This is a genomic window from Streptomyces sp. NPDC005761 (assembly GCF_040630635.1).
Lineage (GTDB): Bacteria > Actinomycetota > Actinomycetes > Streptomycetales > Streptomycetaceae > Streptomyces.
Window position 1 is genome coordinate 113,835 of record NZ_JBEXXX010000015.1, and the last position, 51,687, is coordinate 165,521.

The 51,687-nt window shown below is 70.8% G+C and carries 45 protein-coding genes and 1 riboswitch (1 of these 46 cut by a window edge); of the genes, 22 read left to right on the forward strand and 23 right to left on the reverse strand.

Translation table 11 applies throughout. The features are described 5' to 3' along the window. Window positions 1-587, forward strand: partial view of a regulator gene (locus ABZ434_RS16805; protein WP_359136476.1) — the final stretch only. It extends 1,096 nt beyond the left edge of the window; 587 of the gene's 1,683 nt are visible here — the last part of the coding sequence; its start codon lies beyond the left edge, outside the window; its stop codon occupies window positions 585-587. Between the two features lie 9 nt (window positions 588-596). Here the strand turns inward: ABZ434_RS16805 and ABZ434_RS16810 are convergent, their stop codons facing one another. Together ABZ434_RS16810 and ABZ434_RS16815 are read right to left on the reverse strand one after the other, a co-directional pair. After that, window positions 597-1,970 (reverse strand): NAD(P)/FAD-dependent oxidoreductase, encoded by a 1,374-nt coding sequence (locus ABZ434_RS16810; protein ID WP_359136592.1) that lies wholly within the window; start codon window positions 1,968-1,970, stop codon window positions 597-599. A 167-nt stretch (window positions 1,971-2,137) separates the two neighbouring features. Further along, a complete protein-coding gene (locus tag ABZ434_RS16815) occupies window positions 2,138-3,037 on the reverse strand; it encodes a TIGR01777 family oxidoreductase (RefSeq protein WP_359136479.1) in 900 nt (299 codons plus the stop codon). A gap of 52 nt (window positions 3,038-3,089) precedes the next feature. Here ABZ434_RS16815 and ABZ434_RS16820 point away from each other — a divergent pair, with 52 nt between their 5' ends. Continuing rightward, window positions 3,090-3,617, forward strand: coding sequence for a GNAT family N-acetyltransferase (locus ABZ434_RS16820; protein ID WP_359136481.1), 528 nt, complete (start codon window positions 3,090-3,092; stop codon window positions 3,615-3,617). 10 nt (window positions 3,618-3,627) lie between these two features. Here ABZ434_RS16820 and ABZ434_RS16825 read toward each other — a convergent pair whose 3' ends face one another. The 7 genes from ABZ434_RS16825 to ABZ434_RS16855 all read right to left on the reverse strand — a co-directional run bounded on the left by ABZ434_RS16825 (window position 3,628) and on the right by ABZ434_RS16855 (window position 14,144). Continuing rightward, on the reverse strand, window positions 3,628-4,149 hold the full coding sequence (locus tag ABZ434_RS16825; protein WP_359136484.1) for a DUF4240 domain-containing protein: 522 nt from the start codon (window positions 4,147-4,149) through the stop codon (window positions 3,628-3,630). A gap of 60 nt (window positions 4,150-4,209) precedes the next feature. Continuing rightward, window positions 4,210-5,187, reverse strand: a complete 978-nt coding sequence (locus ABZ434_RS16830) for a WYL domain-containing protein (protein ID WP_359136487.1) — start codon at window positions 5,185-5,187, stop codon at window positions 4,210-4,212. 143 nt (window positions 5,188-5,330) lie between these two features. Then, the gene (aceE, locus tag ABZ434_RS16835) at window positions 5,331-8,000 is read right to left on the reverse strand and encodes a pyruvate dehydrogenase (acetyl-transferring), homodimeric type (protein ID WP_359136490.1); all 2,670 of its coding nucleotides are present in this window, start codon (window positions 7,998-8,000) and stop codon (window positions 5,331-5,333) included. 268 nt (window positions 8,001-8,268) lie between these two features. Further along, window positions 8,269-8,892 (reverse strand): GntR family transcriptional regulator, encoded by a 624-nt coding sequence (locus tag ABZ434_RS16840; RefSeq protein WP_136330089.1) that lies wholly within the window; start codon window positions 8,890-8,892, stop codon window positions 8,269-8,271. 147 nt (window positions 8,893-9,039) lie between these two features. Next, entirely contained in the window at window positions 9,040-10,815 is a 1,776-nt protein-coding gene (gene sucB / locus ABZ434_RS16845; RefSeq protein ID WP_359136494.1) for a 2-oxoglutarate dehydrogenase, E2 component, dihydrolipoamide succinyltransferase, read from the reverse strand. A gap of 59 nt (window positions 10,816-10,874) precedes the next feature. Further along, window positions 10,875-12,263 (reverse strand): dihydrolipoyl dehydrogenase, encoded by a 1,389-nt coding sequence (gene lpdA, locus ABZ434_RS16850; RefSeq protein ID WP_359136497.1) that lies wholly within the window; start codon window positions 12,261-12,263, stop codon window positions 10,875-10,877. A gap of 327 nt (window positions 12,264-12,590) precedes the next feature. Next, complete coding sequence (locus tag ABZ434_RS16855) at window positions 12,591-14,144, reverse strand: leucyl aminopeptidase (protein WP_359136500.1); 1,554 nt, start codon at window positions 14,142-14,144, stop codon at window positions 12,591-12,593. Window positions 14,145-14,405: 261 nt separating this feature from the next. Here ABZ434_RS16855 and ABZ434_RS16860 point away from each other — a divergent pair, with 261 nt between their 5' ends. Next, a complete protein-coding gene (locus ABZ434_RS16860) occupies window positions 14,406-15,263 on the forward strand; it encodes an endo alpha-1,4 polygalactosaminidase (RefSeq protein WP_359136502.1) in 858 nt (285 codons plus the stop codon). A 17-nt stretch (window positions 15,264-15,280) separates the two neighbouring features. Here the strand turns inward: ABZ434_RS16860 and ABZ434_RS16865 are convergent, their stop codons facing one another. Further along, the gene (locus ABZ434_RS16865) at window positions 15,281-16,060 is read right to left on the reverse strand and encodes an adenosylcobinamide-GDP ribazoletransferase (protein WP_359136505.1); all 780 of its coding nucleotides are present in this window, start codon (window positions 16,058-16,060) and stop codon (window positions 15,281-15,283) included. 88 nt (window positions 16,061-16,148) lie between these two features. Between ABZ434_RS16865 and ABZ434_RS16870 the strand changes: the two genes are divergently transcribed. Next, entirely contained in the window at window positions 16,149-16,910 is a 762-nt protein-coding gene (locus tag ABZ434_RS16870) for a hypothetical protein (RefSeq protein WP_359136508.1), read from the forward strand. On the opposite strand, the gene ABZ434_RS16875 is transcribed toward ABZ434_RS16870, so the two are convergent. The 5 genes from ABZ434_RS16875 to ABZ434_RS16895 all read right to left on the reverse strand — a co-directional run bounded on the left by ABZ434_RS16875 (window position 16,811) and on the right by ABZ434_RS16895 (window position 22,818). Continuing rightward, on the reverse strand, window positions 16,811-17,569 hold the full coding sequence (locus tag ABZ434_RS16875; RefSeq protein ID WP_359136511.1) for a hypothetical protein: 759 nt from the start codon (window positions 17,567-17,569) through the stop codon (window positions 16,811-16,813). The genes ABZ434_RS16870 and ABZ434_RS16875 overlap by 100 nt on opposite strands. Beyond that, window positions 17,566-19,371: a phosphatidylglycerol lysyltransferase domain-containing protein gene (locus ABZ434_RS16880; RefSeq protein WP_359136514.1), complete on the reverse strand. Its 1,806-nt coding sequence runs from the start codon at window positions 19,369-19,371 to the stop codon at window positions 17,566-17,568. The genes ABZ434_RS16875 and ABZ434_RS16880 overlap by 4 nt, the downstream gene beginning before the upstream one ends. A 95-nt stretch (window positions 19,372-19,466) precedes the next feature. Then, window positions 19,467-20,591, reverse strand: a complete 1,125-nt coding sequence (gene cobT, locus ABZ434_RS16885) for a nicotinate-nucleotide--dimethylbenzimidazole phosphoribosyltransferase (RefSeq protein WP_359136516.1) — start codon at window positions 20,589-20,591, stop codon at window positions 19,467-19,469. 88 nt (window positions 20,592-20,679) lie between these two features. Further along, a complete protein-coding gene (locus ABZ434_RS16890; protein ID WP_359136519.1) occupies window positions 20,680-21,519 on the reverse strand; it encodes a class I SAM-dependent methyltransferase in 840 nt (279 codons plus the stop codon). A 96-nt stretch (window positions 21,520-21,615) separates the two neighbouring features. Next, entirely contained in the window at window positions 21,616-22,818 is a 1,203-nt protein-coding gene (locus ABZ434_RS16895) for a bifunctional adenosylcobinamide kinase/adenosylcobinamide-phosphate guanylyltransferase (protein ID WP_359136521.1), read from the reverse strand. A 127-nt stretch (window positions 22,819-22,945) separates the two neighbouring features. Between ABZ434_RS16895 and ABZ434_RS16900 the strand changes: the two genes are divergently transcribed. Continuing rightward, the gene (locus ABZ434_RS16900; RefSeq protein ID WP_356323161.1) at window positions 22,946-23,155 is read left to right on the forward strand and encodes a hypothetical protein; all 210 of its coding nucleotides are present in this window, start codon (window positions 22,946-22,948) and stop codon (window positions 23,153-23,155) included. A 119-nt stretch (window positions 23,156-23,274) separates the two neighbouring features. On the opposite strand, the gene ABZ434_RS16905 is transcribed toward ABZ434_RS16900, so the two are convergent. From ABZ434_RS16905 to ABZ434_RS16915, 3 genes are all read right to left on the reverse strand, one after another. Further along, window positions 23,275-24,366 carry a trypsin-like peptidase domain-containing protein gene (locus tag ABZ434_RS16905; RefSeq protein WP_359136526.1) on the reverse strand — a complete coding sequence of 364 codons (1,092 nt, stop codon included), beginning with the start codon at window positions 24,364-24,366 and terminating at the stop codon, window positions 23,275-23,277. A 118-nt stretch (window positions 24,367-24,484) separates the two neighbouring features. Next, on the reverse strand, window positions 24,485-25,237 hold the full coding sequence (locus tag ABZ434_RS16910; protein WP_359136595.1) for a methyltransferase domain-containing protein: 753 nt from the start codon (window positions 25,235-25,237) through the stop codon (window positions 24,485-24,487). 89 nt (window positions 25,238-25,326) lie between these two features. Next, window positions 25,327-25,926: a DUF3043 domain-containing protein gene (locus ABZ434_RS16915; RefSeq protein WP_359136529.1), complete on the reverse strand. Its 600-nt coding sequence runs from the start codon at window positions 25,924-25,926 to the stop codon at window positions 25,327-25,329. Between the two features lie 296 nt (window positions 25,927-26,222). On the opposite strand from ABZ434_RS16915, the gene ABZ434_RS16920 reads away from it, so the two are divergent. From ABZ434_RS16920 to ABZ434_RS16940, 5 genes are all read left to right on the forward strand, one after another. Then, window positions 26,223-27,002, forward strand: coding sequence for a PspA/IM30 family protein (locus ABZ434_RS16920; RefSeq protein WP_359136532.1), 780 nt, complete (start codon window positions 26,223-26,225; stop codon window positions 27,000-27,002). Between the two features lie 9 nt (window positions 27,003-27,011). Beyond that, window positions 27,012-27,290 (forward strand): hypothetical protein, encoded by a 279-nt coding sequence (locus ABZ434_RS16925; RefSeq protein WP_359136535.1) that lies wholly within the window; start codon window positions 27,012-27,014, stop codon window positions 27,288-27,290. 236 nt (window positions 27,291-27,526) lie between these two features. After that, window positions 27,527-28,798 carry a histidine kinase gene (locus tag ABZ434_RS16930; RefSeq protein WP_359136538.1) on the forward strand — a complete coding sequence of 424 codons (1,272 nt, stop codon included), beginning with the start codon at window positions 27,527-27,529 and terminating at the stop codon, window positions 28,796-28,798. Then, complete coding sequence (locus tag ABZ434_RS16935) at window positions 28,795-29,490, forward strand: response regulator transcription factor (RefSeq protein ID WP_359136541.1); 696 nt, start codon at window positions 28,795-28,797, stop codon at window positions 29,488-29,490. The genes ABZ434_RS16930 and ABZ434_RS16935 overlap by 4 nt, the downstream gene beginning before the upstream one ends. Before the next feature lie 163 nt (window positions 29,491-29,653). Next, complete coding sequence (locus ABZ434_RS16940) at window positions 29,654-32,812, forward strand: efflux RND transporter permease subunit (RefSeq protein ID WP_359136544.1); 3,159 nt, start codon at window positions 29,654-29,656, stop codon at window positions 32,810-32,812. A 66-nt stretch (window positions 32,813-32,878) separates the two neighbouring features. Here ABZ434_RS16940 and nadA read toward each other — a convergent pair whose 3' ends face one another. Further along, window positions 32,879-34,075 carry a quinolinate synthase NadA gene (nadA, locus tag ABZ434_RS16945; RefSeq protein WP_359136547.1) on the reverse strand — a complete coding sequence of 399 codons (1,197 nt, stop codon included), beginning with the start codon at window positions 34,073-34,075 and terminating at the stop codon, window positions 32,879-32,881. A gap of 225 nt (window positions 34,076-34,300) precedes the next feature. Here nadA and ABZ434_RS16950 point away from each other — a divergent pair, with 225 nt between their 5' ends. Next, window positions 34,301-34,657, forward strand: a complete 357-nt coding sequence (locus ABZ434_RS16950; RefSeq protein ID WP_030970782.1) for an iron-sulfur cluster assembly accessory protein — start codon at window positions 34,301-34,303, stop codon at window positions 34,655-34,657. A 78-nt stretch (window positions 34,658-34,735) separates the two neighbouring features. On the opposite strand, the gene ABZ434_RS16955 is transcribed toward ABZ434_RS16950, so the two are convergent. Both ABZ434_RS16955 and ABZ434_RS16960 read right to left on the reverse strand, forming a co-directional pair. Further along, window positions 34,736-36,208: a hypothetical protein gene (locus ABZ434_RS16955; RefSeq protein WP_359136550.1), complete on the reverse strand. Its 1,473-nt coding sequence runs from the start codon at window positions 36,206-36,208 to the stop codon at window positions 34,736-34,738. A gap of 131 nt (window positions 36,209-36,339) precedes the next feature. Continuing rightward, entirely contained in the window at window positions 36,340-36,537 is a 198-nt protein-coding gene (locus ABZ434_RS16960) for a hypothetical protein (RefSeq protein ID WP_359136553.1), read from the reverse strand. A gap of 168 nt (window positions 36,538-36,705) precedes the next feature. Here ABZ434_RS16960 and ABZ434_RS16965 point away from each other — a divergent pair, with 168 nt between their 5' ends. Next, the gene (locus ABZ434_RS16965) at window positions 36,706-37,680 is read left to right on the forward strand and encodes a carbohydrate kinase family protein (protein ID WP_359136556.1); all 975 of its coding nucleotides are present in this window, start codon (window positions 36,706-36,708) and stop codon (window positions 37,678-37,680) included. Between the two features lie 10 nt (window positions 37,681-37,690). Here ABZ434_RS16965 and ABZ434_RS16970 read toward each other — a convergent pair whose 3' ends face one another. Continuing rightward, entirely contained in the window at window positions 37,691-39,073 is a 1,383-nt protein-coding gene (locus ABZ434_RS16970; protein ID WP_359136559.1) for an aminotransferase class V-fold PLP-dependent enzyme, read from the reverse strand. Between the two features lie 270 nt (window positions 39,074-39,343). Here ABZ434_RS16970 and coxB point away from each other — a divergent pair, with 270 nt between their 5' ends. The 4 genes from coxB to ABZ434_RS16990 all read left to right on the forward strand — a co-directional run bounded on the left by coxB (window position 39,344) and on the right by ABZ434_RS16990 (window position 43,819). Continuing rightward, complete coding sequence (coxB, locus tag ABZ434_RS16975) at window positions 39,344-40,312, forward strand: cytochrome c oxidase subunit II (protein ID WP_359136562.1); 969 nt, start codon at window positions 39,344-39,346, stop codon at window positions 40,310-40,312. Continuing rightward, entirely contained in the window at window positions 40,309-42,045 is a 1,737-nt protein-coding gene (gene ctaD, locus ABZ434_RS16980) for a cytochrome c oxidase subunit I (RefSeq protein ID WP_148017681.1), read from the forward strand. The genes coxB and ctaD overlap by 4 nt, the downstream gene beginning before the upstream one ends. Further along, a complete protein-coding gene (locus ABZ434_RS16985) occupies window positions 42,042-42,440 on the forward strand; it encodes a cytochrome c oxidase subunit 4 (protein WP_148017682.1) in 399 nt (132 codons plus the stop codon). Before ctaD ends, ABZ434_RS16985 begins: the two co-directional genes overlap by 4 nt. A gap of 122 nt (window positions 42,441-42,562) precedes the next feature. Further along, window positions 42,563-43,819 carry an Ig-like domain-containing protein gene (locus tag ABZ434_RS16990; RefSeq protein WP_359136567.1) on the forward strand — a complete coding sequence of 419 codons (1,257 nt, stop codon included), beginning with the start codon at window positions 42,563-42,565 and terminating at the stop codon, window positions 43,817-43,819. A gap of 47 nt (window positions 43,820-43,866) precedes the next feature. Here ABZ434_RS16990 and ABZ434_RS16995 read toward each other — a convergent pair whose 3' ends face one another. Further along, on the reverse strand, window positions 43,867-44,268 hold the full coding sequence (locus ABZ434_RS16995) for a hypothetical protein (protein WP_356323798.1): 402 nt from the start codon (window positions 44,266-44,268) through the stop codon (window positions 43,867-43,869). Between the two features lie 202 nt (window positions 44,269-44,470). On the opposite strand from ABZ434_RS16995, the gene ABZ434_RS17000 reads away from it, so the two are divergent. The 6 genes from ABZ434_RS17000 to ABZ434_RS17025 all read left to right on the forward strand — a co-directional run bounded on the left by ABZ434_RS17000 (window position 44,471) and on the right by ABZ434_RS17025 (window position 51,579). After that, window positions 44,471-45,091 carry a heme-copper oxidase subunit III gene (locus tag ABZ434_RS17000; RefSeq protein WP_136328381.1) on the forward strand — a complete coding sequence of 207 codons (621 nt, stop codon included), beginning with the start codon at window positions 44,471-44,473 and terminating at the stop codon, window positions 45,089-45,091. Between the two features lie 56 nt (window positions 45,092-45,147). Next, the gene (locus ABZ434_RS17005) at window positions 45,148-45,957 is read left to right on the forward strand and encodes a c-type cytochrome (RefSeq protein WP_359136571.1); all 810 of its coding nucleotides are present in this window, start codon (window positions 45,148-45,150) and stop codon (window positions 45,955-45,957) included. Then, window positions 45,954-47,006: a Rieske 2Fe-2S domain-containing protein gene (locus ABZ434_RS17010; protein ID WP_359136574.1), complete on the forward strand. Its 1,053-nt coding sequence runs from the start codon at window positions 45,954-45,956 to the stop codon at window positions 47,004-47,006. The genes ABZ434_RS17005 and ABZ434_RS17010 overlap by 4 nt, the downstream gene beginning before the upstream one ends. Continuing rightward, entirely contained in the window at window positions 47,003-48,628 is a 1,626-nt protein-coding gene (locus tag ABZ434_RS17015; protein WP_359136577.1) for a ubiquinol-cytochrome c reductase cytochrome b subunit, read from the forward strand. Before ABZ434_RS17010 ends, ABZ434_RS17015 begins: the two co-directional genes overlap by 4 nt. 123 nt (window positions 48,629-48,751) lie before the next feature. Next, window positions 48,752-49,816 (forward strand): anthranilate phosphoribosyltransferase, encoded by a 1,065-nt coding sequence (trpD, locus tag ABZ434_RS17020; protein ID WP_359136580.1) that lies wholly within the window; start codon window positions 48,752-48,754, stop codon window positions 49,814-49,816. Window positions 49,817-49,908: 92 nt separating this feature from the next. Beyond that, window positions 49,909-50,026: riboswitch (SAM riboswitch) on the forward strand. Window positions 50,027-50,199: 173 nt separating this feature from the next. Then, on the forward strand, window positions 50,200-51,579 hold the full coding sequence (locus tag ABZ434_RS17025; protein WP_359136583.1) for an aminotransferase class V-fold PLP-dependent enzyme: 1,380 nt from the start codon (window positions 50,200-50,202) through the stop codon (window positions 51,577-51,579). The last annotated feature ends 108 nt before the right edge of the window (window positions 51,580-51,687 follow it).

Below are 51,687 nucleotides of genomic sequence, written 5' to 3' on the forward strand. Positions count from 1 at the left end.
TGATCACCATGAGCCGGCAGGCCGTCTACCTCGGGCACGGCCGGGAGGCGGTCCAGCTGGCGCGGGTCGCGCAGCAGGGCGTCGGTTCGTCCGCGCCCCACGCCGTACTGGCCCTGCTGCACGCGGTCGAGGCACGCGGGCACGGGGTCCTCGGCGAAGCCAAGGCGTGCGCCGCCTCGCTGGCGCGGGCGGACCGGGCGCTGGAGGCCTCCCGCCCGGGCGACGAGGCACCGCACTGGGCGCGCTACTTCGACGAGGCCCAGCTCGCCGACGAGTTCGGGCACTGCCACCGCGACCTCCAGCAGTACCGGGCCGCCGCGCAGCACGCGGAGCGCTCGCTCCAGCTGCGCGCCCCCGCGTACGCCCGCAGCCGGCTGTTCTGCCGAGTGGTACTGGCCTCCGCCCGGCTCGGGCTCGGCGAGCTCGACCAGGCCTGCCGACTGGGTGCGGAGGCCGCGCAACAGGCCGCCGAGATGCGGTCCGTGCGCGCCCAGGAGTACGTACGGGACTTCGAGCGGCGCCTCGAACCCTTCCGCGACGCCGCCGCCGTCCGCGGCTACCGCGAGCGGGTGGCCGCGCTGGGGTGACGGGGGATCTCAGGCCGCCTCCGGGAGCCCTGTGGTGTGCCCGGAGGCCGGTCGTACGCCCAGGTCGGTGAGGATCGCCCCGGCCGCGCGGCGGCCGGAGGCCAGGGCACCCCGCACCGAGCCGGTGTCGCGGTGGTCGCCGCACACGTACAGCCCCGCGAGCAGCCGGACCGGGCGCCGGGGGTCGTGCGGGGCCGGCATCGCGGGCACCGCCTCCGGATCGTGGTAGGCCGCCAGCAGCTCCCAGTCGTCCGTGGGAGTGCCGTAGAGCGCCGCGAGGTGTGCGCGGACCGTGCGGTCCGGTGCGGGCGGCGGAGTGCCGAGCACCGTGGAACTGATCAGGACCCGGCCGCGCGGTGCGCGCGACGGGTCGACCTCGCTCATCACCGCCGTGTGCGCGACCGGACCCGAGCGGTCGGCGTCCAGAAGCAGTGACGCACCGGTCGGCGGGGGAGCGGGAGCGGTGTGGTGGAGCACCGTCACCGGGTGGAAGGGCGGCACGCGCAGACCGGGCAGCAGCTCGGCCGCGGCGCCCGCCCCGGTCGCCAGCAGCAGGGAGCGGCAGCCCAGTTCGCCGTGTTCCTTGGTCCGCACCGCGGTGATGTCCGCCGAGGTGACGTGCACGCCGGTGCGTACGGTGCCGGGCGGCAGCGCGGCCGCCAGCAGGTCGGGCAGCGTGGCCGAACCCCCCGACGGTACGCAGAGCCTGCCGCTCGCGTAGCTTCGCAGCGCGAGATCGGCGCACCGGCTCGATGTCGTGAGCGCGGGATCGCTGAGCAACGCCGTGAGCAGGGGGCGCACGAAACCGTTGAGCGTCCGGGTGGACAGTCCGCGGCCGGACAGGGCGTCGAGCGCGGCCCGTTCGGGCCGGGCCAGGATGCGGGCCGGAGGAGTCGCCGCGAGCCGGGACAGCGCGGCTGTCAGCCGGGCCTGGTCGATCGCCCCGCCCATGGCCCCGGTGAGGCTCCCGCCCAGGGGCACCCGGGGGGCGCTTGCGAGGGCGCGCGCCGCCTTGAGTGCGCCCCGCGCGCTGCGTGAGCCCCGGGGGCTTCGTATCTCCCCGGTCCGGTACCGGCGGCCCTCGCTGTGGACGAGCACGCCGGGATCGAAGTTCCGCAGGACGAGACCGCCGAGTCCGAGCGTCCCGTGCAGCTCCGGATACGAGGTGTTGAGAAGCGGTCCGATGCGGTCGAGGCGGAACCCGTCCACCTCTTCGGTCATCATCCGGCCGCCGACGCGGGGGCCGGCCTCCAGGATGCTGACGCTCACTCCCGCACTGGTCAGCAAGTGGGCCGCTGACAGGCCGGCGATCCCGGCTCCGATGATGACGACGTCCGCGTGGTGTGCCGTGCTGAGCACGTGCCCCTCCCCGAGTCGGCGCAACTGGTGGGAGGCTCTTGCCCTCAACAGGCCACCGGAATGCGTGAGTTCGCCATGAGGCTAGGAGGGTGGCGGGATTGTGCGCAGTCGCGCGCGGGCCGGGGCACCGGAGCACGGGGTCGCACGCGTGTCTGAACGCGGCGACCGGGGACGGCTTCTGGGGCGCGGGGTCAGCGCAGGGCGGCCCGGATGGCCGCATCGATCCCGGGGAAGGCGAAGGCGAACCCGGAGTCCAGCAACCGTCCGGGCAGCACCCGCTGACTTCCCAGCACGTCCTCGGCGAAGCCGCCCAGGGCGATCCGGAGCGCCGGCGCGGGAGCGGTGAACAGGGTGGGCCGGCGCAGCACCCGGCCCATCGCCGCCGTCACCTCGCCGTTGGTGACCGGGCCCGGCCCGGTCAGATTCACCGGCCCGGACAGCTCCGGGGTGTCCAGGACGTGGCGCAGCGCCGCGATGTGGTCGTGCAGCGCGATGAAGCTCCAGTACTGCCGCCCGTTGCCGAGCCGGCCGCCGAGCCCCGCGCGGAACAGCGGGAAGAGGCGGCCCCAGGCACCGCCCTCCCGGGCGACGACCAGCCCGGTGCGCGCGTGCACGGTCCGCACGCCGGCCTCCTCCGCGGCGGCCGTGGCTTCCTCCCACTCCAGACACACCGACGGCAGGAACCCGTCTCCGGGCGGTGCGCCCTCGTCGACCGCGCGGTCTCCCGTGTCGCCGTAGAAGCCGACCGCGGACCCGGACAGCAGCACCTTCGGCGGTACGTCCAGCGAGGCGACGGCGTCGGCGATCGCGGCCGTGCCCAGCACCCGGCTGTCCCGGATCTCCCGCTTGTACGCCTCGGTCCAGCGGTGGTCGCCGACCCCGGCCCCGGCGAGATGGACGACGGCGTCGCAGCCCACCAGCCCGGCCACGTCCACGTAACCGCGCCCGGGGTCCCACTCCACCTCGTCCCCCGCCCGCGCCGGCCGCCGGACCAGCCGGACCACCTCGTGCCCGTCCGCCCGCAGCGAGCGCACCAGCGCCGCTCCGATGAGTCCGGTCGATCCGGTGACAGCGATACGGGAGTGCGGCATGGGACCCATCCTGCCCCATGTGCCACCGCTGACGCGTGGCACAGTGACGCCCATGGCCGAGTCCTTCACCCCTCCCGCTCCGTCCGTCCGCCCCGCCGTCCTCGACGACGGTCCTGTTCTCGCGGAGCTCGACCGGAGCACCTGGTCGACCCTGCACGCCGTCACGGCACGGCCGCAGCCGCCGTACGGGCCGTTCTTCGACGACCGGCACAGGCCGGAGGACGTCCTGGTGGTCGAGGCGGTCAACCCGGCGGGCGAGACGGCCGTCGCCGGTTACGTCCGCGTCGTGCCGCCCACACCGCTGGCCTGCAACGCGCATGTCCGGCAGATACAGGGCCTCGCGGTGGCCGGCTGGGCGCGGGGCCGCGGCATCGGCCGCGCGCTGATACGCGCCGCGTGCGCGGGGGCCCGGAGCGAGGGGGCGAGCCGCATCACCCTGCGGGTGCTGGGGCACAACGCGCCCGCCCGCGCGCTGTACGAGGCGGAGGGGTTCACCGTCGAGGGCGTCCTGCCCGGCGAGTTCTTCCTCGGCGGGCGTTATGTGGACGATGTGATGATGGGCCGGCCGCTCGGCCCCTGACGGTCGTGCCTCACCCGGCGCCGAACCGCTGCCACAGTTCGGGCAGCCGCGTCGCGAGGGCCGCGTCGTCCTCCAGGCCGAGCGGCGTGCCCTCCGGCTCGGCAGCCTGCGGCGGCAGCCCCAGATCCGGCGCGACCACCCCGGTGAGCTGCTCGTACGCCTCATCGGCGGCGTAACCCAGCTCCTCGGCGTCCCCGTCCAGCTCCTCGTCGAAGTCGTCGAGGAGTTCGGCCAGGCTGTCCGGATCGTGCACCGCGCCCTCGAAGACCTCCCGGCCCTGGCCGATCAGCCAGCAGCGGAAGTAGTCGAAGGCGTCGTCGCTCGCCCCGCCGAGCAGCACGGCGGCGGCACCCCACAGGTCCCAGCGGTAGGCCCGGTTGTAGCGGGCCTCGAAATGCCGGGCGAAGTCCAGCACGGATTCGGGATCGAGCTGCACCAGCCGTTCGACGAGCAGGTCGGCATGGTCCTCGGGGTCGCCGTCGGCGGCCTCGCGGGTGCTGTCGACGATCTCCCAGAATTCCGTCTCGTCCATCACGGGTCCAGCATCTGCCCCGGAGACGGCCGATGCACGCCCAGACGCCGAAATGAAGCCTTACGGCCTCACATAGAGCGCGTGCAGTGCTTCCGCGGCCGCCGCGAACCTGGCGCGCAGGGCGGCCGGCTCCAGGACCTCCAACTCCGGCCCCAGGGCCAGCAGCTGACCGTACGCGATGTCCAGGGACTCGACCGGCAGCGTGACCGTGGTCCACCCGTCGGGGCCGGGCGGCCCGGCCGCGGCCAGTGCGTCCCGGGCGGCGACGCGGTCCACGGCGTGCGGAAGCACGCGCACGGCCGCCGCCGAGAGCCGCAGCGTCACCTCGGCCCGCAGGATCGACCGGGCGAACTGGGCGGCGCGCTCGTCCCAGAAGGCGGGCAGGTCGAAGCCCTCGTCCCGGACGAACCGGGTGCCCGGCGAGGTCACCGCCGTGAAGCGGTCGATCCGGTACACCCGGAAGTCGTCCTCCGCGCGGGCGCAGAGGTACCAGACCCCGGCCTTCAGCACGAGTCCGTAGGGTGCCAGCTCACGCTCCGCCTCGGCGTCCTGGCCCGCCCGGCGGTAGCGGGCGCGCACCATGCGGTCGTCCCACACCGCCTCGGCCACGGCGGGCAGCAGCGCGGGGGTGACCGGCTCCTGATACCAGCCGGGTGCGTCCAGGTGGAAGCGCTGGGAGGCGCTGGCGGAAGCGTCCCGGACGGAGGGGAGGAGGGCCGCGGACACCTTCAGCCGGGCGGCGGAGGCGGCGTCCTCCAGACCCATCTCGCGCAGGGCCGAGGGCAGTCCGGAGAGGAAGAGCGCCTCGGCCTCGTCACGGGCGAGACCCGTGAGCCGCGTCCGGTACCCGCCGACCAGCCGGTACCCGCCCGCCCGTCCCCGGTCCGCGTAGACCGGTACCCCCGCCTCGGACAGCGCCTGGGCGTCCCTGGTGACGGTCCGCTCCGACACCTCCAGCTCCTGGGCGAGCTCGGCGGCGGTCATGGCGGGGCGGGACTGCAGGAGCAGCACCATTCTGATGAGCCGGGCAGCACGCATACGGCCATTGTGGCCGCGCTGCGCGGTGGGCGTCGCCCCCGGCCACCGGCCTCATGCGCAGCCAGGCCGGCGCCGGACGTGATGTCCGGCGCCGGCCTGGCTCAAAGCATGTCCTCGATCACCCGACGGGCCTGCTGCGGCCGTCAGAGCCCGTAGCGCTCGCGGGCCTCCTTGACCGCGGACGCGGGCACCTCGCCGCGGCGGGCCAGCTGGGCCAGGGCCGCGACCGTGACCGACCGGGCGTCGACGCCGAAGTGGCGGCGGGCCGCGTCACGGGTGTCGGAGAGGCCGAAGCCGTCCGTGCCCAGCGAGGACCAGTCCTGCTCCACCCACTGGCTGATCTGGTCGGGCACCTGGCGCATCCAGTCGCTCACCGCGAGGACCGGACCCGGTGCGCCCTCCAGCGCCTGGGTCACGTACGGCACCCGCAGCTCACCGCGGAGGAGCGCCTCGTCGCACTCCAGCGCGTCCCGGCGCAGCTCGCCCCACGAGGTGGCGGACCAGACGTCGGCCGTGACACCCCAGTCCGCGGCCAGCAGTTCCTGGGCCTCCAGGATCCAGTGGATCGCCGTACCGGAGGCCATCAGCTGCAGACGGGGGGCGTCCGCCTTCGCGGGCGTGCCCTCCTTGAACCGGTAGAGGCCCTTGAGGATGCCCTCCTCGACGCCTTCCGGCATCGCGGGCTGCGGCTTCGGCTCGTTGTAGACCGTCAGGTAGTAGAAGACGTTCTCGGCCTCGGGGCCGTACATCCGCCGCAGACCGTCCTTGACGATGACCGCGATCTCGTAGGCGAACGCCGGGTCGTAGTTGAGCGACGCGGGGTTCGTGGCCGCGATCAGGTGCGAGTGGCCGTCCGCGTGCTGGAGCCCCTCACCGGTCAGGGTGGTCCGGCCCGCGGTGGCACCGACGATGAAGCCCTTGCCGAGCTGGTCGGCGAGCTGCCACATCTGGTCGCCGGTCCGCTGCCAGCCGAACATCGAGTAGAAGATGTAGAACGGGATCATCGTCTCGCCGTGCGTCGCGTACGACGTGGAGGCGGCGATGAAGTCGGCCATGGCCCCGGCCTCGGTGATCCCCTCGTTGAGGATCTGGCCGTCCTTGGCCTCCTTGTAGTACATGAGCTGGTCGCGGTCGACCGGCTCGTACGTCTGGCCCAGCGGCGAGTAGATGCCGGCCGACGGGAACAGCGACTCCATGCCGAAGGTGCGGGCCTCGTCCGGGACGATCGGAACCCAGCGCTTGCCGGTCTCCTTGTCCCGCATCAGGTCCTTGACCAGGCGCACGAAGGCCATGGTCGTGGCCATCTCCTGCTTGCCGGAGCCCTTCTTGAGCGCGGCGAACGCGCGCTCCTCGGGCGCGGGCAGTGCCACCGCGTGCACCCGGCGGGCCGGGGCGGGGCCGCCGAGGGCCGCGCGGCGCTCCTGGAGGTAGCGGACCTCGGGGGAGTCCGCGCCCGGGTGGCCGTAGGGCACCAGGCCGTCGGCGAAGGCGCTGTCCGGGATCGGGAGTCCGAGCAGCTCGCGCATGCTCTTGAACTCGTCGGTCGACAGCTTCTTCATCTGGTGGTTGGCGTTCTTGGACTCGAAGCCCTTGCCGAGCGTGTAGCCCTTCACCGTCTGGGCGAGGATCACGGTCGGCGCGCCCTTGTGCTCGACGGCCGCCCGGTACGCCGCGTACACCTTGCGGGCCTCGTGGCCGCCGCGGGAGGTGTAGAAGCACTCCGCGATCTTCGCGTCGGTGAGCAGCTTCGCCAGCTCGGCGAGCGCGGGCTCGGTGCCGAAGAAGTGCTGGCGGATGTAGGCGACGTCGCGGGTGGCGTACGTCTGGAACTGGGCGTCCGGAACCTCGCGGAGCCGGCGCACCAGCGCACCGGTGGTGTCGAGCTGGAAGAGCTCGTCCCAGGCGTTGCCCCAGAGCGTCTTGATGACGTTCCAGCCGGCGCCGCGGAAGGCGCCCTCCAGCTCCTGGACCACGCGGAAGTTGGCGCGGACCGGACCGTCGAGGCGCTGCAGGTTGCAGTTGATGACGAAGGTCAGGTTGTCGAGCTGCTCACGCGCCGCGAGGGCGAGGGCGGCGGTCGACTCGGGCTCGTCCATCTCGCCGTCGCCCAGGAAGGCCCAGACGTGCGAGTTCGAGGTGTCCTTGATGTTGCGGTTGGCCAGGTAGCGGTTGAAGCGCGCCTGGTAGATCGCCGAGAGCGGGCCGAGGCCCATCGACACGGTGGGGAACTCCCACAGCCAGGGCAGCCGCCGCGGGTGCGGGTAGGACGGCAGACCGTCGCCGCCCGCCTCCTGGCGGAAGTTGTCGAGCTGCTGCTCGCTGAGCCGGCCGTCGAGGAAGGCGCGGGCGTAGATGCCGGGGGAGGCGTGGCCCTGGATGTAGAGCTGGTCGCCGGAGCCGTCCCCCTCCTTGCCGCGGAAGAAGTGGTTGAAGCCGGTCTCGTACAGCCAGGCGGCCGAGGCGAAGGTGGCTATGTGGCCGCCGACGCCGAAGCGCGAGCCACGGGTGACCATCGCGGCCGCGTTCCAGCGGTTCCACGCGGTGATCCTGGACTCCATCTCCAGGTCGCCGTCGAAGGCGGGCTCCGCGGCGGTGGGGATGGAGTTGACGTAATCGGTCTCCAGCAGCTTGGGCAGCGCGAGACCGGCGCCCTCGGCGTGCTGGAGCGAGCGCCGCATCAGATACGCGGCGCGGTGCGGGCCCGCGGCCTTGGTGACGGCATCCAGGGAGGCCGCCCATTCAGCGGTCTCCTCCGGGTCGCGGTCCGGGAGCTGGTCGAGCTCGCTCGGAAGCTTTCCTACGGGGTCGGTCATGATCGCCGCCTTCCGGTGAGGAGGGGGGTGGAGAAGTCCCTGACTGGCAGGACAGGGCGATGGGGCCGGTGGGCCCGCGGAGTGAACTGTAAGGCTCCGATCGATGATCGATCAAAGGATGAAAGGCAAAACTTCTCGATATGAAGAAAGTGGCATGGGGTGCCGCGAAACAGGGCACGGAGTGACGGGATTTACCGGACGAAAGGGGCGCTCACCTGCACAGGCGAGCGCCCCTCACGACACATGCGCACCGCAGCGCGCGCCGGCCTCAGGCGCGCGGCGCGCAACCGAGCACATGGGCCTTGACCAGCACCCCGATGTCCGGGTCCTTCCGCAGGAACGCCTCGATGAGCGCTTCGTGCTCCTCGGCGTACGACTTCTGCACCGTGCCCAGCCAGCGGATCGAGAGCGCCGTGAACACCTCGATGCCCAGTCCCTCCCAGGTGTGCAGCAGGACCGCGTTGCCGGCCGCCCGGACCATCTCCCGGTGGAACCCGACGGTGTGGCGCACCTGAGCCTCGCCGTCGGCCAGCCGGTCCGCCTCGTACAGGGCCGCCACGTGCGGGGCGAGCAGCGAGCAGTCCTCGCCGAGCCCCGGGGCCGCCAGCTCGGCGGCGATCTGCTCCAGACCGGCCCGGACCGGGTAGCTCTCCTCCAGGTCGGCCGCGGTGAGGTTGCGGACCCGGACGCCCTTGTTGGGCGCGGACTCGATCAGCCGGAGCGTCTCCAGCTCGCGCAGCGCCTCGCGCACGGGCGTCTGGCTGACCTCCAGCTCGGTGGCGATGCGCCGCTCCACGATCCTCTCGCCCGGCTTCCAGCGCCCGCTGACGATCCCGTCCACGATGTGCTCGCGGATCTGTTCGCGCAGCGAGTGGACGACGGGCGGGGTCATGAGGGGCTCCTTCGGGGCAAACCGGTGCTGCCTGCACCGACACGGCGGCCGGAGCGACCGGTGGTGTCTAGACAATACGGCGGCGCCCCCGCCCGGGAGTGTTCCGGACGGGGGCGCCGCTGGTGAGGCTGGTTACAACTCCGGTGCTCAGAGGCCGAGCTCGACCTCGAACTCACCGGCCTCCAGGATCGCCTTGACGGCGGTCAGGTAGCGGGCGGCGTCCGCGCCGTCCACCAGACGGTGGTCGTAGGAGAGCGAGAGGTAGGTCATGTCGCGGACGCCGATGACGGTGCCCTCGGCGGTCTCGATGACCGCCGGACGCTTGACCGTGGCACCGATGCCCAGGATGGCTGCCTGGTTCGGAGGCACGATGACGGTGTCGAACAGCGCACCGCGCGAGCCGGTGTTGCTGATGGTGAAGGTGGCACCGGACATGTCGTCCGGCGTCAGGCCGCCACCGCGGGCCTTGCCGGCCAGCTCGGCGGTCTTCTTCGAGATACCGGCGATGTTGAGGTCGCCCGCGCCCTTGATGACCGGGGTCATCAGGCCCTTCTCGGCGTCGACGGCGATGCCGATGTTCTCCGAGTCGAAGTACGTGATCGTGCCTTCGTCCTCGTTGATCCGGGCGTTGACGACCGGGTGGGCCTTCAGCGCCTGGGCGGCGGCCTTGACGTAGAACGGCATCGGGGAGAGCTTGACGCCCTCCCGGGCCGCGAACGCGTCCTTCGCCTTGTTGCGCAGCTTCATCAGCTTGGTGACGTCGACCTCGACGACCGAGGTCAGCTGGGCCTGCGAGTGCAGCGCCTTCATCATGTTGTCGCCGATGACCTTGCGCATGCGGGTCATCTTGACCGTCTGACCGCGCAGCGGGGACGCCTCGAGCTTCGGCGCGGCCTTCGCCGCAGGGGCGGCGGCGGCCGGAGCCGGAGCGGCGGCGGCGGCCTTGGCGGCCTCCGCGGCGGCGACGACGTCCTGCTTGCGGATGCGGCCACCGACGCCGGTGCCCTTGACCGTGCCCAGGTCGACGCCGTTCTCGGCGGCGAGCTTGCGGACCAGCGGCGTGACGTACGCGCCGTCGTCACCGGAGGTCGCGGCCGGGGCGGCCGGGGTGACCGGAGCCGGAGCGGCAGCCACGGGAGCCGGAGCGGCCGGCGCCGGAGCGGCGGCGGGCGCGGCGGGAGCCGCCGGAGCCGGAGCCGGGGCAGCCGGTGCGGGGGCGGCCGGAGCCGGGGCAGCAGCGGCCGGAGCCGGGGCAGCCGGAGCCGGAGCGGCGGCGGCCGGAGCCGGAGCGGCGGCCGGGGCGGCACCGGGAGCACCGATGACGGCCAGCTTGGCGCCGACCTCGGCGGTCTCGTCCTCGGCGACGACGATCTCCAGCAGCACGCCGGAGACAGGGGCCGGGATCTCGGTGTCGACCTTGTCCGTGGAGACCTCGAGGAGGGGCTCGTCCTCCGAGACCTCCTCGCCGACCTCCTTCAGCCAGCGGGTGACGGTGCCCTCGGTGACGCTCTCGCCGAGCGCGGGCAGGGTGACGTCGGTGCCGGAGGCGCCACCGGCCGGGGCAGCTGCCGGCTCCTCGGCCGCGGGGGCCGGGGCGGCGGCGGGAGCCTCGGCCGGGGCGGCCTCGGGGGCCGGGGCGGCCTCGGGCTCGGCGGCCGGCGCTGCGGCAGCCTCGGGGGCGCCGGTGCCGTCGTCGATCAGGGCCAGCTCGGCGCCGACCTCGACGGTCTCGTCCTCGGCGACCTTGATGGAGGCCAGGATGCCGGAGGCGGGGGCCGGGATCTCGGTGTCGACCTTGTCGGTCGACACCTCGAGCAGCGGCTCGTCGGCCTCGACGCGCTCGCCCTCGGCCTTCAGCCAGCGGGTGACAGTGCCCTCGGTGACGCTCTCGCCGAGCGCCGGAAGGGTTACGGAAACCGACATGGTTTCAGTTGCTCCTAACGAAAATGCGGAAGTGGTCGGTCGTCGCGCCCGTCGACTGATCAGTCGTGGGAGTGCAGGGGCTTGCCGGCGAGGGCCAGGTGCGCCTCGCCCATTGCCTCGTTCTGCGTCGGGTGGGCGTGGATGAGCTGCGCGACCTCGGCCGGCAGCGCCTCCCAGTTGTAGATCAGCTGGGCTTCGCCGACCTGCTCGCCCATACGGTCACCCACCATGTGGACGCCGACCACGGCACCGTCCTTGACCTGGACGAGCTTGATCTCGCCCGCGGTCTTGAGGATCTTGCTCTTGCCGTTGCCCGCGAGGTTGTACTTCAGCGCGACGACCTTGTCCGCGCCGTAGAGCTCCTTGGCCTTGGCCTCGGTGATGCCGACGGAGGCGACCTCGGGGTGGCAGTACGTCACCTTCGGGACACCGTCGTAGTCGATCGGGACGGTCTTCATGCCGGCCAGACGCTCCGCCACGAGGATGCCCTCGGCGAAGCCGACGTGCGCCAGCTGAAGGGTCGGGACCAGGTCGCCCACGGCCGAGATCGTCTCCACGTTCGTCTGCATGTACTCGTCGACGAGGACGTAGCCGCGGTCCATCGCGACGCCGGCCTCCTCGTAGCCGAGGCCCTGCGAGACCGGGCCGCGGCCGATCGCGACGAGCAGCAGCTCCGCCTCGAAGGTCTTGCCGTCGGCGAGGGTCACCCGGACGCCGTCCTGCGTGTACTCGGCGCTCTGGAAGAACGTACCGAGGTTGAACTTGATGCCGCGCTTGCGGAACGCGCGCTCAAGAAGCTTCGAGCTGTTCTCGTCCTCGACCGGGACCAGGTGCTTCAGGCCCTCGACGATGGTGATCTCGGTGCCGAAGGACTTCCACGCCGAGGCGAACTCGACGCCGATGACGCCGCCGCCCAGCACGATCGCGGACTTCGGAACGCGGTCCAGCTTCAGAGCGTGGTCCGAGGAGATGATGCGGTTGCCGTCGATCTCCAGGCCCGGGAGCGACTTCGGCACGGAGCCGGTCGCCAGGAGCACGTGGCGGCCCTGGATGCGCTGGCCGTTCACGTCCACCGAGGTGGGGGAGGAGAGCCGTCCCTCACCCTCGATGTAGTGCACCTTGCGGGAGGCGATGAGGCCCTGCAGGCCCTTGTACAGGCCCGAGATCACGTCGTCCTTGTACTTGTGGACGGCCGCCATGTCGATGCCCTCGAAGGTGGCCTTGACACCGAACTGGTCGGCCTCGCGCGCCTGGTCGGCGATCTCACCGGCGTGCAGCAGGGCCTTCGTGGGAATGCAGCCGTTGTGCAGGCAGGTGCCGCCGACCTTGCCCTTCTCGATCAGGGCGACGTCCAGGCCCAGCTGCGCTCCGCGCAGGGCCGCGGCATAACCGCCGCTACCACCGCCGAGGATCACTAGGTCGAAAACGGTGCTGGCGTCGTTCGCCACGTCACGTCCTCCATGCATGTGCGCCGGATGCCGGGCCCCGTCATCGGGGTGTGACCGGCCGGTCGGCTGGTGTTCGGCCGCTTTTGTCTTTCGGCCCTGTGGTGGGGGCCCTGTCCTGCCGAGAACCCATCTTCGCACTTGTTGACGGTGGGCGGGACGCGGGGCCCGTGTCTGAGACGGATGATCGTCCGTCCCAAGGGGTTACCGCTGCGTAGGGACGGATGGATTTCGTCGAGAGCGAAACCTGCCCGGCCCCCTGCCGCGGTGCCGTGGATGCAACACGTACGGCCCCGGACGTATGCCCGGGGCCGTACGTCGACGGCTGCCTCAGCCGAGGTCTCCGGCCGCGGTGCGCTCCGCCAGCTTCACCAGGGTGCGGACCGCGGATCCGGTCCCGCCCTTCGGGGTGTAGCCGTACGGGGCACCCTCGTGGAAGGCCGGGCCCGCGATGTCCAGGTGTGCCCAGGCGATGCCTTCGCCGACGAACTCCTTCAGGAACAGACCGGCCACCAGGCCGCCGCCCATCCGCTCGCCCATGTTGGCGATGTCGGCGGTCGGGGAGTCCATGCCCTTGCGCAGGTCGGCGGGGAGCGGCATCGGCCAGGAGGCCTCACCGACCTCCTCGGCGATCTCGTGGATCGAGGTACGGAAAGCCTCGTCGTTCGCCATGATGCCGAAGGTGCGGTTGCCCAGGGCCAGCACCATCGCGCCGGTCAGGGTCGCCACGTCGACGATGGCGTCCGGGTTCTCCTCGGAGGCGCGGGTCAGCGCGTCGGCGAGGACGAGCCGTCCCTCGGCGTCCGTGTTGAGGACCTCGACGGTCTTGCCGCTGTACATGCGCAGCACGTCACCGGGGCGGGTGGCGTTGCCCGACGGCATGTTCTCGGCGAGCGCCAGCCAGCCGGTGACGTTGACCCGCAGGCCGAGACGGGCGGCCGCGACGACGGTCGCGAACACGGCGGCGGCGCCGGCCATGTCGCACTTCATCGTTTCGTTGTGGCCGGCCGGCTTCAGCGAGATGCCGCCCGAGTCGTAGGTGATGCCCTTGCCCACGAGGGCCAGGGTCTTCTCCGCCTTGGGGTGCGTGTAGGCGAGCTTCACCAGGCGCGGGCCGCGGGCCGCGCCCTGGCCGACGCCGAGCAGACCGCCGAAGCCGCCCTTGACGAGCGCCTTCTCGTCGAGGACCTGCACCTTGATGCCGTGCTCCTTGCCGGCGGCGGTGGCCACGGCGGCGAAGGACTCGGGGTACAGGTCGTTCGGCGGGGTGTTGACCAGGTCGCGCGCGCGGTTGATCTCCTCGGCCAGCGCGACGGCGCGCTCGGCGGCGGCCTTGAAGGCCTTGTCGCGCGGCTTGGCGCCGAGGACGGCGATCTCGCCGAGCGGCAGCTTCACGCCGTTCGCCTTGGCACCCTTGGGGGCGAGCTTGTTCTCGCCGCCCTGGTAGGCGGTGAAGGCGTACGCGCCCAGCAGCGCGCCCTCCGCGACGGCCTCGGCGTCCTCGACGGAGGCGACGGGCAGCGCGAAGCCTGCCTTCTTCGAGCCGGCGAGCGAGCGGGCGGCGGAGCCTGCGGCCCGGCGCAGCGCCTCGGCGTCGTACGCGCCGTCCTTCTCCGGGACCGGGCCGAGTCCGGCCGCGATGACGACCGGGACCTTCAGGCCGTCGGGCGCGGGGAGCTTGGTCAGCTCGCCCTCGGCACCGGAGGCGCCCAGGGTCGCCAGGACGGTGGCGAGCTTCCCGCCGAACGCCTTGTCCACGGCCTCGGCGCCCGGTGCCAGGACCAGGTCCCCGGACTTGGAGCCGGCGCCCTTGGCGACGCCGACGACGAGCGCGTCGGCGCGCAGCGTCGCCGCACCGGCAGTGCTGAGAGTGAGAGCAGTCACGGTGGTGAAATCTCGCTTCCGTTGAGTTCTTTGTCGGACTGTGCTGGCCGAGGGGGTGGCCGACCGTGCCCGGCGCATCGTAGACGCCGCGATGTGCCGGGAATGAGCCTACGCGCGCCTTTGCTGCCCGATTACGGCGGCGGGCCGTCAGTGCGCCGCGGCGGGCCTACGGTTGTCACGCCGGGGTGATCTTCCCGGCGGAACGGACCGCGACCGACGAGGCGTTGGCGGACGTCCCGTGAACGAATCCCAGGGGGAACGATGAACGACCGGATGGCTGCCCGGGCGGGCGGCCGGCCGGCGGCGCTGCCCGTCACCGTACTGATTCTGTTGGTGATGCTGGCCGGCTGCACCTCGGCACCCGGTTCCGCCCCGTCCCCCGCCCCCTCCGGGCGGTCCGCGGAGGCGCGCTGGCAGCCGGAACCGGGCACCGACTGGCAGTGGCAGCTCTCCGGCCGGCTGGACACGACCGTGGACGCGCCGGTGTACGACATCGACGGCTTCGACCACGACGCGGACCGGGTGGCAGAGCTGCACCGCAAGGGGCGCAAGGTCATCTGCTACCTGTCCACGGGCGCCTGGGAGGACTTCCGCCCCGACGCGGCGAGGTTCCCCACGGCGGTCCTCGGCAAGGGCAACGGCTGGAAGGGGGAGCGCTGGCTCGACATCCGGCGCACCGAGGTCCTGGAGCCGCTGATGGAGAGCCGGATCTCCATGTGTGCGAAGAAGGGCTTCGACGCGGTCGAGCCCGACAACATGGACGGCTACCGCAATGCGAGCGGCTTCCCGCTGACCGCCGCCGACCAGCTGCGCTACAACCGGCTCATCGCCCGCGTCGCTCACCGTCACCACCTCGCCGTCGGCCTGAAGAACGATCTTCCGCAGATCCCCCAGCTGGTGGGGGACTTCGACTTCGCGGTCAACGAGCAGTGCGCCCAGTACGAGGAGTGCGAGGAGCTCACCCCGTTCGTCGAGGCGGGCAAGGCGGTCTTCCACGTGGAGTACGAACTGCCCGTGGCGCGGTTCTGCGCACAGTCCCGGCGGCTGGGGCTGAGCTCGCTGCTCAAGAAGTACGAGCTCGGCGTCTGGCGGGAGCAGTGCCCGGCGGCGGCAGCCTGACGGGGCGTCCGAGAGGCTCAGCCGAGGGTCAGCCCCACCAGCGTCACCGTCGCCGCCGTCTCCGCCAGCGCGCCGAACACATCGCCGGTCACCCCGCCGAAGCGCCGCACGCAGTGCCGCAGCAGCAGCTGCGCCACCGCGAGCGCGACCAGGGCGGAGAGGGCGCAGCGCAGCGCGCCGTACCCGCCGAGCAGCGCCCCGGCGCCCGCGCAGGCAGCCACCGTCAGGGCCGCTGCGGCCGCCGCACCCGCGGCCGGGACCGTGCCCGCGACCGCGGCGCCCAGTCCCTCCGGGCGGGCCGCCGGGACGCCGCGGCGGGAGGCCAGGGTGAGCGCCAGCCGGGCGACGACCGCGGACACGGCGGCCGCCACCGCGCCCTGCGCCCAGCTCTGCGCGTACGCCTGCTGAAGGACCGCCACCTGGGCGAGCAGGACGAACAGCAGGGTAATCACACCGAACGGCCCAATGTCCGACTGCTTCATGATGCGCAGCGCGTCGGCGGCGGGCTTGCCGCTGCCCAGGCCGTCGGCGGTGTCCGCGAGACCGTCCAGGTGCAGCCCCCGGGTGAGGGCCGCCGGGACCGCGGCGGAGGCGACCGCGGCGAGCAGGGGCCCCGAGCCCAGCAGCAGCAACAGGCTGCCGGGCACCGCCGCGAGCACCCCCACGACGAGGCCGGCCACGGGGGCGCACAGCATCCCGGCCCGGGCGGTCCCGCGGTCCCAGCGGGTGACGCGGACGGGGAGCACGGTGAGGGTGCCGAAAGCGAAACGCAGGCCGTGGCTGTTCAGGGAGGTCACGGCGCGCAGGCTAATCGGTGGGCGCGCCCGATAGATTGTCCGGAACGTCATATAACGGCGCGGAAGCGACTTATCGGGAGTGGGTGGGATGGGTCACTGGTTCGATCGGAACATCATCGAGCCGGGGAAGCTGCCCCTGCTCCTGGCTCTGGGCGCCTTCGTCCTGACGTTCGCCATCACCCGGGTCATCACCCGGATGATCCGGGCCGGCAAGGGGCCGTTCGGCAACATCACGCCGGGCGGGGTCCATGTCCACCACGTGGTGCCGGGTGTGGTGCTGAGCGTGGTCGGCGGGTTCGGTGCGGTGGCGAGCGGCAAGCACGGCTTCGCGGCCGGGGCCTGCGCGGTCGTCTTCGGCATGGGTGCGGGGCTGGTGCTGGACGAGTTCGCCCTGATCCTGCACCTGGACGACGTGTACTGGACCGAACAGGGCCGCCAGAGCGTGGAGGTCGTGGTCCTCACGGCCGCCCTCGTCCTGCTGGTGCTCGGCGGCTTCTCCCCGCTCGGCGTGGACGACCTGAGCGACGACCAGCAACAGGGCCGTCTCGGCGTCGTCCTCACGCTCGTCGTCAACTTCTGCTTCGTACTGATCGCGCTGTTCAAGGGCAAGGCGCGGATGGCGGTGGTCGGGACCCTGATCCCGTTCGTGGCCCTGGTCGGGGCGGCCCGGCTGGCCAGACCGACCTCGATGTGGGCCAAGCGGTTCTACCGCAACCGGCACCGGGCCCGGTCCCGATCGGTCCTGCGCGCCTACCACCACGACCGCCGCTGGGCCGGGCCGCGACGCAGATTCCAGGATCTGATCGGGGGCGCGCCCGACCGGGTCCCGGCCCCCTCGCCCAAACCCTGACGGCGCCGCCCGCGCAGGGGCGGGACCGCACACAGCGCGAGCGCCGCGGCGATGGCGGCCAGGTGCTCCTTGCCCGCCAGGTTGTCCTTCACCGCGACCTCCGCCACCATCGCCACGATCACCAGCCCGCCGGTGAACCAGGCCCGGTAGGCGCAGCAGACGCAGACGGCCAGGGCGACCACCGCCGCGGAGGGGCCGGTGTCGACGACCTGGCCGTCGGTGCCGGGCAGGCCGAAGAACCCTTCGGGGCCCACGGCGACGCCGATCCGTGCGTACAGCGTCCCGGCCAGCGTCGCGGCGTACGCGATCAACAGCGTCCGACACCGGCCCAGGCAGATCTCGGCGATCCCGAACACCAGCAGCACCTGCGCCAGCGCACCCCACACGGGCAGGTCGAGCGCGGGGACGAACAGGGACAACGGGGTACGCAGCAGAGCCGCCCACAGCGGATCCTCGGCCCGCACCGCCCCGAGCGCCTGCACCGGTGCGTAGCCCCAGGGCCTGTTCTGCACCACCTGGAGCAGCGCCGTCAGACAGACCGCCGTCACGGTCAGCGGGACGGCGCGCAGCCGCTCAGTGGCGAGTGCCGTGCGCACCGTCGTCCACAGCGGACCCCACTCCCGGCGGGCCGCCCGGCCGAGCGGGCGCAGCGGGGTCATCCACGCGGTCCGAGCTGCGAACGGTGCAGCCACTTGGGCAGTCCGGGCGCCTCGAGGAAGCCTTCGGCGCGCCCCGCGGCGATCCCGATGCGCGGCAGGTCGGCGCTCTTCTCGAAGAGCAGGTAGCGCGGCTCCCAGATCGGCCGGTACTTGGCGTTCGCGCGGTAGAGCGACTCGATCTGCCACCACCGGGAGAAGAAGCTGAGCAGGGAGCGCCAGAGTCTGAGCACCGGCCCGGCCCCGAGCCGTGATCCGCGCTCGAAGACGGAGCGGAACATCGCGAAGTTCAGCGACACCTGGGTGACGCCGATCTTTTCGGCCCGTTGCAGCAGTTCGATGACCATGAACTCCATCAGGCCGTTCTCGGCGTCCCGGTCACGGCGCATCAGGTCCAGCGAGAGGCCGTTCGGGCCCCAGGGGACGAAGCTGAGTACGGCGCGCAGCGCACCGGCCCCGCCCCCGTCGGCGGGGGCCGCGTCGCGGCATTCGAGCATGACGCACTGTCCGTCGGCCGGGTCGCCGAGCCGGCCCAGCGCCATGGAGAAGCCGCGTTCCGTGGCGCCGTCGCGCCAGTCGTCGGCCCGGCGCACCAGTTCGGCCATCTCGGCCACGGGGATGTCCGCGTGCCGGCGCACCGTCACCTCGTAACCGGCCCGTTTCACCCGGTTGTACGCCTGGCGGACGGTCCGCATCGCCCGCCCCTCCAGGGTGAACTCGGCGGTCTCCACGATCGCCTCGTCGCCCAGCTCCAGGGCGTCGAGGCCGTGCCGGGCGTAGACCGTGCCGCCCTCCTCGCTGACCCCCATCGCCGCGGGGATCCAACCGTGCGCGCGCGCCTCGGCCAGCCAGGGGTCGATCGCACCGGGCCAGGCCTCGGGGTCGCCGATCGGGTCGCCGGAGGCCAGTGAGACCCCGCCGACCACCCGGTAGGCGACGGCGGCCTTCCCCGTCGGCGACCAGACGACGCTCTTCTCGCGGCGCAGTGCGAAGTAGCCGAGCGAGTCCCGCTCCCCGTGCTTGTCGAGCAGGGCGCGCAGAGCCGCCTCGTCCTCGGGAGCGATCGGGTCGACCGCGCGACGGGCCCGGAAGGCCGCGTACACCACGGCGATGAGCAGCAGCGTGGACAGGATGTTAATGGCGACGTTCACCCAGCCCGGCGTCGTGATGCCGGGGAACCGGGAGTCGTCGGCCGCGACGGAGACCAGCCGCAGCGCGCCGTAGCGCCAGCGGTCCAGGAACGTCGAACGGTGCTCGTCGTGCGCGGTGTTGGTGAGTGTGACCAGACCGGCGGCGATCAGCGAGGTGAGCAGCAGCCCGCCGACGGCCACCAGCGCGGCCAGCTTCGGGTTCGACCGGTCACCCTTCGCGTAGAACTCCCGCCGGCCGAGGACGAGCGCGAGGACGAAGGCGGCGGTCAGCGCCAGCGAGATCCAGTTCTGCGGGTAGCGCCGCACCTCCGGGAAGCCGATCACCACGGCGAACAGCAGCAGCGTGAGGCCGCTCAGGACCATGTTGACGATCCACGCCGCCCGTTTGCGCCGCCGCATCGTGACCGCGAGGAACAGCGCGACGACCCCGGAGGAGAAGCCCGCGGTGAGCAGGTAGGGCGTGAAGTAGTTCTCGGTGTTGTGGCGCCGGAGGTCCTGGCCGAAGGTGACCCAGACGGCGCTCAGGAAATTGACGAACGACACGACGCGCAGGTACCAGATGGCGAAGGCCGCGCTGCGCCGCGACCGTTCGGTGCTCCGCGGCCGGACGGCAGCCCGCCCGGATTCCTCGCTGGCCAATCGGACCTCTCCCATGAAAAGCGATCATATGGGGCATCGCGCTTCATGAAAGAGGCCGCGCTGCGGCCGGTGTCCGGACGGCCGCAGTCCGCTGGTTCAGCCGCCGGCCGTCACTCCCCGGCCGGGGTGTCCGGCCCTGCCTCTCCGTCCGCGGAGGCCTCCTCGGCGTCGTCCTTCACGTCCTCCTCGTCGGCTTCCGGCGCACGTTCGGGCAGCTCCGCCGCCAGCGCGGCCGCGGCCTGGACGAACGGGAGCGCGAGCAACGCCCCGCTTCCCTCACCCACGATGACGCCGTGGTCCAGCAGGGGGTTGAGCGCCATCCGGTCCAGGGCCTTCGCCTGCGCCGGCTCACCGCTCACCTGCCCCGCCAGCCACCAGTCCGGCGCCCGGAACGCGGCCCGCTGACCGACCAGCGCGCACGCGGCGGAGACCACGCCGTCCAGGATCACCGGGAGCCGGCGCACCGCGCACTGCAGCAGGAAGCCGGTCATCGCCGCCAGATCCGCACCGCCCACCGTGGCCAGCAGCTCCAACTGGTCGCCCAGCACCGGCCTGGCCCGGCGCAGCGCGTCACGGATCACCGCGCACTTGCGCATCCAGGCCAGGTCGTCGATGCCCGCACCGCCGCGCCCGGTGACCACCGAGGCGTCGGTGCCGCACAGCGCCGCGATCAGGGTGGCTGCGGCCGTCGTACCGCCCACGCTCAGGTCACCGAGCACCACCAGATCGGTGCCCGAATCGGCCTCCTCGTCGGCGATCGCCATACCGAGGCGCACCGCCCGCTCGGCCTCCTCGGCCGTCATGGCGTCCTCGACGTCGATCCGGCCGCTGCCCCGCCGCACCCGGGTCCGTACGACCGCTTCCGGCAACAGTCCGGGCTCGCAGTCCAGACCGGCGTCGACGATCCGCACCGGCACGGAGAACCGGCGGGCCAGCACGGCGAGCGGCGTCGAACCCTCCAGCGTGGCGCGCACCAGCTCATGCGCGCTGCCGGCCGCGCGGCCGGACACGTCCAGCTCGGCCACCCCGTGATCACCGGCGAACAGCACCACACGGGGCTGCTCGATCGCCCTGACCGGTACGGCCTGCTGAGCGGCAGAGAGCCATTCCCCCAGCTCGTCGAGGCGGCCGAGGGCTCCGGGCGGCACGATGAACCGCTCCCGGCGTTCCTCGGCATCGCGCCGTACACCCCCGTCGGGGCGTTCGATCAGGTCGGAGAAGTCGTCCAGATTCACGGAGGTCTGCCTCGCGGGTCGATACGTGGTGTGGGCCGGGGAGCCGGGCTCCCCGCCGAACAGTACCTGCCGCGATTTCCGGCCCCCTTCAGCGCGCTGTCCGGTCCCCGAACCGCAGTTGGGTGATCGCGGGCGTGAGGGTCCGCAGCCCGGGGAGCAGGTCCTGGATCCGGATCAGCTCGCCCATCGCACCCCGCCCGCGCGGCAGCCGCAGAGCGCGTACCTCGGTGATCGCCGGATGCGCACTGCGCAGCTTCCCGCGCTCGCGCGGGTCCATGGCCCAGCGCATCGGCGGGATCGTCATGTCTCCCACCTTCGAGGTGCCCGCCACCGTGCCCTTCGCGAGCCATCGCGCCATCGAGTCCAGGACGAGGACCCCGCCCGGCAGCCGCTCGGCGCAGGCCGCCAGGATCCTGCGCACCTCGGCGGGCCGCAGGTACATCAGCAGCCCCTGCGCCGTGACGACCACACCCCGGCCCTCCGGGTCCTCGATCTCGTCCAGCCAGGCCGGATCCGTCGCCGAAGCGGACAGGGTCCGCAGCCGGTCCGACGCGGGCAGCAGGGTGCGGCGCAGCTCAGCCACCTCCGGCAGCTCCACGCTCAGCCAGTTCAGCCTGCCGTTGTCGACCCGCCAGAAGCCGGTCTCCAGACCGTCGCCGAGCGCCACCACGGTGGCCTCCGGACGGTCGGCGAGATACTCCTGCACGGCCAGGTCGAAGCAGCGCGACCGCAGCGCCTGTGCCTGCGAGTTGAACGGGTCGGGCCGCCCGAACCGCTCCTCGAAGGGATAGTCCAGGTCCGCCAGCAGCCGCAGCGCCATCGGATCGTCCAGCACCGGATAGGGGCGGCCCGCCTCGAACGCCCGGTTGTACAACGTCCACAAGAGGGTCTCCGGCACCCCGTCCAGCATCGGCCGCACACGCGTCATGTTCCGTTCCTCCCGCTCTGTCGTTCCGTTCCCGGCCGACGGGTCCCCTCGCCGTCGAACGTGCAGCGCCGCCCGCCTGACGTCGGTCCCGTCGACTCAACCGCGCAACGTCAGCGCCTGACCGGCCACCACCAGCAGTACCTGCTCGCACTCGTCTGCGAACGAGGCGTTCAGCCGGCCCAGCTCGTCCCGGAAGCGCCGGCCTGCGGCGGTCGCGGGCACCACGCCGGAACCGGTCTCGTTGGTCACCGCGACCACGGTGCGCCGCGTCCCGCGGACCGCGGCGACGAGCTCGGCGGCCCGCTCCCGCAGCGCGCTCTCGCCGCCGCCCGCCCAGGCCGCGTCGTCCCAGGCGTCCACCCGGTCCATCGCGTCCGTCAGCCACAGGGACAGGCAGTCGATCAGCAGCGGTGGCCCGTCCGAGGCCAGCAGCTCCGCCAGCTCGCAGGTCTCCTCGGTGCGCCAGGCCGCGGGTCTGCGCTCCCGGTGCAGCCCGATCCGGGCCGCCCACTCCGTGTCGCCCTCCCGGCCGCCACCGGTCGCCACGTACACGACCTCGGGATACGTCTCCAGCCGCCGCTCGGCCTCGACGGACTTCCCGGACCGCGCGCCGCCGGTGATCAGGGTGCGGCGGGGAACGCCGGATCCGGCGCGGTACGCGCCGACCGTCAGCGTCGTGCCGTCCGGCACGGTCCGGGCCCCGCCCGCGGAGAGCCGGCGGTCGAGTTCGGGGCCGGGCGGTGCGTCATGGTCCAGATGGGCGGCGATCACCTCGGTGCCGGGCCCGATCGCCTCGACGGCCCGCAGCCGGGCCACGGCGTCGGGCCGTCCCACGACATCCGCGACGACCATGTCGTAGGGCTGTGCCATCCGGTCGGCGAGACCGGCCGGTGCGGCGCCCGGCGGCAGGTAGAGCAGCCGCTCTCCGTCCGGTGACGTGACCTCGTAACCGGTGCCGGGGGCGTCCATCGCCACAGCGCGCACCCGGTGCCCGCTGATCAGCGTCAGCTCCCGCCCGTCCGGCACCCGGCCTGCCGGGGGCAGTCCGGCGGGCAGTTCCACGGCGGGCCCGTCGTGCGGATGGGTGAGCAGCACCTGCCGTACGCCGGTGAGCGAATGCCCCGCGCGTGCGGCGGCGAACACCGCTCCCGGGGTGAGATCGAGCAGGAGCGCGTCGTCGATCAGCAGGGCGGTCGCGGCCCGTGCCCGCGCCCCGCGGGCGGTGGCACAGGCGGCGCAGGGGCAATCGGGCCGCGGCAGCCCGTCGGGGGCTCCGGTGCCGAGCAGAGTCAGTTCCACGCTCCGATCCTCCCGCGTCCCCGCGCCGGGTGCGCGACGTGGGGGTGACCGGGCTCCCGAGGGCCCCTTCCCGCCCTGGTCGTAAGCACTAGGCTGCGGACGGAACAAAGTGACCCAGGAGGCGGACATGGCGTGGACGTGGCGGTTCGAGAAGTCCGACGGTACGGAGACGGAGCCGGCCCTGCAGCCGGAGGAATTCACGACACAGGGCGACGCGGAGTCCTGGATCGGTGAGTACTGGAAGGAACTCCTCGACGGCGGGGCGGACCAGGTGACGCTCTTCGACGACACGACGAAGATCTACGGTCCGATGAGCCTCCAGGCCGAGCAGAGCTGAGCCGGGCCGGGCCGGAGTGCTGCCGGGCGGACCCGTGAGGATCCGCCCGGCGTACCCGGATGCGTTCTAGGGCGTGTTTCGAAAGTCCCGCCTGTCCGACGACGCCTGGCACGCACGCTCTAGATCTCGCCGAGGGTGACCTCGGCCGTCTTCCGGGCACCGTCGCGCAGATACGTCACGGTGACCTTCTCGCCCGGCTTGTCCGGGGCCAGCGCCTCCGCCAGGGACGTGATCGTGGTGACGGACGTGTCGCCGACCTCGGTGATGATGTCGCCGGCCCGCAGCCCCGCCTTCTGTGCCGCGCCGTCCTTGGTCACACTGACGATCGCGACGCCCGCCGGCTTGTAGCTGTCGTCGACGACCGTACGGCCGGTGATGTTCAGGGCGGCCCGGCCCGAGTCGGTGACCTTGCCGCTCCTGATGATCTGGTCGGCGACCGTCTTCACCATCGAGACGGGGATCGCGAAGCCGATGCCGGGCGCCGCGCTGTCACCCATCTGAGGGTCCGTCGCCGCCAGCGTCGGGATGCCGATGACCTCGCTGTCCAGGTTCACGAGCGCGCCCCCGCTGTTGCCCGGGTTGATCGCCGCCGAGGTCTGCACCATGTTCGCGATGGTCGCTCCGGTGCCGCCGCCCGCGCGGCTCTCGCTCACGGTCCGGCCGAGAGCCGAGACGATGCCCTGGGTGACGCTGCTGGACAGCCCGAGCGGCGAGCCCATGGCCAGCACGATCTGACCGACCGCGACCTTCTCCGAGTCGCCGAACCTCGCGGGCCTGAGCCCCTCCGGGACGTCGTCCAGCTTGACGACGGCCAGGTCCTGATCGGGGTAGGCGGCGACCAGCGAGGCGCTCATCACCTTCTCGCCGTTGGCCACGGTGACCTTGAAGGTCTTCTCCTCACCGACGACGTGGGCGTTGGTGACGATGTGGCCCTTGGCGTCGTAGACGATGCCCGAGCCCAGACTGCTGGAGGCGTCGATCTGCACCACGGAGGGAAGCACGTCGTTGATGACGTTCTGGTACGCGTCCTGCAGATCGTCGGTGGCCTTCGAGGCCGAGCCCTGCTGGGTCGATCCGGACTTCGTCGCGGCGGCGTTCGAGGCGTTGGAATTCGATTCGGAGCAACCGCTCACCAGCGCGATCGCGCAGACACCTGCGGACAGGGGCAGCAGCAGTCGGCGCACACGGCTGCGGGAGTGAAAGGCATCCATGTCCGGATTATTGCTTTCAACCCGGTTGACGGCCCGTTGGGTGCACCCGCCGGGGACCGAAGTCGGGCACCGGCGGGGTGGAAGGCCGGCCCGGCCGGCCCGAGGGGCCGGAGCGGCCTCAGCCCCGGACACCGCACAGGTGCAGCAACGCGGCCACCCCGCGGTACGGATCCGTGCGCCCCGCGCGGTCCTCCGCCGCGAGCACTCGGTCCAGCTCCGCCGCGGAGGGCAGCTCCACGTCGTTGCCGACGTTGTCCGTGAAGATCCGCACCCCGTACCAGGCGTGGAGGGGCGCAGCGATCCCGGCGAGCGTGGCGGTGAGGGCGTCGAGCCGGTCCGCGCGGACGGACAGCCCGAGGCGGTTCGTGTACCGGTCCGAGTCGAACGCGGCCAGCGCCGTGTCCCAGTCCCCGGCCATCCCGGGCCGCATCGCGAGCGCGTCGGCGTTCCGCACGAGGAGCGAGAGCAGGCCGCCCGGCGCCAGCATCCTGGCCAGACCCGCCACCATGGCGTCGGGCTCCCGGACATACATCAGCACGCCGTGGCACAGCACCACGTCGAAGCTGCCGGGCAGGAAGTGGACCCCGGTGTCCTGGCCGTTGCCCTCGATGAACCTGACGCGCTCGCGGATGCCCGCCGGCTCGCCGCCGAGAGCCTCGCGGGCGACCCGCAGCATCTCGGCGTCCGATTCGAGACCGGTGACGGTGTGCCCGGCGCGTGCCAGGCGCAGGGCCTGCGTGCCCTGGCCCATGCCCACGTCAAGGATCCGCAGCCGCTGCCCCACGGGGAAGCGTGCCGCGATCTGTTCGTCCAGCTGTCGGGCGACCAGCTCCTGGCGCACGGTGTTGCGCAGCCCGCCGAGTCCCTTCAGCCACACCGACGAGGCCCCCGAGAAGCCGGAGACCGCATCACCCGGCCGGCCCGCGGACGCACCGCCGGCCGAACCGGAGAGATCCGTACTCAGGGCCGCTCTCCGCGCTTGACCTGCGGCTTCGGCAGCCTGAGGCGACGCATCTGGAGCGTACGCATCAGCCCGTAGGCCACCGCGCCGCGCTTGGGCGTGTCGGGGAAGCGCTCGTTCAGCTGCTTGCGCAGCCGGAACGTGAGCCCGATCGAGTCGACGACGATCAGCACGATCACGCCGAGCCAGAGCAGCAGCGAGATGTTCTGGATGCCCTGCACCTGGATCACGCTGAGAATCAGGATGACCACGGCGAGCGGCAGGAAGAACTCCGCGATGCAGAAGCGCGAGTCCACGAAGTCGCGGACGAAGCGCCGCACCGGGCCCTTGTCGCGGGCCGGGAGGTAGCGCTCGTCACCACTGGCGAGCGCCTCACGCTGCTTGGCCATGTCGACGCGGCGCGCTTCGCGCTGTCGCTTCATGGCCTCCTTGCGGTCCTGCGGCGCGCCACTGGAGGCACGGCGGCGCTGCGACTGGGCGTCGCTTCGCTTGGGGGTGGGGCGACCTTTGGGGGCCTGCGGGTCGCGGGACGTCTTGGAGAGGTCCGCCGTCACCTTGTCGGTGGGGGCCTTCTCTTCCTTGGAGCGGCTACGGAACACAAGGCCCAAGGGTACGGGGTCGATCGCCACGACCCCAGGCCGGCCGGGAACGATCCGGCAACGGCCTGCGTCCTTGCTGGTGTCCGAGCGGGACGATACGGGCGTCATCGCCGGTTTCCCCGACCGTCACCTACTCCCTGGGCCGGAGTGGTCACCGGGGGCAGTCGTCCTTGGGGAGGACCCCATCGCTGCTCGAACAGTGCGGTAATAGAGACAGGGCCCGTACTGTGGGTTCTGTCGGAGTGCTGGTGACCGGTTGAGTCAGAAGGGGGCGCGCGAAGCCCATGAGCGGTGTCATGAAGCGTATGGGGATGATCTTCCGCGCGAAGGCAAACAAGGCCCTTGACCGGGCCGAGGATCCGCGCGAGACCCTCGATTACTCGTACCAGAAGCAGCTGGAGCTGCTTCAGAAGGTGCGCCGCGGAGTCGCCGACGTGGCGACGTCGCGCAAGCGCCTGGAGCTGCAGCTGAACCAGCTGCAGGGCCAGACGTCCAAGCTGGAGGACCAGGGCCGCAAGGCACTCGCGCTCGGCCGCGAGGACCTGGCCCGCGAGGCGCTGTCCCGCCGCGCGGCCCTCCAGCAGCAGGTCACCGACCTGGAGACGCAGCACACCACGCTGCAGGGCGAGGAGGAGAAGCTCACCCTGGCGGCCCAGCGGCTGCAGGCCAAGGTCGATGCCTTCCGTACGAAGAAGGAGACCATCAAGGCCACCTACACGGCGGCCCAGGCCCAGACCCGGATCGGAGAGGCCTTCTCGGGCATCTCCGAGGAGATGGGCGACGTCGGCCTGGCCATCCAGCGGGCCGAGGACAAGACCCAGCAGCTGCAGGCGCGCGCGGGCGCGATCGACGAGCTGCTCGCCTCCGGCGCCCTGGACGACCCGACCGGCACGGCGAAGGACGACATCGCCGCCGAGCTGGACCGGATCTCCGGTGGTACGGATGTGGAGCTGGAGCTGCAGCGCATGAAGGCCGAACTGGCCGGCGGCTCCACCTCGCAGCAGGCCATCGAGGGCGGCCCTCAGGACGCCGCCCAGCAGCAGGACAGGTCCCCGCACAAGTTCGACAAGAATTAAGGCAGCGTCATGATCGTACGGATCATGGGGGAGGGCCAGGAAGTCCTGGCCGACAGTCATCTCGCCGAGCTCAACAAGCTCGACAACGAACTGCTCGCCGAAATGGAGCGGGGCGACGGCCCCGGCTTCCGCTCCACGCTCCACGCGCTCCTCGCCAGGGTGCGCGAACTCGGCACACCCTTGCCGGACGACTCCCTGGAGCCGTCCGAGCTGATCCTGCCGTCGCCCGACGCGACCCTCGAAGAGGTCCGCGCCATGCTCAGCGACGACGGCCTGATTCCAGGCTGACCGGCTGACAACCGGCAGCTCCGGCATCCGCACCCCCGTGCCCCGTGAACCGGCCCGCCGGTTCACGGGGCACGGTCGCGTCCGTGCGGGGCTCCGCGGGCCGTCCGGCCGAGCCGGCGCGCGGCACCGCTCCCGGCCCCAGGTCCCGGGTGCACGGTCTCTTCGCACCGGCTCCGGCACCGGTTTCCCTGTCGCGTGCACCGGCCTCTTCGCGACACGCCGTAACGTAGCTTGACGTGACCACCCTCGGAACCGGGGTTCTGCGCATCAGGAACTGGCTGCGCGACCATCCCCTCGCGCTGGACGGCGCCCTCGCCCTGGCCGTGTACGTGGCCATGGTCATCGGCTCGTTCGCCGACCCGGGCGCGCACCACGGGCCCACCTTCGGCACGCGCGTGCCCGCTGTCGGCAGTGTGGTCCTGATGGCGCTCGGCGCCCTGTCCCTGGTCTGGCGCCGCCGCCGGCCGATGGCCGTGCTCGGCGCCACCGGTGCGCTGGCCGTCGTCGAGCTGCTGACCGCCGACCCACCGGCCCCCGTGGTGATGAGCACCGTCATCGCGCTCTACACCGTCGCCGCCCGCACCGACCGGCCGACGACGTGGCGGGTGGGGCTGCTCACCATGGCCGCGCTCACCGCGGCCGCGATGCTCTTCGGTGCCGCGCCCTGGTACAGCCAGGAGAATCTCGGGATCTTCGCCTGGACCGGCATGGCGGCCGCGGCGGGGGACGCGGTCCGCTCCCGGCGGGCGTTCGTCGACGCGATCAGGGAGCGGGCCGAACGGGCCGAGCGGACCCGCGAGGAGGAGGCCCGGCGCCGGGTGGCCGAGGAGCGGCTGCGTATCGCCCGTGACCTGCACGACGTCGTCGCCCATCACATCGCGCTGGTCAACGTGCAGGCCGGGGTCGCGGCCCACGTCATGGACCGGCGCCCCGACCAGGCCAAGGAGGCGCTCGCCCATGTCCGTGAGGCGAGCCGCTCCGCGCTCAACGAACTGCGGGCCACCGTGGGGCTGCTGCGCCAGTCGGGCGATCCGACGGCGCCGACCGAACCCGCCCCCGGCCTCGCCGTCCTCGACGAACTCGTGGAGACCGTGCGGCGGGCCGGGCTGCCCGTCGAGGTGGCCTGCGCGGCGAAGGAGGGCCCGCCGCTGCCCGCCGCCGTGGACCTGGCCGCGTACCGCGTGATCCAGGAGGCACTGACCAATGTGCGCAAGCACGCGGGCCCCGGGGCGAAGGCCGAGGTCAGCGTCGTGCGGGTCGGGGGCACGGCCGAGGTCATGGTGCTGGACAACGGCCGGGGCACGGCCGACGGAAAGGGCGCCGACGTCGTCGGTGGCGGTCACGGCCTCCTCGGCATGCGGGAGCGGGTCACCGCTCTGGGCGGCACCCTCACCGCCGGACCCCGTTACGGCGGGGGGTTCAGGGTTCATGCGATCCTGCCCCTCAAGGCCCGTGCGCAGGAGCCGGATCAGCCGGATGCGGCGGGCCGGACGGGGGAGAACGTATGACACCGGCCATCAGGGTGCTGCTCGCCGACGACCAGGCGTTGCTGCGCAGCGCGTTCCGGGTGCTGGTCGATTCGGAGCCCGACATGCAGGTGGTCGGCGAGGCCGCGGACGGGGCACAGGCCGTCGAACTGGCCCGCTCCACCGGCGCCGACGTGGTGCTCATGGACATCCGGATGCCCGGTACGGACGGGCTCACCGCGACCCGGATGATCAGCGCCGACCCGGAACTCGCGGACGTCCGCGTGGTCATGCTCACCACCTTCGAGGTGGACGAGTACGTGGTGCAGTCGCTGCGGGCGGGCGCCTCGGGCTTCCTCGGGAAGGGGGCGGAACCGGAGGAGCTCCTCAGCGCCATTCGGATCGCGGCAGGTGGCGAGGCACTGCTGTCGCCCGCCGCGACCAAGGGCCTGATCGCCACGTTCCTCGCGCAGGGCGGCAGTTCGGGTGAGGGCGGGCCGGGGGCCGCCGAGTACGCCGTGCGGCTGGAGGCCCTGACCACGCGGGAGCGCGAGGTTCTGGTGCTGGTCGCGGGCGGGCTCTCCAACGACGAGATCGCCGAGCGGCTCGTGGTCAGCCCCCTCACCGTCAAGACCCACGTCAACCGGGCGATGGCGAAGCTGGGAGCCCGGGACCGGGCCCAACTGGTCGTAATTGCGTACGAATCGGGCCTGGTCCGTCCCCGGGTGGAGTGAGGGTGCAGCCGCGGCGTACTCCAGCTGCGGTATGCGCGGCATAAGAAAGCGACCTGCGACCGACGATTTCGGTCCCGCGGGTGGGCGATCGTGTAGGTGGGCCGGGTCTGTCCCCGAGTTACCCGCCCACCTGCCGCGTAAGCCACAGAAGAGAGACCAACCCATGTCCTGGCTGTCCAGATTCAGCCTCGCGCAAAGGGCCCTGATCGGGCTGATGTCGATCGTCGCGCTCGTCTTCGGCGCGATCGCGATCCCGCAGCTCAAGCAGCAGCTGCTGCCCACCATCGAACTCCCGATGGTGTCGGTGCTCGCCCCCTACGAGGGTGCGTCACCCGATGTGGTCGAGAAGCAGGTCGTCGAACCGCTCGAGAATTCGATCAAGGCCGTCGACGGCGTCACCGGAATGACGTCCACCGCCAGCGAGGGCAACGCCGTCATCATGGCGACCTTCGACTTCGGCGACGAGGGCACCAAGCAGCTCGTCGCGGACATCCAGCAGGCGGTGAACCGCGCCCGCATCCAGCTGCCCGACGATGTGGACCCGCAGGTCATCGCCGGCTCGACCGACGACATCCCGACCGTCGTCCTCGCCGTCACCTCCGACAAGGACCAGCAGGCGCTCGCCGACCAGCTGGACCGCACCGTCGTCCCCGCCCTGGAGGACATCGACGGCGTCGGCCAGGTCACGGTGGACGGAGTGCAGGACCTCCAGGTCTCCATCACGCCCGACGACAGGAAGCTCGCGGCGGCCGGACTGAACGCCGGGTCGCTCGCCCAGGCGCTCCAGGCCGGCGGCGCGACCGTCCCGGCGGGTTCGTTCTCCGAGGCGGGCAAGAGCCGCACCGTCCAGGTCGGCGGCGCCTTCACCTCGCTGCAGCAGATCGAGGACCTCCGGGTCACCGGGCAGAACCCGGCGACGGGCAGGACCGGCAAGCCGGTCCGGGTCGGTGACATCGCGACGGTGAAGCAGGAGCCCTCCACCGCGGTCTCCATCACGCGGACCAACGGCAAGCCGAGCCTCGCCGTCATGGCGACGATGGACAAGGACGGCAGTGCCGTCGCCATCTCCGACGCGGTCAAGGACAAGCTCCCCGACCTGCGCAAGGACCTCGGAGCCGGCGCCGAGCTGACCGTCGTCTCCGACCAGGGCCCCGCCGTCTCCAAGGCGATCTCGGGTCTGACCACCGAGGGCGCGCTCGGACTGCTCTTCGCCGTCATCGTGATCCTGGTCTTCCTGGCCTCGCTGCGCTCGACCCTGGTCACCGCGGTCTCCATCCCGCTCTCCGTGGTCCTCGCGCTGATCGTGCTCTGGACCCGTGACCTGTCGCTCAACATGCTGACCCTGGGCGCGCTGACCATCGCGATCGGCCGGGTCGTCGACGACTCGATCGTCGTCCTGGAGAACATCAAGCGTCACCTCGGCTACGGGGAGGAGCGCCAGTCCGCGATCATCACCGCGGTGAAGGAAGTGGCCGGCGCGGTCACCGCCTCGACCCTCACCACGGTCGCCGTCTTCCTGCCGATCGGTCTGGTCGGCGGCATGGTGGGCCAGCTCTTCGGTTCGTTCTCGCTGACCGTCACCGCGGCCCTGCTGGCCTCGCTGCTGGTCTCGCTGACCGTCGTCCCCGTCCTGTCGTACTGGTTCCTGCGCGCCCCCAAGGGCAGCGCCGAGGACCCCGACAAGGCCCGCCGCGAGGCCGAGGAGAAGGAGGCCCGCAGCAGGCTCCAGCAGTTCTACGTCTCGGTGCTGCGCTTCGCCACGCGCCGCCGCATCACCAGCATCGTCATCGCCGTCGCCGTACTGTTCGGAACCTTCGGCATGGTCCCGCTGCTGAAGACCAACTTCTTCGACCAGGGCGAGCAGGAAGTCCTGTCCATCAAGCAGGAGCTCACCCCGGGCACCAGCCTGGCGGCCGCCGACGAGGCGGCCGGGAAGGTCGAGAAGGTCCTCGCCGAGGACAAGGGCGTCAAGGACTACCAGGTCACCGTCGGCTCGTCCGGCTTCATGGCGGCCTTCGGCGGCGGCACGGGAGCCAACCAGGCCTCCTACCAGGTCACGCTGAAGGACTCCGGGGAGTACGAGGCCGCTCAGGACCGCATCGACGAGGCCCTGGGCAAGCTCGACGGCATCGGTGACACCACCATCGCCGCCGGCGACGGCTTCGGGAGCCAGGACCTGAGCGTCGTGGTCAAGGCCGCCGACGCGGAGACCCTGAAGAAGGCGTCCGAAGAGGTACGCGCCGAGGTCGCGAAGCTCGATGACGTCACGGACGTCCAGAGCGACCTGGCGCAGAGCATCCCGCGGATCTCGGTCACCGCCAACGCCAAGGCCGCCGACGCGGGCTTCAGCCAGGCCACCCTGGGAGCGGCCGTCGCCGGTGCGGTGCGCGGCACCCCGTCGGGCAAGGCGATCATGGACGACACCGAGCGCGACGTCGTCATCAAGTCCGCCCACCCGGCCACCACGATGGAGCAGCTGAAGAACCTCCCGCTCGGCCCGGTCAAGCTCGGCGCGATCGCGGACGTGAAGCTGGTCCCAGGACCGGTCTCCATGACCCGGATCGACGGCCAGCGCGCCGCGACCATCACCGCCAAGCCCACCGGTGACAACACCGGCGCGGTCGGCACCGACCTCCAGGCCAAGATCAAGGCAATGGACCTCCCGGACGGCGCCACCGCCACCATCGGCGGCGTCACCGAGGACCAGGACGACGCCTTCGTGAAGCTGGGCCTGGCCATGCTGGCGGCCATCGCCATCGTCTTCATGCTGCTGGTCGCCACCTTCCGGTCGCTCATCCAGCCGCTGATCCTGCTCGTCTCCATCCCGTTCGCCGCGACGGGCGCCATCGGTCTGCTCCTCGTCACCGGCACCCCGCTGGGCGTCGCGGCGATGATCGGCATGCTGATGCTCATCGGCATCGTCGTGACCAACGCGATCGTGCTGATCGACCTGATCAACCAATACCGCGCCCAGGGCATGGGCGTCGTCGAGGCGGTCGTCGAGGGTGGCCGCCACCGTCTGCGCCCGATCCTGATGACGGCGCTGGCGACGATCTTCGCCCTCCTCCCGATGGCGCTCGGCGTCACCGGCGAGGGCGGGTTCATCTCGCAGCCGCTGGCCGTCGTGGTCATCGGCGGTCTGGTCACCTCGACGCTGCTGACGCTGCTCCTGGTGCCCACGCTGTACACGATGGTGGAGCTCTTCAAGGAGCGCCGCGCGAAGAAGAAGGCCGCGAAGCGGGCCAGGAAGGCCGGAGTCCCGGCCCCGGCCGAGTCGGAGGAGACCTCCTCCGAGGACGCACCGGAGCCCGCGAAGGCCTGACCGGCTCCACAGGAAGGCCCCGGCACCTCGCATCGAGGTGCCGGGGCCTTCCTGCGTGCGGTGCCGCTACGGCAGCGCCAGCATCCGCTCCAGCGCCAGCTTCGCGTACTTCTCGGTCTCCGGGTCGACCTCGATCCGGTTGACCAGGTTCCCCTCGGCCAGCGACTCCAGCGTCCACACGAGGTGCGGCAGGTCGATCCGGTTCATCGTCGAGCAGAAGCAGACCGTCTTGTCGAGGAAGACGATCTCCTTGTCCTCCGCGGCGAAACGGTTGGCCAGGCGGCGCACCAGGTTCAGCTCGGTGCCGATCGCCCACTTCGAGCCGGCCGGGGCCGCCTCCAGCGCCTTGATGATGTATTCCGTCGAGCCGACGTAGTCCGCGGCCGCGACGACCTCGTGCTTGCACTCCGGGTGCACCAGCACGTTGACGCCCGGTATGCGCGCCCGCACGTCGTTGACCGACTCCACCGAGAAGCGCCCGTGCACCGAGCAGTGCCCGCGCCACAGGATCATCTTCGCGTTGCGCAGCTCCTCGGCGGTCAGGCCGCCGTTGGGCTTGTGCGGGTTGTAGAGGACGCAGTCCTCCAGGGACATCCCCATGTCCCGTACGGCCGTGTTGCGGCCGAGGTGCTGGTCGGGGAGGAACAGCACCTTCTCACCCTGCTCGAAGGCCCACTCCAGGGCCCGCTTCGCGTTCGAGGAGGTGCAGATCGTGCCGCCGTGGAGGCCGGTGAAGGCCTTGATGTCCGCGGAGGAGTTCATGTACGAGACCGGCACGACCCGGTCGGCGACGCCGGCCTCGCTCAGCACGTCCCAGCACTCGGCGACCTGCTCGGCGGTGGCCATGTCGGCCATCGAGCAGCCGGCCGCCAGGTCCGGCAGCACGACCTTCTGGTCGTCGGTGGTCAGGATGTCCGCGGACTCCGCCATGAAGTGGACGCCGCAGAAGACGATGTACTCCGCCTCCGGCCGGGCCGCCGCGTCCCGGGCGAGCTTGAACGAGTCGCCGGTCACATCCGCGAACTGGATGACCTCGTCGCGCTGGTAGTGGTGCCCGAGGACGAAGACCTTCTCACCCAGCTTCTCCTTGGCCGCGCGGGCGCGCTCCACCAGGTCCGGGTCGGACGGGGAGGGCAGGTCGCCGGGGCATTCGACGCCACGCTCGCTCCTGGGGTCCGCGTCGCGGCCGAGCAGGAGCAGGGCGAGGGGCGTCGGCTGGACATCGAGGTCCTGGACGGGGTGGGCCGTGGTCACGTCACGCACCCTTTCTTCTCTGCGGGAGGAAGCCTTTTCGTCTAATTGACGCTATCTATCATAACTGCTTCACGTCACTTTGACGATGCCGATAGCGTCGATGTGACGCATCCGCCCGGACGGCCGGTGTGCGAGCATGAATGGAACAGGCAAACGCTCGGCCCGGAATGAATCCGCGGTCCCGACGGTTGCAACGTCGGCAAGCAGTCTCCGTACAACCCGGGAGAGAAGCAGATGTCCGTATCGGACGAGACCACCACCGTGAGCGACGGCATCCTCCTGTCCGACGCCGCCGCAGCCAAGGTCAAGGGCCTGCTGGAGCAGGAAGGCCGCGACGACCTGGCGCTGCGCGTCGCCGTCCAGCCCGGCGGCTGCTCGGGCCTGCGTTACCAGCTCTTCTTCGACGAGCGTTCGCTGGACGGCGATGTCGTGAAGGACTTCGACGGCGTCAAGGTCGTCACCGACCGGATGAGCGCCCCGTACCTGGGCGGCGCCTCCGTCGACTTCGTCGACACGATCGAGAAGCAGGGCTTCACGATCGACAACCCGAACGCCACGGGTTCCTGCGCCTGCGGTGACTCCTTCAGCTGAGCGCGCAACGGCGACGGTACGGCGGCGGCCCCGGGATTCTGATCCCGGGGCCGCCGCCGTTGTCGTTCGAGTGCCGTGTCAGCCGCGCGGCACCACGGTGCCCGACGCCGCGTCGACCACATTCCGCTCGCCGAGCGGCTGGTCCAGCGTGACCGTACGGGTCAGCTCCTTGGCGATCATGACGCAGACCTTCCCCTTCTCCGGCTTCGACTCCGTCACCGACACCCGCACCGCGCCGCCGTCCTCGCTCGCGCTCGCCGTGTACGTACTGCAGACGCCGCCCCAGAAGGTCACCGAGAGCGTCCGTCCGTCCGCGCTGTAGGTCTGGATCGTGCGCCCGGACTTCGTCGTTCCCCCGTTGTCCGGAGTCTTCTTCGCCGCGGGGGCGTCCTTCATCAGGTACGCCGGATCGACCGCGACCTGGGTGACGGTGTCACCCGTACCGCCGGCACCCGGGCGGACCGTGAAGATCCAGGACGGCACGAGCAGTTGCCTGCCGTCCACGTACCGCGCCGCCAGGCCGAAGGCCGCCTTGTCGACCGTCACCGTCGTCGTGGCCGGCTCCGCCCCCCTCTGCTTGCCGCAGCTCGCACGGGACGGCTTCTCGCCGTTCTCCAGCGGTGCGGGGCTAGCGCAGTCGCCGGTCTTCCCGCCGCTCGGCGGCTGGGCGGCGTTCAGCCGCTCCAGTGCCTCGCCCGCACCGATCACCGGATAGTCGGCGCCCTTCTCCAGGCCCTTCAACTGCCCGCTGCCGCCGACCACTTCACCCTCGGGGCCAACCTGGATCCCGGTCGCCCAGCCGTACGTCGGCAGGCCGTCCACCACCGGGTCGGCGTTCACCACCCGGACCGATCCCGTCAACTGCCGGGCGTCGAGGGCGGCGTCGTCCTCGCCGACCGCCTTCAGCACCGGCACCGCCGCGGCCTTCGCGGCCTTCTCGCTCACGGGTGCCCCCGAGCCACCCGGCGCCACAGGCTTGCCCGCACAGACCGTCACCTTCTGGCAGTTGTCCGTGCCGCCGGTGCCGTGCCGGGCGAACGTCCACGTCCCCGGTGCCTGCTTGGTCACCCGCAGCAGCGGTCCGGAGCCGTCCCCGTCCGAGCCCACCTTCCAGGACGTGCCCTCGGCCCGCGGGGTGCCCTGGACGCCCAGCGCCTTCGCCAGCCGTGCCACCTCGGACGCCGAGACCGTCCCCGTGGCGCGCTGGACCGCCGCCTTGTCCGGGCCGTCAGGCAGGGCGCCGGACGCGCGGTAGACCAGCCTCCCGCCATGTGGATCGGGCTCACCGGGGGCGATGCCCTGCGTCGGGGCCGAGGGCCGGGGAGAGGGGGTTTCCGGTCCGCCCCCGGGTTCGTCCAGGGAGAGCGGCGGGGGAGTGCCGCCGGAACCGTCCGCGGCGCTGTCCGTGCCGCCACCGCCGTCGGCCGCGGTCGCCGCCCAGTAGGCGCCGCCACCACCGGCCAGAAGTACGGCCGCCGCCACCGAGGCCACGGCGAGCGGCGAGCGCCGCCGGGGGCCGGTCACATCGTTGTCGGGTCGCTCGGTGCTCACCGGTTCGCTCCTTCGCCTCGTACGCCGTGGCCCGGCAAGGGCCCGTCCGCCGGTGCGGACACCGCTGGGACGATGCGCGGGCGCTCACGGTTCCCTCCAGGGGCGGGAGGTGCGGCGGGGAGCCCGGCCGCTCAGTCCCCGTACTCCGCCATCGCGTCGATCAGCCGGGCCGAGGCGGGCGGCACCGTCACACCGTGGATCAGGGCGGGCGTCACAGGAGTGGGGGCGATCCTGACGGGTACCACCCAGTGCGGAGCCATCCGCGCGCAGTCCCCGCGCAGCTCGGCCAGACCGGTCTCGGAGTCGCGCGAGGCGATGTGGTTCGACATATCGGCACCGTAGGCACCCCCGAGCTCAGGAAGAAAGCCCTACTATCGGGTAGTTTTTCCGCTTCACCGGACTGCGGGAACCGGTAGCGTGGGGATCTCCCCAACTGTCACGCCGCCCCGGGAACGCAGTCACCGTTCCCCCTCGCCTTCCGCAGGAGCAGTCTCCCCGTGCGTATCGCAGTCACCGGCTCCATCGCCACCGACCACCTCATGACCTTCCCCGGCCGATTCGCCGACCAGCTGGTCGCCGACCAGCTGCACACGGTCTCGCTCTCCTTCCTGGTCGACAACCTGGACGTGCGCAGGGGAGGGGTCGCCGCCAACATCTCGTTCGGTATGGGCCTGCTCGGCACCCGTCCGATCCTCGTCGGCGCCGCCGGCTCCGACTTCGACGAGTACCGGGCATGGCTCGACCGCCACGGCGTCGACACCGGCTCGGTGCGCATCTCCGAGGTCCTGCACACCGCCCGCTTCGTCTGCACGACGGACGCCGATCACAACCAGATCGGCTCCTTCTACACGGGTGCGATGAGCGAGGCCCGCCTGATCGAGCTGAAGGCCGTCGCCGACCGCGTGGGCGGTCTGGACCTCGTCTCCATCGGCGCCGACGACCCCGAGGGGATGCTCCGCCACACGGAGGAGTGCCGCACCCGCGGAATCCCGTTCGCCGCGGACTTCTCGCAGCAGATCGCCCGGATGGACGGCGACGAGATCCGCATCCTGCTCGACGGCGCCACGTACCTCTTCTCCAACGAGTACGAGAAGGGGCTCATCGAGTCCAAGACCGGCTGGACCGACGCGGAGATCCTCGCCAGGGTCGGCCACCGGGTCACCACCCTCGGCGCCCAGGGCGTGCGGATCGAGCGCGTCGGCGAGGAGGCGATCGAGGTCGGCTGCCCCGAGGAGAACGTCAAGGCCGACCCGACCGGCGTCGGCGACGCCTTCCGGGCCGGGTTCCTCTCCGGTCTCGCCTGGGGCGTCGGCCTGGAGCGGGCCGCCCAGGTCGGCTGCATGCTCGCCACCCTGGTCATCGAGACGGTGGGCACCCAGGAGTACACCCTGCACCGCAACCACTTCATGGACCGCTTCACCAAGGCGTACGGTCACGAGGCCGCGGCCGAGGTGCGCACGCACCTGGCCTGAGCACCTCTGGTCAGGACAGCCGGCGGACCACATAGGCCGAGCCGCGGTCCGCCGGCTCCTCGCCCACGTACTCCTGCTCACGCATCGCACACCAGGCCGGAATGTCGAGGCGCGCGGCCTCGTCGTCGGAAAGGACGGTCACCGTCCCGCCCACCGGTACCTCTCCGATCACCTTTGCGAGTTCGATCACCGGAATCGGGCAGCGCCTGCCGAGCGCGTCGACGACCAGCGAGGGCGCCGCGGCGGGGGAGGGGACGGTCGCGGAAGGGGCGCCCAGCTTCTCCCGCACTCCCGCGACCGCGGGGGGCAGCGCCTCCAGGAAGCGGTCGACCTCCTCGTCGGACGTGCCGGCCGGCAGAGACACCCGGACGTTGCCCTCCGAGAGCACCCCCATCGCCTTGAGCACATGGCTCGGCGTCAGCGTGCTGCTCGTGCAGGACGAACCGGATGAAACGGAGAAGCCGGCCCGGTCCAGCTCATGGAGCAGAGTCTCTCCGTCGACATAGAGACAGGAGAAGGTGACCAGATGCGGCAGCCGCCGCACCGGATCACCCACCACCTCCACATCGGGAACCAGCGCCGGCACCCGGGTCCGGATCCGGTCGACCAGGGCCCGCAGCCGCACCGACTCGGCGGCCGCCTCCGCCCGTACCGCCCGCAGGGACGCCGCCGCGGCCACGATCGCCGGGATGTCCTCGAAGCCGACGGCCCGTCCCGACTCCCGCTCGTCGGCGGGGCCTTGTACCGCGAACCGCACCCCCTTGCGCACCGCGAGAAGTCCGACCCCGGCCGGTCCGCCCCACTTGTGGGCGCTCCCCGTCAGCAGCGACCAGCCCGTCGGCGCCGGTCCCCACCCGAGGGACTGGGCTGCGTCCACCAGCAGCGGCACGCCCGCGGCCCGGCAGAACTCCGCCACCTCGGCCACCGGCTGCTCGGTGCCCACCTCGTGGTTGGCGGACTGCAGGCAGGCCAGTGCGGTGTCCTCGCGCAGCGCACGCGCGAACGCCTGCGCGCTCACCGCGCCCGTGCCGTCCACGGGGACCTCGGTGAACGATCCGCCCCCGCTCTCGTGGGCGGCGGCCGAATGGAGCACCGACGAGTGTTCGACAGCCGACACCACCAGATGGCGGCCGACACGCCGACGCCCCGCGAGGGCTCCGGAAATTCCGGAGTGGACCGCGCGCGTGCCCGACGAGGTGAAGGTCAGCTCGTCGGGGCGGCAGCCGACCGCCTCCGCGGCCGCCTCCCTGGCGGCGTCCAGCAGCAGCCGGGCACGCCGCCCCTCCCGGTGCAGCCGGGCCGGGTCGGCCCAGCCCTCGTCCAGCGCGGCAAGCAGCGCCTGGCGGGCGACGGGGTGGAGGGGGGCGGCGGACGCGGCGTCGAAGTAGGGCACCCGGCCACGCTAGCCCGGACCCGGCCCCCGCCCGGGACCGGCTGCCCGGACGGCAGGGAGAGAGGCCGTCAGATGGCGGCCGGAGCCCCGGATTCCACCCCTTCGGGGAGTCGGGCGGCGCGTTGGGCACCCTCCCCGCGCGACCCCAAATAGCGTCCAGTAGGGTTTGGTCCGCATAAACATCCAAACCCCTGCCCGCGTCAGGGCCGGCGACCGACCAGCGAGACGGGCGCGCCGACCGTGCGGGCGAGACTCTCGGGAAGGCGCTACGTGAGTCCCAACGGCTCCGACCGCTTGTCGCGGCGCCCGATGCGGCGGAAGCTGCCGCAGGTGCTGACTGCGGGCCTGGTCCTGGCGACGGCCTCCGGTTGTTCATACAACTGGCAGGATTTCCCCCGCCTCGGTATGCCCACCCCGGTAACGGAAGAGGCTCCTCGGATCCTTTCCCTCTGGCAGGGCTCGTGGGCGGCAGCGCTCGCCACGGGTGTCCTTGTCTGGGGACTGATCATCTGGAGCGTCATCTTCCACCGGCGTAGCCGGACCAAGGTGGAGGTACCTCCGCAGACCAGGTACAACATGCCCATCGAGGCGCTGTACACCGTGGTCCCTCTGATCATCGTCTCGGTGTTGTTCTACTTCACCGCGCGGGACGAATCGAAGCTCCTCGAGCTCTCCCCGAAGCCTGCCCACACCATCAACGTGGTCGGCTACCAGTGGAGCTGGGGCTTCAACTACATCGAGAACGTGGACGGCGAAGCCGCCACCGGCAACGAGGTCCCCAAGGAGCTCGACGCCATCCCGGACAGGTTCCGCGACCAGTTCCCCAAGGGTGCGGACGGCGTCTACGACGCCGGTATCCCGGGAGACCGGAACCCGCAGAACGGCAACCCCGGCCCGACGCTGTGGCTGCCCAAGGGCGAGAAGGTCCGCTTCATCCTGACTTCGCGTGACGTCATCCACTCCTTCTGGGTGGTGCCGTTCCTCATGAAGCAGGACGTCATTCCGGGCCACACCAACGCCTTCGAGGTGACTCCCAACATGGAGGGCACCTTCATGGGCAAGTGCGCCGAACTCTGCGGCGTCGACCACTCCCGGATGCTCTTCAACGTCAAGGTCGTCTCCCCGGAGCGCTATCAGGCGCACCTCAAGGAGCTCGCGAAGAAGGGCCAGACGGGCTACCTGCCGGCCGGCATCGAGCAGACCGACCCGGCCAGGAATGCGGAGACGAACAAACTGTGAGCATCCTCAATGAACCTCAGGGTGCCGCGGCAGCAGACGACTCGTACGAGGACGAGCTGCCGGTCCGGCGCAAGCAGCCGGGAAACGTCGTCATCAAGTGGCTGACCACCACTGACCACAAGACGATCGGCACGATGTACCTGGTCACGTCGTTCGCGTTCTTCTGCATCGGCGGACTGATGGCGCTCTTCATGCGCGCCGAGCTGGCCCGTCCGGGCACGCAGATCATGTCGAACGAGCAGTTCAACCAGGCGTTCACGATGCACGGCACGATCATGCTGCTGATGTTCGCGACGCCGCTGTTCGCCGGATTCGCGAACTGGATCATGCCGCTGCAGATCGGCGCGCCCGACGTGGCGTTCCCGCGGCTGAACATGTTCGCGTACTGGCTGTACCTCTTCGGCTCGATCCTCGCGGTGGCCGGCTTCCTCACCCCGCAGGGTGCCGCCGACTTCGGCTGGTTCGCCTACTCCCCGCTGTCGGACGCGGTCCGTTCACCGGGCGTCGGCGCCGACATGTGGATCATGGGTCTGGCCTTCTCCGGCTTCGGCACGATCCTCGGTTCGGTCAACTTCATCACCACGATCATCTGCATGCGCGCACCCGGCATGACGATGTTCCGCATGCCGATCTTCGTCTGGAACGTCCTGCTGACCGGTGTCCTGGTCCTGCTGGCCTTCCCGGTGCTGGCGGCGGCGCTCTTCGCGCTGGAGGCGGACCGGAAATTCGGCGCGCACATCTTCGACGCGTCCAACGGCGGGGCATTGCTCTGGCAACACCTCTTCTGGTTCTTCGGCCATCCAGAGGTGTACATCATCGCCTTGCCCTTCTTCGGGATCATTTCGGAAGTGATCCCGGTGTTCAGCCGCAAGCCGATGTTCGGTTACATCGGCCTCGTGGCCGCGACGATCTCCATCGCCGGCCTCTCCGTGACCGTGTGGGCGCACCACATGTACGTCACCGGAGGCGTGCTCCTGCCGTTCTTCTCCTTCATGACGTTCCTCATCGCGGTGCCCACCGGGGTGAAGTTCTTCAACTGGATCGGCACGATGTGGAAGGGCTCGCTGTCCTTCGAGACGCCGATGCTCTGGGCGATCGGCTTCCTGATCACCTTCACCTTCGGTGGTCTGACCGGCGTCATCCTGGCCTCGCCGCCGATGGACTTCCACGTCTCGGACTCGTACTTCGTGGTCGCGCACTTCCACTACGTCGTCTTCGGCACCGTGGTGTTCGCGATGTTCTCCGGATTCCACTTCTGGTGGCCGAAGTTCACCGGCAAGATGCTGGACGAGCGGCTCGGCAAGATCACCTTCTGGACGCTGTTCATCGGCTTCCACGGCACGTTCCTGGTGCAGCACTGGCTGGGTGCGGAGGGCATGCCCCGTCGTTACGCGGACTATCTGGCCGCGGACGGTTTCACCGCGCTGAACACGATCTCGACGATCTCCTCGTTCCTGCTCGGCCTGTCGATCCTGCCGTTCTTCTACAACGTCTGGAAGACCGCCAAGTACGGCAAGAAGATCGAGGTCGACGACCCGTGGGGCTACGGCCGTTCGCTGGAGTGGGCCACCTCGTGCCCGCCGCCGCGGCACAACTTCCTCACGCTGCCCCGGATCCGTTCCGAATCCCCGGCGTTCGACCTGCACCACCCGGAGATCGCGGCGCTCGAACAGCTTGAGCACCACTCCGAGGGTGACAAGGCCCTCGCCGGCGGCAAGGAGGCGGGCAAGTGAAGGTCCAGGGCAAGATGTTCCTCGGTCTGGCGCTGTTCATCCTCGTCATGGCCATCACCTACGGCGTGTGGTCCAAGGAGCCGGTCGGCACCACCGCACTCGTCCTGGCCTTCGGCCTGAGCGTCATGATCGGCTTCTACCTGGCCTTCACGGCCCGGCGGGTCGACGCACTGGCGCAGGACAACAAGGAAGCCGACGTGGCGGACGAGGCCGGCGACGTGGGGTTCTTCTCCCCGCACAGCTGGCAGCCGCTCTCACTGGCGATCGGTGGCGCACTCGCCTTCATGGGAGTCGTCTTCGGCTGGTGGCTGCTCTACTTCTCGGCCCCGATGCTCCTGATCGGTCTGTTCGGCTGGGTCTTCGAGTACTACCGCGGTGAGAACCGCACCCAGTGACACCGCTCCACCCGTGACACCGCTCCACCTGACGGGGGGCCCGCACTTCCACGAGAAGTGCGGGCCCCCCGTTTGCAGTCACCCGGCGCGCTGAAACGGATGAATCTTCTTAGCGTGGGTTCATGAACCACACGCCGCGTATCCGTCCCGTCATGAGCTCCGCTCTGCTGGTCGCGACCCTGGTCGCGGGGGCGACCGCCTGTGGGGAGTCCGACGGCCATCCGCTCTCGGCACAGCCGTACGACGCGGCGGACGAGATCTCCTCCAACGCCCCCGACGGCGGCGAGAAGGTCGATCCGGACAAGCCCCTCGAAGTCAGCGTCGACAGTGACGACGGCCGGATCACCGATGTGACGGCCGTGGACACGGAAGGACGCCATCTGGCGGGCGAACTCGCCGCCGACGGCCACCGCTGGCACTCCACCGCCCCACTCGCCGCCGGAACCCGCTACACCGTCAAGGTCAGCATGGAGGACGACGACGGCGCCCCAGGCACCCGTACGCTCTCTTTCGAGACCGCGGCGGCCCAGAAGTTCCTGAAGGTCACCTTCGGCCCGCAGGCGGGCACCTACGGCGTCGGACAGCCCGTCACGGCGCTGCTCAGCGCCCCGGTTCCCGACAAAGCCGCCCGCGCCACCGTGGAACGCGCCCTGAGCGTGCGCTCCACGCCCGCCGTGACCGGCTCCTGGTACTGGGTCGACGACAAGACACTGCACTACCGGCCGCGGGACTACTGGCCGGCGAAGGCCACCGTCGAGGTCAGCAGCAATCTGACCGGCATCAAGGTGATCAACGGGCTGTACGGCGCTCCCACGAAGGCGTTGAAGATCACGATCGGAGACCGGATCGAGGCCATCACCGACGCCTCGGAGCACTCCATGACGGTCAAGCGCAACGGCGAAGTGATCAACACCATCCCGGTGACCACGGGCAAGCCCGGCTTCTCCACCCGCAACGGCGTCAAGGTCGTGCTGGGCAAGGAGTACTACGTACGTATGCGCGGGGAGTCCATCGGCATCGCCGAGGGCTCGGCGGACTCCTACGACCTGCCGGTCTACTACGCGACACGGGTCACCTGGAGCGGCGAGTACGTGCACGCGGCCCCGTGGTCCACCGGATCACAGGGCTACGCGAACGTCAGCCACGGCTGCACCGGCATGAGCACGAGCGAGGCCGAGTGGTTCTTCAACACCGTCCGCGAGGGCGACATCGTCACGGTCGTGGGCAGTGAGGGCGAGACCATGACGCCGTTCGACAACGGCTACGGCGACTGGAACCTCTCCTGGGCCAAGTGGCAGAAGGGCAGCGCGCTGAGCAACGACGCCACGCCGGACCGCGTCGACACGGTCCGGGCGGCGCGGCTGCGCCCCGAGGTCTGACGGCCGGGGTGCGCCGCGCCCCGGAGCGACGGCGCAAGGGCGGGGCCTCAGGCCCCCACGGAGAGCCTGCTGCGCAGCAGGGCCGCCAGGGCGTCCGCGAACTCGACCGGCTCGACCGGAAGGGTCACCGCGGCGTCCGCGCGGCTCCAGGTGGCCAGCCAGGCGTCCTGGGGGCGGCCCATCAGGAGCAGCACCGGCGGGCAGCGGAAGATCTCGTCCTTGATCTGCCGGCAGACGCCCATCCCGCCCGCGGGGGCCGTCTCACCGTCCAACACGCAGACGTCGACGCCTCCGTGGTCCAGCGCGTCCAGGACGGCCGGCAGGGTGGCGCACTCCAGGAACTCGACCTGCGGTACGTCCGCGGCAGGCCTGCGGCCGGCTGCCAGCCTCACCTGCTCACGGGTGTGTGCGTTGTCGCTGTAGACCAGGACCGTGGCGGTCGGCTGCATTGTTCCTCCGTGACATCTGTGTCTTCGGGGCAGTCGGGGCTCTCGGTGCACGAGGGCTGTCCGATGCGCGGATCGTACTCCGCCCGATGGCCTGTCAGCATCGCCCGCGACGGCGGATCCATGGGCCGTTCGGGGAGGACACACCCCTCTGACACACCGAACGGCACCCCCCGGAGTGAGGGCGGGATAAGCGACCGACATAATGTCGGTCGTGGCGACAGCAACGACAGTAGAAACCGGGCACGCGCACCCGTCGGTCAATCGGCCGAACCTCACCAGCGTCGGAACCATCATCTGGTTGAGTTCCGAGCTGATGTTCTTCGCGGCCCTCTTCGCGATGTACTTCACCCTGCGATCGGTGACCGGAGCGGATCACTGGAAGGAAATGGCGTCAGCCCTGAACTTCCCGTTCTCGGCGACGAACACCACGATCCTGGTGCTCTCCTCACTCACCTGCCAGCTCGGCGTCTTCGCCGCGGAGCGGGGCGATGTGAAGAAGCTCCGCGCCTGGTTCGTGATCACTTTCGTGATGGGTTCGATCTTCATCGGAGGCCAGGTCTTCGAGTACACGGAGCTGGTGAAGAAGGACGGCCTCTCGCTGTCCTCGGATCCGTACGGCTCGGTGTTCTACCTGACCACCGGCTTCCACGGTCTGCACGTGACAGGCGGCCTCATCGCCTTCCTGCTCGTTCTGGGCAGGACGTACGCAGCCAAGAGGTTCACCCATGAGCAGGCGACCGCAGCCATCGTCGTGTCCTATTACTGGCACTTCGTCGATGTCGTGTGGATCGGCCTGTTCGCCACGATCTACATGATCAAGTAACCGGGCTCGTACCCGACCCATCATCGACGCAGAAGATCCTGACACCGGGGTAATCCGTGAAAAAGCTCTCCGCACGACGACGCCATCCGTTGGCGGCGGTCGTCGTACTACTCCTCGCGCTTGCGGCTACTGGGGGGCTGTACGCCGCGTTTGCGCCCGCGAGTAAGGCGCAGGCCGACGAAACCGCCCAGTCCCTCGCCATCGACGAGGGCAAGAAGCTGTACTCCGTCGGTTGCGCCAGCTGCCACGGAACCGGCGGTCAGGGCACCACCGACGGGCCCCAGCTTGTCGGCGTGGGCTCGGCCGCCGTGGACTTCCAGGTCGGTACCGGGCGTATGCCGGCGCAGCAGCCGGGCGCCCAGGTACCGAAGAAGAAGGTCATCTACACCCAGGCCGAGATCGACCAGCTCGCGGCGTACGTCGCGTCGCTCGGCGCCGGTCCGATCGTCCCGACCAAGAGCCAGGTCAGCCCCGAGGGCGCGGACGTGGCCAAGGGCGGCGACCTGTTCCGTACCAACTGCGCCCAGTGTCACAACTTCACGGGCGAGGGCGGTGCCCTGACGAACGGCAAGTACGCCCCCAACCTCGAAGGCGCGAGCCCGAAGCACATCTACGAGGCCATGCAGACCGGCCCGCAGAGCATGCCGTCCTTCCCTGACTCGACGATGCCCGAGCAGCAGAAGAAGGACATCATCGCGTACATCCAGACGGTGAACAGCGCGCAGGCCGAGAGCCCGGGTGGCCTCAAGCTGGGCGGCCTCGGTCCGGTCAGCGAAGGCCTGTTCGGCTGGATCTTCGGTCTGGGCGCACTGATCGCAGTTGCCATCTGGGTCGCGGCCCACACCGCTAAGGCCAAGAAGTCATGAGTAGCCAAGAGATTCCAGAAGAGAACCTGCCCGAAGCGCAGGACCCCGCGCACGGCGCGGTGGAGGGTGCGGGCGATCCGTTCGCCGACCCGGGGCTGCCGGCCCACAGGCCGCGCATCCAGGACATCGACGAACGGGCCGCCAACCGGTCCGAGCGCGCGGTCGCGTTCATGTTCACGCTGTCCATGCTGGCGACGGTCGGCTTCATCGCCTCCTACGTCATCTTCCCGGTCGACAAGATCGTCTACATCTTCCCGATCGGTCATGTGAGCGCGCTCAACTTCTCCCTGGGGCTGACCCTGGGCGTGGCGCTCTTCGCGATCGGTGCGGGCGCCGTCCACTGGGCGCGCACCCTGATGTCGGACGTGGAGGTCGCGGACGAACGTCATGCGATCGCGGCCGAGCCCGAGGTCAAGGCGAAGGTTCTCGCCGACTTCGCGGCAGGTGCCGAGGAGTCCGCGTTCGGCCGGCGCAAGCTGATCCGCAACACCATGTTCGGCGCGCTGGCCCTGGTGCCGCTCGCCGGTGTGGTGCTGCTGCGCGACCTCGGTCCGCTGCCGGAGAAGAAGCTCCGTTCGACGCTGTGGGCCAAGGGCAAGCAGCTCGTCAACATGAACACGATGGAGCCGCTGCGTCCCGAGGACGTCGTCGTCGGTTCGCTGACCTTCGCCATGCCCGAGGGCCTGGAGGAGGACGCGCACGACTTCCAGAAGCAGATCGCCAAGGCAGCCCTGATGATCGTCCGCATCGAGCCGGACAACATCAAGGACAAGCGCGAGCGCGAGTGGGCCCACGAGGGAATCGTGGCCTTCTCGAAGATCTGCACCCACGTGGGCTGCCCGATCAGCCTGTACGAGCAGCAGACGCACCACGTGCTCTGCCCGTGCCACCAGTCCACCTTCGACCTCTCCGACGGCGCCCGCGTCATCTTCGGTCCGGCCGGTCACGCTCTTCCGCAGCTGCGGATCGGCGTGAACAGCGAGGGCAACCTCGAGGCGCTCGGTGACTTCGAAGAGCCCGTCGGTCCTGCATTCTGGGAGCGCGGATGAGTACTGCGACCGATACGAAGCGCAAGGCGCCCGCCGGTGAGCGGGTGGCCGACTGGGCGGACGGCCGGCTCGGGATCTACTCCCTGGCCAAGGCCAACATGCGCAAGATCTTCCCGGACCACTGGTCCTTCATGCTCGGTGAGATCTGCCTCTACAGCTTCATCATCATCATCCTCACGGGTGTGTACCTGACGCTGTTCTTCCACCCGAGCATGAACGAGGTCGTGTACCACGGCCCGTACGAGCCCATGCAGGGCATCCGGATGTCCGAGGCCTACGCCTCGACCCTGAACATCAGCTTCGACGTGCGTGGCGGTCTGCTGGTCCGGCAGATCCACCACTGGGCCGCGCTGATCTTCCTGGCCGGCATGTTCGTGCACATGATGCGCGTCTTCTTCACCGGTGCGTTCCGCAAGCCGCGTGAGATCAACTGGCTGTTCGGCTTCCTGCTGTTCGTCCTGGGCATGTTCACCGGTTTCACCGGTTACTCGCTCCCGGACGACCTGCTCTCCGGCACCGGTGTCCGCTTCATGGAGGGCGCGGTCCTGTCCGTGCCGATCGTCGGTACGTACCTGTCGATGTTCCTCTTCGGCGGCGAGTTCCCGGGCGGCGACTTCGTCGCCAGGTTCTACTCGGTGCACATCCTGCTGCTGCCGGGCATCATGCTCGGGCTGCTGGTGGCCCACCTGATCCTGGTCTTCTACCACAAGCACACGCAGTTCGCGGGTCCCGGCCGGACGAACAAGAACGTCGTCGGCATGCCGCTGCTGCCGGTCTACATGGCGAAGGCGGGAGGCTTCTTCTTCCTCGTCTTCGGTGTCATCGCGGTCATCGCGGGCATCGCCTCGATCAACCCCATCTGGGCCATCGGGCCCTACCGCCCGGACCAGGTGTCCACCGGCGCCCAGCCCGACTGGTACATGGGCTTCTCCGAGGGCCTGATCCGTGTCATGCCGGGCTGGGAGGTGAACCTCTGGGGCCACACCCTGGTCCTGGGCGTGTTCATCCCGCTGGTGATCTTCCCGCTGGTCCTGGCCGCGATCGCGGTCTACCCGTTCATCGAGTCCTGGGTCACCGGGGACAAGCGCGAGCACCACATCCTGGACCGTCCGCGCAACGCGCCGACCCGCACGGCGTTCGGCGTCGCGTGGATCACCTGGTACATGGTGCTGCTCATGGGTGGTGGAAACGACCTCTGGGCCACGCACTTCCACCTGTCGATCAACTCCATCACCTGGTTCGTGCGGATCGCGTTCTTCGTCGCTCCGGTCATCGCGTTCGTCGTGACGAAGCGGATCTGCCTCGGCCTTCAGCGCCGGGACAAGGACAAGGTGCTGCACGGGCGCGAGTCCGGTCTCATCAAGCGCCTGCCGCACGGTGAGTTCGTCGAGGTCCACGAGCCGCTCGCACCGGCCCAGCTGCACACGCTCACCGCGCACGAGCAGTACAAGCCGGCCGAGATCGGCCCGACGGTCGACGAGAACGGTGTCGAGCGCAAGGTGTCCGTGGTGCAGAAGCTGCGGGCCAAGCTCAGCAAGGGCTTCTACGGCGAGAACAGCCAGATCGCCAAGCCCACCGCCGAGGAGTACAAGGAGATCACCAGCGGCCACGGCCACCACTGATCACCTGAACTGATCGCCACAGCAGGAGCCCCGTCCATCCGATGGACGGGGCTCTTCGCTGTCCCCGGGGCTCGATAGGGTGGCCCCATCCCCTTTATCGGCTGTGGACCCCAGGAGCGGACCATGAACGTTGTGACCCCGGCAGGCGGCGACAGCGTGGCGGCTCGTACCTGGCCCGGCGTGCTGACCCCCCTGCTGCGCGGCCAGGACCTGACGGAGGACGACACCGCCTGGGCGATGGACCGCATCATGAGCGGTGAGGCGACCGACGTGCAGATCGCCGGCTTCGCCGTGGCGCTGCGAGCCAAGGGCGAGACGGTCACGGAGGTCTCCGGTCTGGTCCGCGCGATGTACGAGCACGCCACGACCATCCACGTACCCGGCCGCACGGTCGACATCGTGGGCACCGGCGGCGACATGGCCAAGACGGTCAACATCTCCACCATGTCGGCGATCGTCGTGGCCGGGACGGGCGCCAAGGTCGTCAAGCACGGCAACCGCGCCTCGTCGTCTGCCAGCGGTTCCTCCGACGTGCTGGGCAAGCTCGGCGTCAATCTGGAACTGCCCCCGCAGCGCGTCGTCGAGGTGGCCGAGGAAGCGGGCATCACGTTCTGCTTCGCCGTGAAGTTCCACCCCGCCCTGAGGCACGCGGCGAAGGCCCGGGCGGAGCTCGGCGCGCCGACCACCTTCAACATCCTCGGCCCGCTCACCAACCCGGCCAAGGTGCGCTCGCAGGCGATCGGTGTCGCCGACCTGCGGATGGCGCCGATCGTCGCGGGCGTCCTCGCCGAACGGGGCAACTCCGCCCTGGTCTTCCGGGGCGACGACGGCCTGGACGAGCTGACCACCACCGCGACCTCCCGCGTCTGGATCGCCAGGAACGGCGCCGTGCGCGAGGAGGCCTTCGACCCGCGCGACGTCGGCCTGGAACTGGTGCCGGTGGACGCCCTGCGGGGCGCCGACGCCTCGTACAACGCGGACGTGGCCCGGCGGCTGCTCGCCGGGGAGACGGGCCCCGTACGGGACGCGGTGCTGCTCAACTCGGCGGCGGCCCTCGTCGCGCTGGACCCGGGGGAGGGCACGCTCGCCGAGCAGCTCACCGCCGGGATCGCCAAGGCCGCCGAGTCCATCGATTCGGGTGCGGCGGGCCGGGCGCTGGAGCGATGGGTCGTGGCCAGCAACGCCTGAGAGGCTTCCGGGCACAGGATGTGAGGCGGGGCGCAGTCCAGATCATGGACTGCGCCTTGCGCGTTCCTCCGCGTATGGCAGGATGCTTGGCAGGTCATGAGTGACAGCGACTACGGCCCCGGCCCGCTGTCCGGCAACCCTCCGTCCGTGGCGGGGTGCCCCGGGTGAAGACCAGGCCGCAGGCAGCGAGGTCTGCGGCAAGCGCGGACCCCTCGACATCGTGAGATGTCCACCCGTGGGGTCCTGGTCCTCAGGGAGCCTCTTGTGAGCAAGCGAATGCGATAGGGCTTTTCGGCCCTTCTCCGCACACCCCTCTTTCTTCCTCCGTGCTGCCGCGTATCCGCAGGCACGCGGAATTCGCCTGCCTGTTACGGGAGTTCGTCATGTCTGTCCTCACTGCTGCCACCGACCAGTCGATTTGTGCCCCGCTGCCGGTTCTGGGTAAGGATGTGACGGTTCCGCTCGTCACGGGCGGAGAGGTCACCTACGCCGCGCTGGACTACGCCGCCAGCGCCCCGGCGCTGCAGCGGGTGTGGGACGACGTGGCCGCGTACGCGCCGTACTACGGCAGCGTCCACCGCGGCGCCGGCTACCTCTCGCAGCTCTCCACGGACCTCTTCGAGAGCAGCCGCGAGACCGTCCGGGAGTTCCTCGGCTGCCGCACCGAGGACCAGGTGACCTTCACCCGGTCCACCACCGACTCGCTCAACCTGCTCGCAGCCGCCCTCCCGGCCGACTGCCAGGTGTTCGTCTTCGAGACCGAGCACCACGCCTCGCTGCTGCCCTGGCGCGACGCCCGGGTGACGTACCTGAACGCCCCGCGCACCCCGGCCCAGGCCGTAGAGACCCTGGAGCGCGCGCTCGCCGGCCGCGACCCCTACGGCCCCGCGCTGGTCTGCGTCACCGGCGCCTCCAACGTCACCGGTGAGCTGTGGCCGGTCAAGGAGCTCGCCGCCGCCGCGCACGCCCACGGCGCCCGGATCGTGCTCGACGCCGCCCAGCTCGCCCCGCACCACCCCGTCGACATCGCCGTGCTGGACGTCGACTGGGTCGCCTTCTCCGGGCACAAGCTGTACGCGCCGTTCGGCTCGGGTGTCCTCGCCGGCCGCTCCGACTGGCTGACCGCAGCCGAGCCGTACCTGGCCGGCGGCGGCGCGTCCCGCCAGGTCGCCCGGCGCGCCGACGGCGGGGTGGACGTCGAGTGGCACACCACCGCCGCCCGCCACGAGGCCGGTTCGCCCAACGTCATCGGCGTCTACTCCATCGCCTCCGCCTGCAAGGCGCTCACCGAGGCCGGATTCGACAGCCTGGTCGCCCGGGAGCAGCGGCTCGTCACCGCGGTCCGCGCCGGACTCGCCGAGGTCCCCGAGGTCAAGGTGCTTTCGCTGTTCGGCGACGACGCCCCGCGGGTCGGCGTCATCTCCTTCGTGGTGGAGGGCTGGAACAGCTCCCACTTCGCCGCGGCACTCTCCGCCGAGTACGGCATCGGGGTGCGCGACGGACTGTTCTGCGCCCACCCCCTCGTGCGCACCCTGCTCGGCAGCGACCCGCAGGACGTCGGCGAGTGCGGCGCGCCGGAGGCGGAGCCGGGCCAGAAGTCCCTCAACGCGATCCGGGTCAGCTTCGGCGCCGGTACGCCGGACGAGCACGTCGAGCGCTTCCTGCGGGCGGTCAAGGAGCTCGTGAGCGAGGGCGCCCAGTGGAAGTACCGGACCGAGGACGGCCGTTGCGTCCCGGACCGGGGTACGGCCGCCCAGGTCTGAGGTCTCTCAGCACGTTCGGGGGGGGGGGGGGCGGCGGGCCGGCCCCGCCGCAAAATGCTAACTCCGGGCCCTCTCGGCCCTGCATATAGGTGTTTCACCCCTAGTCAA

Coding starts and splice junctions, on each gene's coding strand:
- ABZ434_RS16840 (WP_136330089.1), bottom strand. CDS start 8,892: ATGACCCCGCCCGTCGTCCACTCGCTGCGCGAACAGATCCGCGAGCAC.
- ABZ434_RS16880 (WP_359136514.1), bottom strand. CDS start 19,371: ATGGGAGAGGTCCGATTGGCCAGCGAGGAATCCGGGCGGGCTGCCGTC.
- aceE (WP_359136490.1), bottom strand. CDS start 8,000: ATGACCGACCCCGTAGGAAAGCTTCCGAGCGAGCTCGACCAGCTCCCG.
- ABZ434_RS16960 (WP_359136553.1), bottom strand. CDS start 36,537: ATGTCGAACCACATCGCCTCGCGCGACTCCGAGACCGGTCTGGCCGAG.
- ABZ434_RS17025 (WP_359136583.1), top strand. CDS start 50,200: ATGTCTGTCCTCACTGCTGCCACCGACCAGTCGATTTGTGCCCCGCTG.
- ABZ434_RS16920 (WP_359136532.1), top strand. CDS start 26,223: ATGAAGCGTATGGGGATGATCTTCCGCGCGAAGGCAAACAAGGCCCTT.
- ABZ434_RS16815 (WP_359136479.1), bottom strand. CDS start 3,037: ATGCCGCACTCCCGTATCGCTGTCACCGGATCGACCGGACTCATCGGA.
- ABZ434_RS16820 (WP_359136481.1), top strand. CDS start 3,090: ATGGCCGAGTCCTTCACCCCTCCCGCTCCGTCCGTCCGCCCCGCCGTC.
- ABZ434_RS16925 (WP_359136535.1), top strand. CDS start 27,012: ATGATCGTACGGATCATGGGGGAGGGCCAGGAAGTCCTGGCCGACAGT.
- ABZ434_RS16940 (WP_359136544.1), top strand. CDS start 29,654: ATGTCCTGGCTGTCCAGATTCAGCCTCGCGCAAAGGGCCCTGATCGGG.
- ABZ434_RS16890 (WP_359136519.1), bottom strand. CDS start 21,519: ATGACGCGTGTGCGGCCGATGCTGGACGGGGTGCCGGAGACCCTCTTG.
- ABZ434_RS16905 (WP_359136526.1), bottom strand. CDS start 24,366: ATGGATGCCTTTCACTCCCGCAGCCGTGTGCGCCGACTGCTGCTGCCC.
- ABZ434_RS16830 (WP_359136487.1), bottom strand. CDS start 5,187: ATGCGTGCTGCCCGGCTCATCAGAATGGTGCTGCTCCTGCAGTCCCGC.
- ABZ434_RS16935 (WP_359136541.1), top strand. CDS start 28,795: ATGACACCGGCCATCAGGGTGCTGCTCGCCGACGACCAGGCGTTGCTG.
- ABZ434_RS17000 (WP_136328381.1), top strand. CDS start 44,471: ATGTCGGTCGTGGCGACAGCAACGACAGTAGAAACCGGGCACGCGCAC.
- ABZ434_RS16995 (WP_356323798.1), bottom strand. CDS start 44,268: ATGCAGCCGACCGCCACGGTCCTGGTCTACAGCGACAACGCACACACC.
- ABZ434_RS16900 (WP_356323161.1), top strand. CDS start 22,946: ATGGCGTGGACGTGGCGGTTCGAGAAGTCCGACGGTACGGAGACGGAG.
- ABZ434_RS17015 (WP_359136577.1), top strand. CDS start 47,003: ATGAGTACTGCGACCGATACGAAGCGCAAGGCGCCCGCCGGTGAGCGG.
- trpD (WP_359136580.1), top strand. CDS start 48,752: ATGAACGTTGTGACCCCGGCAGGCGGCGACAGCGTGGCGGCTCGTACC.
- ABZ434_RS16825 (WP_359136484.1), bottom strand. CDS start 4,149: ATGGACGAGACGGAATTCTGGGAGATCGTCGACAGCACCCGCGAGGCC.
- ABZ434_RS16950 (WP_030970782.1), top strand. CDS start 34,301: ATGTCCGTATCGGACGAGACCACCACCGTGAGCGACGGCATCCTCCTG.
- ABZ434_RS16870 (WP_359136508.1), top strand. CDS start 16,149: ATGGGTCACTGGTTCGATCGGAACATCATCGAGCCGGGGAAGCTGCCC.
- ABZ434_RS16875 (WP_359136511.1), bottom strand. CDS start 17,569: ATGACCCCGCTGCGCCCGCTCGGCCGGGCGGCCCGCCGGGAGTGGGGT.
- ABZ434_RS16860 (WP_359136502.1), top strand. CDS start 14,406: ATGAACGACCGGATGGCTGCCCGGGCGGGCGGCCGGCCGGCGGCGCTG.
- ABZ434_RS17010 (WP_359136574.1), top strand. CDS start 45,954: ATGAGTAGCCAAGAGATTCCAGAAGAGAACCTGCCCGAAGCGCAGGAC.
- sucB (WP_359136494.1), bottom strand. CDS start 10,815: ATGTCGGTTTCCGTAACCCTTCCGGCGCTCGGCGAGAGCGTCACCGAG.
- ABZ434_RS16990 (WP_359136567.1), top strand. CDS start 42,563: ATGAACCACACGCCGCGTATCCGTCCCGTCATGAGCTCCGCTCTGCTG.